The sequence below is a fragment of the Ligilactobacillus ubinensis genome, from assembly GCF_024160875.1.
Taxonomy (GTDB): domain Bacteria; phylum Bacillota; class Bacilli; order Lactobacillales; family Lactobacillaceae; genus Ligilactobacillus; species Ligilactobacillus ubinensis.
The window spans coordinates 57672-115342 of sequence record NZ_JAIULA010000002.1 but is presented as its reverse complement, the minus strand read 5'-3'; the positions used below and the strand labels follow the sequence as shown (position 1 = coordinate 115342).

Genomic DNA, 57671 nt, shown 5'->3' with positions numbered 1-57671 from the left:
AGTCCTAGACTTAGGGACTGGTCATGGGGTGTTGTTATTAGAAGTAGCTCAGCATTTAACGATGCCAGGTAAAGTTACAGGAATTGATATTTGGAGTAAAAAAGATCAATCAAATAACTCTATTGCAGCAACAAAACAAAATATTAAGCAAGCAGGATACGAGCAAGTTACTGATTTAGTTACGGCCAATATGCTTGATTTGCCATTTGAAGATAATTCATTTGATAAAATTACGGCAAGTTTTTCGATTCATAATATTCAAAGTAAAGAAGATCGAGCTAAAGCACTAGCAGAAGTAAAGCGGGTTTTGAAACCTAACGGTCAGATTTTAATTATTGATTTGATTTTTGGACCTGAATATCAGCAAGTATTAAATGATTTAGACTTTAAAAATATTAGTTTAAAAAGTGCAGGCTATGATGGATGGTGGGGTGGCCCATGGATGATGAGTACAGTATTAACTGCAACCAAGAATTAAAGAACGAACAAGTAATAATTCCAAGTAGTTTAGAAGAATTTCAATCGAAGTACTACTATAAACAAGATTTGGTTAAAATATGTCGTAGACTAGCTTTACCAACAAGTGGAACAAAAGCAAAATTAAATCACTATCTGACGTTATATCTATCTGGAACACCCAGTAGTCAGATTAAAAAGCAATGTAAAAAGGTAAAGCACGCAACATTAACCTATGAACAGATTAATTTAGATACTAAAGTTGTTGGTTCAGGTTTTGCATTTAATGATGTTGCACGTCAATTTTTTGCAGATTATTTTGGTGTAAAAAAGTTTTCTTTTAAAAAAACAAATGGCAATTGTTAAACGTCAGGCAGAAGCAGACCATAATACCAAAATGACGGTGGCTGATTTAATCAAATTATCCAATAATCTCAAACCGCAACAGATTAAGCAAGTGGTGGAGGAAAGAACATATCAATGGAATAATTTTGTGCGTGATTTTTTTAATGATAAAGCTACGAATCAGTATACCAAGCGTCTGAAAGTAGCGGCTCTTTTATGGGAGAAAGTTCGAGAATCCAAGGCACCTAAAATATATGTTCATGCGTTATTAATACAGTACACTAGCCTTATTAACGACTATAGGAAATCCGATACTAAACATTAGTTTAATATAAATAACTATTTTTGAAGGTTACTGTTAATGTAGCTTCTGAGTGGTGATTTTTTATTGCTTTCTAAATGCTTTTATGCAGTTAATGGTTCAGATGCTGATAAAAACAATTATTTAAAATGAATATTCACAGTATATAATATTCTACGATTGCTTTTGATAAATAAAAGCCTCCTAAGACTAGATGTGAATTCTAACTTTAGGAGGCTATTATTTTAGAACAGAAATGATTAAAAAGATGCACTAGTTCAAATATGTAGTCATATTATCGTTCGTCATCAGTAGGTTCTTTTTCAAGTTTTACTTGGCGTTTTTTAGTTGTAAAGCTGAGTAAAGCCATTAAAACATAAGTTAATATGAAAGTGAAAACACCACTGAATAAGCCAGCATAGGTTGCATGAAGCCAGTCAGTTGAAAAAGAAAGATGATTATGAAAGATAGTTACAAAAGTAACAAAAAATCCTGCGATTAAAGAACATATGATATTGGTCCTAGCTCCCATTTTTAGATGACGATCAAAAATACCATTCCAAATACACATGATTGTTGAAAAAATACTTACTATAAAGAAAGTACCAACTGTGATGAGATAGCAGTATTTTATACCAACAAAAGTTGCCATAATAATATCTAAGAATATCAACCAGAAAAAAAGCCAAAAGCTATAGTGCTCAATTTTCAAAAGCTTTTGCTCTTGGCGTTCATCTAAATTGTTTTTCCATTTAAATTTCATTGTTTATTCCTCCCAAAATATTTCGTCTAGTGTTACGTTTAGTGTTTTGCAAATAGCAACGCAGAGTTTTAGTGAAGGGTTAAATTCGCCAGATTCAATTAAGCCAATGGTTTGTCTGGTAACACCCGCTTTTTTTGCTAATTCGGTTTGTGAGATATGTAGTTCTTTTCGCTTTAGTTTCATTTTTATATTTTTCATAGCTCGCTCCTTAATGCAAAGTATATCTTACATTTTATTTTTTGTAAAGTATATATTGCAATTTGTGAAATTGTTTGAAATAGGTAAGAGAATTAACCGTTTATTACCAGATATTAACATAAAACTTTTTCATGTAATATTTGTTTTTGACTGAACATTCAAAAATAAGCATAATAAGCGTATGGGTAGAAATAAAAAATTTAACACGCAAGATGTTGTTACTGATATGAGTATGATTTTTATTAAGTACGGGTACGAAGGGACATCGCTCGATGATTTGGTTAAGGAAACTGGGCTTCTACGTGGTAGTCTATATTCTGAGTTTGGGAGTAAACGTGGAATGTTTGTTGCGGCTTTAATGAAAAATATTGAAGATGATAAGGAGAGTGAAATAACTTTAAATTTAGCTATTATTGCAATGATGGAACTAACTACTCATGATAATGAAGTGAAGCAAATAATTTGCAATTGGGAGAATCAAATTGGTTCTGCAATTTTAAAAAATAGTCAAACTTTAGGAGATACTAGGGATGGAAAATAAAGTTTCGTTTAATGACAGGATGGTAGTGATTGTTCCACAAGGCTTAGATAAACTTTGGGCAGTTAAAGCTAATCTTAAAATTCCATTTGAGAAGATAAAAGGAGCAACTATTGATGATGGTATTTTAAAGGAGCTAAAAGGATTTCGAGCTCCAGGTACTTCAATTTTGGGAGTCTACTACGCAGGGACATTTTACATTAATGGTGAGAAAACTTTTTTCAATATTAAGCGGTCTAGTGAGGCTGTTGTGATTCAACTAGATAATTATGATTATGATCGTGTAATTATAGGCGTTGAAAATCCACGTGAACTGGTGGACCAAATAAATAGAGTTATTCAATAAATAAAAAAGGGAGTACATCCAAAGACAGTTGGTTTGAGAGTTTTAAAAGTGTAAACTAGATTAGGTTTAGATGAGCTAGTTTAGTGTAATCAGATAGCTTTTAGTGTATGTTTCGATATCAAATATTTGGATAAACAAAGTCTGGGCATTTAACCTCAGGCTTTTTTATTTGCAATATATACAACTGGTTGTATAATTTAGTTATCTAAGAACAACTCATAAAAGAAAGAAGAAATTTAGATGGTCAATGAATTTAATTTACAACGCCAATTAATTAAGTTGGGTAATCAGTTGAGCAATAGAAGGCAAAAAGATTTAGTTAGGCATGATCTAACAGTGAATCAATCAGCTACACTTTTATATTTTGCGGACAACCCAGGTAACCTAATTCAAGATTTAAAAGACTATTTGTGTGTTAGTCATCAAGCAGCTCAAAAAGTGGTAATGAAATTAAGAGAAAGACAACTATTAAAAACGCAGATTTCAACAAATGATAATCGAACCCATCCACTTTATTTGACACAAACAGGAGAAAGATTGGTTGAGCAATTGCAGAATAATGGGCAACTTGCAGGACAACAAGTTCTAGCTCCGTTAACAGAACTGCAAAAAAAACAACTTACAGAAATAATAACTTTATTACTGGCAGATAAGTAAAGAAAGAAGAATAGTAAGTATATGAGAAAAGTTACGTTACGAGATATTGTTTGGCGCTATATTTTACTGTTAATCGGATTGTTTTTCAATGCATTAGGGGTGTCACTTGTCACAAAAGCAGAGTTAGGAACTTCACCCTTGGCAGCTATTCCGTACAGTTTATCATTAGTTATAAGTCGTTTTTCTTTAGGACAATGGACTATTATCTTTAGTTTAGTATTAATAGTGTTCCAATTTGTTTTAGAGTTTTCAACAAAGAATTGGTCGGAAATAATGATAGAAATAATTTTTTCATTTGTTTTTGGTAGTTTAATTGATTGGACAATGTCGTGGTTAAGACATATAAATTTGCAAGATTACTGGCAATCACTGATATTACTTTTAATTGGTTGTTTTGTGATTAGCTGGGGTGCTTACTTCGAAGTAATTGCTGATGTAGCAATGTTACCTGGTGATGCATTTGTTCGTGCAATTAGTCGAAAGTTTGATGTTGAATATGGCAAGGTTAGAGTAGCATCAGATGTTTCAATGTCTGTTGTAGGGGCAATTATTTGTTTGTTCTTTTTACATGCGTTAAGCGGTGTTCGCGAAGGGACTTTGTTTTCTGCGCTAATTGTTGGTAACTTAGTTAAATTTATTCTAAACAAGGTGCAACCATTAACGGCTTTTTTATTAAATAATGCTAGATCATTGTAAAAATGAAGATATCTAATCTAATAATTTGATTAGATGACTTTTTAGAATTTTACTAGTTCTTTTCAAATTATATGTTATAATGCGATTAACATTTAATAAGAACTTATTATGATTATGCTGAGGAGGATTTTAATGGCTAAAAAAGCAGATGATTTTAAGGACTATGACATAACGACTAGAGCAATTCATACAGGGACAGCATATGACATGGAAACTGGTGCGGTAAGGCGTCCATTACATATGGCAAATAGTTTTAAGCTACCAGATGATCTTTCAAAAGTGAATTATTCGTCTACAGATTTGCTCATGTATGCACGCAATGGTAATCCTAACCAACATTGGTTAGAAGAAAAAATTGCTTCTTTGCATAATGCTGATGATGCAATCGTTCTTGCTAGTGGAGTGGGGGCATTACATGCACTTTTTTGGACTTTATTAAAATCAGGTGATCATGTTGTTTATCCTAAAGTTAGTTATATGGCGGTCTACCGGATGTTTCACGAACTTTTCAATGTGAAATTTGGCGTTGAAACTCAGATGGTTGATATGACTGATTTAAAGGCTGTTGAAAAAGCTATTACGCCAGAAACAAGGCTTGTTCATATAGAAACACCCGACAATCCAACCAATGCAGTGACAGATATTGCAGCAGTTGCAGAAATTGCGCATAAGAATGGGGCCTTGCTTTCTGTTGATAACACGTTTGCATCTCCTTTAAACCAGCATCCTCTTGAATTAGGTGCTGATTTTGTGGTAGAGTCACTAACAAAATTCGTAAATGGCCATGGCGATGCACAAGGAGGAGCAATTGTTTCCAATAATCTTAAAATGATGGATGAAATTCGTTATGAAGCGCAAGTTAATGTTGGTGCGGTAATAAGTCCTTTTAATGCATGGCAAATTTTTAGAGGTTCTGTAACATTTCCATTGCGTATGCAAAGAATTAATGAATCTTCACAAAAAATCGCAGAATGGTTAGAAAAAAGAAAGAATGTTACATTCGTTTCATATCCTGGATTAAAAAGCAATTCAAGTCATCAAATTGCTAAAAAACAGATGCATAGTGGCTATGGAGGCGTTATATCTTTTGGTGTTATGGCTGATGATAAAACGGTAGAAAAAATCTGTGCAGCTCTTAAAATTATTACATTTGCGGTTTCATTGGGGCATGATGAAAGTTTGATATTTCCACAACCTAGTTATGATGAGCGAATTAATCTGTATCCTGAAAAATTCAGAAAGGGATTTATTCGTTTTAGCGTAGGGTTGGAAGATTCTAATGACATTATAGGTGACTTAGATCAGGCATTTAAAACTGTTGGTTTGTAAGTCACGTATTTTTATATGATATTATTAAGATGAAGTCTAGGCTCCATCTTTTTTTGTAGGAGCTTAATTGTAATTTGTAGAAAATATAAATTGATTATAAAACTTTTAAGGCAGTATAGGTGATAGCATGATAGAAAATAAAAGAATTGAATTTGACAACGTAATTGAGGGGGAAAGTTATCGTTCGTGTACCTTTAGTTTCTCAAAAAACACACTGAGAATTTCTGATGTAATATTTGATAATTGTCTTTTTGACCAAGCAGATTTTAGTAATAGTGAGTGGCTTGATTGCGAATTAAAAAGATGTGATTTTTCAAACAACCACTTTGAAAATAGTGTATTTTATCGAACAAAAATAAAGCATTGCAATTTAGTCGGAGCAGATTTTTCAAATAATCTTTGGAAAGATACAACTATAAGTGAATCTAGAGCTGATTATATAAATTTTAGTGGCTCAAAGTTGACAAAATGCAGAATAGAAAACTCTAGTCTAATAGAAGCATATTTTCAAGAAGTAGTCTTTAATGGTGGTTTGAACACGAATGACTGTGATTTTAACAAGAGTAATTTTTGGAATTCTAAGTTGAAAAAAGTAAATCTTGCCAACAGTAACTTTGAAGTTCTTGATGTTAATCCTACCGATTTAAAAGGGTTAATTATCAATCAATATCAAGCTGTTAAAATTGTTCAATTGTTTGGGGTTACAGTTGAGTAGAAATTGATACTATACAAAAATTAGTGACAAGGTCGTTTAAATATTAAAATTCAGCTTATTATTGTATAATATGGGCAATTAAAAGTAATTGGAGGCATTTTTATATGAAAAAAGCAATCTTTGTTAAACCAGGAAAAATTGTACTTCAAGAAGCAGATAAACCAACGATTCAAGCACCTGATGATGTGATTATCAAAACAGTACGTGCTAGTGTTTGTGGATCAGATCTGTGGTCATATCGTGGAATAACACCCAAAGAAGAAAACAGTGATAATACTGGACATGAAGCTATCGGTGTTGTTGAGGCAATTGGTGAAGATATTACAACGGTTAAGCCGGGAGATTTTGTTATTGCACCTTTTGTCCATGGTTGTGGTCAATGTGCTGCCTGTCGCGCCGGTTTTGAGGGTGGTTGTTTAGCACATAAAGATAATTATTCAGGAGCAAATCAAGCTGAATACATTCGCTACCAACATGGTCAGTGGGCTTTAATAAAGATACCTGGTAAACCAACTGATTATACAGATAAAATGCTCGCCTCATTACAAGCCTTATCTGATGTAATGCCAACAGGTTATCATGCAGCAAGGGTCGCACAAGTGGAAAAAGGAGATACCGTTGCAGTTGTTGGCGATGGCGCTGTCGGTTTGTGTGCCGTTATTTCTGCAAAGCTACGTGGAGCAAAGCGTATCATTATTATGAGTCGCCATGCTGATAGACAAGCTTTAGCAAAGGAGTTTGGGGCAACCGATGTTGTTGAGCAACGTGGCGATGAAGGGGTTAAAAAAGTGTTAGAACTTACGCATGGTCAAGGAGCTGACGCTGTTTTGGAATGCGTTGGGACTAAGTTATCAGTTGAAACAGCATTGCAAATTGGAAGAGCGGGTGCAATTGTTGGTCGAGTGGGTGTACCTCATGATGCAATGTTTGATTTAGGAAAACTATTTTCGCGAAATGTTATTATTGCAGGTGGCCCAGCCTCAGTTACCACATATGATAAGCAATTATTATTACAAGCAGTACTTGATGGAGTGATTAATCCAGGAAAAATTTTTACTAAAACATACCCACTTACTGAAATTCAAGCAGCATATGAATCAATGGACAAGCGTGAGGTTATTAAATCGTTACTTAAAATGAATTAGAATTAAGTAGTTAGTAAAAAATAAGAGCTTTTGATATCCAATTGTTAAACATAATTTTATGTATGCGCTTGTATTTTAGAAAAAAAGATTATAAAATAGGATTATTTGGGAAGGGGGAAATATGATGATTGTTATTAATGTTCATTTGAAAGTTATTCCAGCCAAAAGAGAGGCATATCTTACATATGTAGAAAATTTGGTTAATAAATCACGTCAAGATAAAGGCAATGTTTTTTATTCACATTTAGAAGATGTGTATACTAAAAATCAGTTTTTGATTGTTGAAAACTGGGCAGATCAAGCAGCAGTAGATGCACATAATAAAACAGAACATTTGCAAGACTTCTTGAAAAATATTGGAACATACTTGGTTGAAGATTGTAAAATCAATGTAGCTGTAACAAAAGATTAAGTTTGAAGCTAGCTTATCTAATATAAAAAAGCAGTGCAAGAATCAATTTCGATTTTTGCACTGTTTTTTCTTTTTAGAAAAGTTAATTATTTTTTTTTGTTGCTTCTTGAGATGTGTTTTTTTCTGAATAATTACCTAAAGCACGTGCAATACTTGTGCTAAAGGAATCTCCAAAATCAACTGGAGCAGTGAAAAGAAGGTTGTAGTAAAAGCCTAGACCATTTTCTAGCTCCTTAACAGTAAAGTTAGCTTGCAACGCATTAATAACGCGCTTATTGTATCCAAAAGCAATCGCATAAGGTAAGACTTCTGCCCAATAGTTTAAGTCGCCGTTTGCTTTCATGTCGACTTTTCCAAGGTCGCGTATCATGTGTTTGAAGCTACGTAGTTGGGTTATTAGCTCAATTCCTTCTTTTGTGTATGGTGAATGTTTACGGTAATGCATGATATTTAAGAATATCTGTACAGCGATTAGAATTAAAGCAACAACTGTCATCCAAGGTGTATGCCAAAGATAGATACTCCAAAGTAAAAGCAGACAACTAATTGAACAAAATATTGTGGTAAAAGTTAAGTTGCCAGCAGAAGAACTATCTAGATAATGGTATGAATTTGCTTCTGTTTCGATGGCATTTTTCCATTTATCATAGATATGATCCATTTTCTTGCTTTCACGCCCGGTTTTACCATATTTACGAAGTTCATGTAAAGTAACGGTGCGTCCATTACCAACAATATTAAAGAGAAAATCAATCATATCATCACTATTAGCAAGTGAAAAATCAATTAACGTTAATTGATAGTCTTTGCGTTTTGTATTAAATTCTTCAATTGAAATTTTATTTTTAACCGCTAAGTCAAGTAAATAAGCACTTAAAGCATTATTATCAGGTGTATTGTCATTATAGATTGACTGTGCAACTGCTGCTGACATTGGTGGAATATCATATGAGAGAGCGGGATTTGTTTCTGGCCACTGTTGTTGTTGACCAGGACGGCGACGTAAATAAATAATCCATACTGCTGCACTGGCAAAAGCTAAAAGTAAAACAATACTCTGTAGAATTAACTGATTACGACTTTTATTTTGCTTATTGACGTTGTTTTGTTTTATCCAATTTTCTTCTGCTGCAATCGCTGTTTTTTTATGCTTTTTACTATTAACAAGTGTATTTGAAGAAGTTACACTTGTTGGAAATAGTACTCTTGTTTGTACTTTTGAGAAAGCTGGATTTTTCTTTAGCGTGATAGTAACACGCCCATTTTTTTTATTTACGGTTGTACTAGCCGTATTGCTGCTACGTGTCCAAGCACGCAAATTGGCAACATTTGTAGTTGGTAATTGAATTGTAATACGCACATTATGTAGGGGTACATTCCAATTAGAACCGATTATTGCCCAATTTAACTCTGCGATATCTTTCCAATTAGTTACAGCTCCGGTTATATGATAGCTATAATAAAAAGTAGTTGTTGTATTATTAGTGTCATGAAATAATTTTAGCTTTAGAGCATTATCTGTATTAATGACATCAAAAGTATTGTTTGCACCGGTTGTCGCCGCAGTCATTTGCGTTGATTGTCCATTTTGTTGAACAACGATACTAGGTTGAGTGGCAGTTATGTTTTTTCCAAGTGTTTGATTATAATAAACACCGTGAGATTTCCCCTTAAATGCATAAGTTATCTGCTGTGTTAAATCTGCTGAACCATCTTGCTGAAGATTAACATTCATATCATAATTAGTGATTGTATAATCAGCATGAACGGAACCAGTAGACAAAAATAAAAAACCAAGTAGTGCAGCTAAAATAGTTAGTAAATAACGCTTAACATTTTTTTGCATAGCACATTTCCTCCTCTTCTTTAACTCTATTATTACAAATTTTTGATAAAAATGATATAAAAAATATTTGCATTAAACTATAAAAATAGAAAAAGAGAAGCTCCTAAAATTAGATAAATATATTAATAAAACGAGAGATTGAGCTTGAAAAAAACTAGGTTTTTAATATGTATTATTTATGTTAAAATGAATATAGACAACTTTTACACAGAAATGTAGTAAATGATACACGAATTTATCTAGGAGGATTAAGATGTCTGACATTAAATATAAACGTGTCGTAATGAAATTAAGTGGTGAAGCTTTGGCAGGAAAAAAAGGTCAAGGGATTAATCCACCTGAAATTCAAAAGGTTGCTGAGGAAATTAAAGAAGTTCATGATTTAGGGGTTCAAATTGCTGTTGTCGTTGGTGGCGGTAATATGTGGCGCGGTGAAGCTGGTGCACAAATGGGAATGGAACGTGCCCAAGCAGATTATATTGGAATGTTAGGTACCGTTATGAATGCTTTAGCTTTACAGGATAATTTAGAAAAAATAGGTGTACCTACACGTGTACAAACATCTATCGAGATGCGTCAAATTGCAGAACCATACATTAGACGTAAAGCGATGCGTCATTTAGAAAAAGGTCGGATAGTAATCTTTGCAGCTGGAACTGGTTCGCCATATTTCTCAACAGATACAACAGCTGCATTGAGAGCTTCTGAAATTAACGCAGATGTTATTTTAATGGCTAAAAACGGAGTTGATGGTGTTTATTCAGCAGACCCTAAGAAAAACGAAGATGCAGTCAAGTTTGAACGCTTAACGCATATGGATGTAATTAACAAGGGTCTCCAAGTAATGGACACAACAGCATCTTCATTATCAATGGATAACGATATTCCTTTAGTTGTCTTTAACATGAATGAACGTGGTAATATTAAACGGGTTGTTGAAGGCGAAAATATTGGTACAACAGTAGAAGGGAAGTAACACTATGGATGCAATCTTGGCAGCACATAAAGAAAAAATGAAAAAAGCAGAAGAAGCATTACAGCATGAATTAGGGAATATTCGTGCTGGTCGAGCTAATGCTAGTTTGCTTAACCGAATTAATGTTGAATATTATGGGGCACCAACACCTTTGAATCAGATGGCACAAATTACTGTTCCAGAAGCTCGGGTTTTATTGATTACACCTTACGATAAAACATCATTGAAAAATGTAGAGCATGCGTTACTAGCTTCTGATTTAGGCTTGACACCAGCTAATGATGGAAGCTCAATTCGTCTAGTTATTCCACAACTAACAGAAGAAAGACGTAAAGAATTAGCTAAAGAAGTAAAAGCAACAGCCGAAAATGCCAAAGTTGCAGTGCGTAATGTTCGACGAGATATGATGGAAAGCTTAAAAAAAGCACAAAAAAATGGCGATTTAACAGAAGACGATTTACATGATTTAGAAGATCAAGCACAGAAGTTAACTGATAAATCAATTAAAAATATTGATAATATTGTAGCTGATAAAGAAAAAGAAGTGCTTCAAGGGTAGGCAACATGAAATAGTAATAACGAGGCAAGAAAACTGCAAGACATCATTTAGTTAGTGCAGAATTTTTTGTCTCGTTATTAGTTTTTTGTTACAATGATAGGAAAGTGTGTGACTAATTTAGTAATTAGTATAAATAGATTAAAGAGATGAGCAGCAATAATATTTAGTTTAGCGTGGAGGTATTGCTTGTGTTCACAAGATTTTTTAAAGAAAATGAATCAAACTCTGAGCTGACAGAAGAGCTTGATGAAAAAAATATTCCTCAACATATCGCAATTATTATGGATGGTAATGGGCGTTGGGCGCAAAAAAAACATTTACCACGAATTGCAGGGCACCGTCAAGGAATGGATGTTGTACGTGATATTACAAAAGCAGCTAGTGGTTTAGGCGTAAAAGTATTAACATTATATGCTTTTTCAACTGAAAATTGGAAGAGACCAACTGACGAAGTTGATTTTTTAATGGCTTTACCAGTACGTTTTTTCAATAATTTTGTACCTGAACTAATTGAAAATAATGTTCGTGTAAATGTAATGGGTTATAAAGATCAGTTGCCACCCAAAACACAACAAGCTGTTGCTAATGCTATTGAACAAACAGCTAAATGCACTGGGATGGTATTAAACTTTGCCTTAAATTATGGTAGTAGAGCTGAAATAATAACGGCTGTTCAAAATTTAGCAGAAAAAGCCCAAAAAGGCCAACTTACACCAAGTGAAATAACGGAAGATGTCCTTTCTAATGCGATGATGACAGCTAATCTAGCACCTTATAGTGATCCGGATCTTCTTATTCGAACTAGTGGTGAAGAACGTATTTCTAATTTTTTATTGTGGCAAATTGCCTACAGTGAATTTGTATTTACGGATGTTTTATGGCCTGATTATAAACCGAATGATTTTGTAATGGACATAGTTAAATATCAGCAGCGCAATCGACGTTTTGGCGGATTGAAAGAGGAGAATAATAAATGAAACAACGTGTTATTACGGCAGTAGTAGCTCTAATAATCTTTATACCGTTATTGATTGTTGGAGGGTTTGCTTTTAATATCTTAGTTATTGCAATGGGATTAGTTGCAACTTCTGAGTTTTTACGGATGCGTAAGAAATTACTCATCTCAACTGAAGCAATTTTATCTTTTTTAGCAATGGCTAGCTTATTGATTCCAATCAAATGGTTAGATTTTGTACCAGAACAAATGACAAATATAGGAATGTTTTATTTCTTTGTAATGTGTTTATTATTGTATACTGTAGTTTCAAAAAATAGATTTTCTTTTGATGATGCTGGGGTGCTGACCTTAGGCATGATTTATGCAGGTTTTGGATTCAATTATATGATGGCCGCACGTGAAAATGGATTATGGATTTTATTATACGCTTTGTTAATCGTGTGGATTACAGATAGTGGAGCTTACATGATAGGACGTAAATTAGGTAAGCATAAACTTGCTCCACATATAAGTCCAAATAAAACGTGGGAAGGTTCAATTGGCGGAACTGTTGTTGCAGTGGTGCTTGTAGGGATATATATGTACTTTTTCCCACAGGTTCAACTATATGATTATTTGACAATGTTGATTTTAACCTTACTTTTCTCAATTGGCGGACAGTTTGGTGATTTAGTTGAGTCAGCGTTTAAACGTCATTATAGAGTCAAAGATTCAGGCAATATATTGCCTGGACACGGTGGAATCTTAGATCGTTTCGATTCTTTACTTTTTGTATTGCCGTTGATGCATTTTGCAGGCATTATTTAGATTTGTGAGGTGAACTAAATGGTTGTTACCATTATCGCGTTCATTATAGTTTTTGGGACTATTGTTTTTGTACATGAGTTTGGCCATTATTTTTTCGCCAAACGTGCAGGAATTTTAGTACGCGAATTTTCTATTGGGATGGGACCTAAAATTTTCGCATACCGAAAAAATGAAACGACATATACAATTCGTATTTTACCGCTTGGAGGGTATGTACGAATGGCAGGATTAGAAGAAGACGATGAAGATTTACAAAAGGGAATGCCGGCGAGTTTAATTTTAGATGATGCCGGCATTGTAAAAAAAATTAATGTTAGTAAAAAGGTAACGCTACTCTCAGGTGTGCCAATTGAACTTGTAGATTGGGATTTAACCGACGATTTGTGGATTAGTGGTTATGAGAACGGCAATGAAGAAGAATTAAAAAAGTACGTTGTTGACCATGATGCGTTAATTATTGAAAAAGATGGGACAGAAGTTCAGATAGCACCAAAAGATGTCCAATTTCAATCTGCTAGTGTTTTAAATCGCATATTAACGAATTTTGCGGGTCCTTTAAATAACTTTTTGCTAGCGATTGTTGCGTTCACGCTAGTTGCAGTCATGCAAGGTGGCGTTCAAACAACAACTAACTATGTTGCAAGTGTAGAAAATAATTCCGTTGCTCAAAAAGCTGGAATTCGAAAAAATGATCAGATTATAAAGATTAACAAAACCAAAACGAGTAGTTGGACGACTTTAGCAACAGCAATTAGTAATCAAGCTGGAAAGAAAACAGTGCTAATTATTAAGCGAGCTGATAAAGAGAAAAAAATAACTTTGACTCCAGAAACAAAAAAAGAAAACGGCCAAAAAGTTGGCTATATTGGTATTAGTAGTCGGGTTAATACTAATAAGTCACTATTAGCAATTATTAGTTATGGAGTTAAGCAGACAGGTTCGGTAATAACACAGATATTTGCTGTTTTAGGATCGATGTTTACAAAAGGGTTTAGCTTAAATGATTTAGGTGGGCCCGTTGCCATGTATTCATATACGTCAGAAGCAGCTCACTATGGTGTTATCAGTGTTATTTCTTTATTAGCATTGTTATCTGTAAATTTAGGTATTGTTAATTTGTTGCCTATACCTGCATTAGATGGTGGAAAATTATTATTAAACATTGTTGAAGTGATTAGAGGAAAGCCAATTGATCCAAATAAAGAAATGATTATAACATTAATTGGTTTTGCATTTATGTTAGTTTTAATGGTTTTAGTGACATGGAATGATATTTCGCGTTATTTCTTACACTAGGATTATTTTTGAAAGAGGAGAAAATTATTGTGAAACAGTCTAAAATATTGATTCCTACTTTAAGGGAAACACCAAGTGATGCAGAGGCGCGCAGTCATCAATTAATGTTGCGAGCTGGTTATATTAAGCAAATTTCTGCGGGGATGTACTCATATCTCCCACTAGCAAACAAGGTATTATTGAAACTTGAGCAAATTGTACGGGAAGAAATGGAAAAAATTGATGCAGTTGAAATGTTAGTACCTGCAGTTATTCCAGCTGAATTATGGAAAGAATCAGGGCGCTATGACACATATGGTCCTGCTATGTTTAAACTAAAGGATCGTCATGATCGCGACTTTTTGCTTGGACCCACACATGAAGAAACATTTACTAGTATCGTAAAAAATGATATTAAATCATATAAAAAGTTGCCACTCGTTTTATATCAAATTCAAATGAAATATCGAGATGAAAATCGTCCTCGTTTTGGATTACTTCGTGGCCGTGAATTTTTAATGAAGGATGCATATTCATTTCATGCGGAAAACGAAAGCTTAGACAAAACATACCATGATATGGATACCGCATATCAAAATATTTTCAATCGTGTAGAGTTGAATTATCGTGGGATTATTGGTGATGCAGGCGCAATGGGTGGAAAAGATTCCAAAGAATTTATGGCAATTGCTCCAATTGGAGAAGATACAGTTGTTTATTCAGACGAAAGCGATTATGCAGCTAACTTAGAAATGGCTAAAAACAAGCGAGATATTAAAGTTTCGCATGAAGCACCGAAAGAGTTGGAAAAAGTAGCAACACCAAATGCTAAAACGATTGATGAGGTTGCAGCTTTCTTGGGAACAGATGCAAATAATGAAATAAAAACATTATTGTACATCGCAGATGAAAAACCAGTGGTTGTTTTATTGCGCGGTAATGACCAATTAAACGAAGTAAAATTAGTAAATTATTTAAATGCAGATTTCCTACGTCAGGCAACAGAAGAAGAAGCAGTCAAATATTTGGGTGCCGGTTTTGGTTCGTTAGGTCCAGTAGGAATTGCAGATGAATTAAAAGTTTTAGCAGATATTGATGTTGAAAAGATGATTAATGTTAATGTGGGCGCCAATGAAGATGGCTTCCATTATATAAACGCTAATAAAGATCGCGATTTCAGAGTCGATGAATTTACTGATTTGCGGACTGTAAAAGAAGGTGAAATTTCACCTGACGGAGAAGGAACATTAAAATTTACACGTGGGATAGAAATTGGTCATATTTTCAAGTTAGGTACACGCTATTCAGATACATTAGATGCAAAAGTATTAGATGAAAATGGACGCCAAAAATCAATTATTATGGGCTCATATGGAATTGGTGTTTCAAGATTGTTATCAGCGATTGTTGAACAGCATAGTGATGAAAACGGACTGATTTGGCCACGTTCAATTGCGCCTTTTGATGTGCATATTGTACCTATCAATGCTAAAAAGAAAGAACAAATGGCATTGGCAGATGAAATAACACAAACCTTAAAAGATGCAAATTATACTGTTTTAGTTGATGATCGTAATGAACGTCCTGGGGTCAAATTTGCAGATTCTGATTTGATTGGATTGCCTGTACGTATTACAATTGGAAAGAAAGCAACAGAAGGAATTGTTGAGATTAAGTTACGTAAAACAGGAGAAACAATCGAGGTCAAGCAAGGCGAATTGCTAAGCTCACTTGATATTTTACTAAAAAAGTAAGCGACACCTAAGAAGATAAAATATATCGAGTAGCGGTTAGTTATGAATAAAAACTGCTGCTCGATTTGTGGTATTAATGAAGAGAAAGGAGTCTTTTTTTGGCACTCAATAATAAAGAATTATTTCAAAAACTATTAGAGCAAATTGATTGGCAGCCTTCTCCACAAGAAAGTACTTATTTTGAAAATGCTGAGATAAAGAAAGTTGCAGTTCATGTAAAGTCAAGAAAATGGGAGTTTTTTATTAAAATAAAAGATATCTTACCGTATACTACTTTTATGGAATTGCAACAACATCTAGCAATTGGATTTAAAGAGATCGCTAATGTAAGTCTAACTATTGTCACAGAGCAACCACAACTTAATAATCGTAATTTAGGCGATTATTGGCAATGGGTTGTCGAAAATAGTGAGGTTCACTCAGCTTTAATGGGAAGCTTGAAGCGAAATAAAATTCCATACATTGATAACGATCGAGTCATGTTGCTTGCAGATAATGAAGTTGTTCAAAAATTTTTAAAAGAAGAAGCTCTAGGGCAGATTGAAAAAACATTTAATCGATGTGGATTTCCGCATTTTAATATAACCGTTCTAATAGATGAATCTAAAACACAAGAAAAAATAGATGAGTATAAAGAGCGTAAAGCCAAAAGTGATGCAGAGTTAACTAAAAAAGCAGTTGCAGCGATTCAACGGCAAAATACCAAACGTGAAAGCAAAGAAACTAGTAGTATAAATCCCAATAAACCACTAATATTAGGAAAGAGTATCAATAATGACATTGCAACTTGGCAGATGAAGGACATTACAGAAGAAGAACGTTCAGTTGTAGTTGAAGGCTACGTATTTGATAAAGAAGTACGTGAATTTAATTCAGGTAGACAGTTAATGACACTTAAAATTACTGACTATAGTTCTTCTTTTATCGTCAAGAAGTTTTCACGGACTGATGAAGATAAAGAGTTTTTTAGTGCTTTTAAAGTAGGGATGTGGCTTAAAGTTCGTGGCAGTGTCCAAGAAGATTCTTTTATTCATGATTTAACAATTAATGCATATGACATTAATGAAGTAAAACATGCTAAGCGTGAGGACACAGCTCCTGAAGATCAAAAGCGAGCAGAATTGCATGTACATTCCAACATGAGTATGATGGATGCCACTAACAGTATTACAACTTTTGTAGAACAAGCTGCTAAATGGGGTCAAAAAGCAATAGCCATAACGGATCATGGAACGTTACAAGCCTTTCCTGAAGCGCATAGCGCTGGATTAAAAAATAACGTAAAGATTTTATATGGTGTAGAAGCAAATATTGTTGATGATGGAACTCCGATAGCATATAACGATGCTCCAATAAATTTAAAAGAAGCTACATATGTTGTTTTTGATACTGAAACCACTGGGTTATCTGCTAACTATGATAAAGTCATTGAATTAGCAGCCGTTAAGATGCGTGATGGTGAGGTACTTGAAAGATTCGAACAGTTTATAGATCCAGGACATCCTTTATCTAGAACAACGATTGAATTAACAAGTATTACAGATGATATGGTTAAAGGCTCAAAAAGTGAAAAAGAAGTTTTTGAGATGTTTCAAGATTTTTGCAAAGACACAATTATTGTAGGACATAACGCAACTTTTGATGTTGATTTTATGAATATTGGGTATGATCGACATGGACTTCCTGCTATTACGCAACCATGGATTGATACTTTACCACTAGGTCGCTTTTTATATCCTGATATGAAAAGATTTACATTGGATACTTTAGCGAGACGGCTTAAAGTTGAACTAGAGCATCATCACCGTGCTATTTATGATGCTGAAGCAACCGGCTATATTTATTATGCAATGCTAAAAGATGCAGAAAATAATTATGGCATAAAATTGCATAGTCAGCTAAACGAGCATATTGGAGAAAATGAAGCATATAAAAGTGAACATCCTTTTCATGCAATCGTAATGGCTAAAACACAAGCAGGCTTAAAGAACTTATTCAAAATGGCTTCGGAAGGAATGACGCAATACTTTTATCGTGTTCCACGAGTGCCTAGATCAATATTGGATAAATATCGAGAAGGTTTGATTGTTGGTTCTGCATGTGCTAGCGGTGAAGTTTTTACTGCAATGATGCAAAAAGGATATGCAATTGCTCGTGAAAAAGCACGCTACTATGATTATCTAGAGATACAGCCTAAGCCATTATATGCGGGATTACTTGAAAGAGAATTGGTAAAAGATACTAAGCAACTAGAAGATATTATTAAAAATATGATTAAATTAGGGCATGAACTAGGTATTCCGGTAGTTGCAACGGGTGATGTTCACTTTTTAAATAAAGAGGATGCAGTTTACCGAAAAATCCTGATACATTCACAAGGAGGCGCTAACCCGCTAAATAGATTAAAGCAACTACCAGATGCACATTTTAGAACAACGGATGAAATGCTGGCTGAATTTTCATTTTTGGATGAGCAAACAGCAAAAGAAGTAGTTGTAGATGCACCTAATCAAGTGGTCAATTGGTGCGAGGAAATATCACCAGTAAAAGATAAGTTATATACTCCTAATATGCCAGGGGCAAAGGATGATATTCGAAATCTAACTTTAAACAAAGCACATGAATTATATGGTGAAACTTTACCTAAAATTGTTCAAGATAGATTAGATAAAGAATTAAAATCTATTATTGGTAATGGATTTTCAGTTATCTATTTAATTTCACAAAAACTTGTTTATAAATCTAACAAAGATGGATATTTAGTTGGTTCACGAGGATCGGTTGGTTCTAGTTTGGTTGCTACAATGACTGGAATAACAGAAGTCAATCCCTTACCACCACATTATCATTGCCCAAAATGTAAATATTCACATTTTTATGAAAAAGGTGAGTATGGTTCCGGTTTTGATTTACCAGATAAGAATTGCCCTAACTGTGACACTATGCTAATTAAAGATGGTCAAGATATCCCCTTTGAAACATTCTTGGGTTTTAAAGGAAATAAAGTTCCGGATATTGATTTGAATTTTTCGGGTGACTATCAACCAATAGCTCATAATTATACGAAAGTTTTATTTGGTGAAAACAATGTTTATCGTGCAGGAACAATAGGTACAGTTGCTGATAAAACTGCATATGGATATGTAAAAGCATATGAGCGTGATACAGAACAAAGTTTTAACACGGCAGAAGTTGATCGCTTAGCTAAAGGTGCAACCGGGGTAAAAAGAACGACGGGACAACATCCCGCGGGAATTTTAGTTGTCCCCGATACAATGGAAATCTATGATTTTACACCTATTCAATACCCAGCCGATGATTTGACGGCAACATGGCGCACAACTCACTTTGATTTCCACTCAATTCATGATAATATTTTAAAACTTGATATTTTAGGACATGATGATCCAACCATGATTAGAATGTTACAAGATTTATCTGGGATTGATCCCAAAACAATTCCGACAGATGATCCAGGAGTGATGTCACTGTTTTCTGGCACAGATATTTTACATGTTACACCAGAACAGATTCAATCCAAGACAGGAACGCTAGGTGTGCCGGAATTTGGAACCCGTTTTGTAAGGGGCATGTTGGAAGAAACACATCCATCAACGTTTGCAGAACTTTTGAAAATTTCAGGTTTATCGCATGGGACTGATGTTTGGTTAGGCAATGCGGAAGAATTGATAAAAAATGGAACAGTAACAATGCCTAAAGTTATCGGATGTCGTGATGATATTATGATGGATTTAATTCATGATGGAGTTGAGTCAGATATTGCTTTTAAGATAATGGAAAGTGTGCGTAAAGGTAAGGGGATTCCAGATGAATGGCAAAAACAAATGCGAGATGCTGATGTAGAAGAATGGTATATTGGAGCTTGTTTGAAGATTAAATACATGTTTCCTAAAGCGCATGCGGCAGCATATGTTTTAATGGCATTACGTATTGCATACTTTAAAGTGTATTATCCACTTGTTTATTATGCAGCCTATTTTTCTGTTCGAGCTGATGATTTTGATTTGGTTTCGATGGCGCATGGTAAGGAAACTGTTAAAGCTAGAATGAAGGAAATAAGTGATAAGGGGACCGATGCTTCTACTAAAGAAAAAAATTTATTAACCGTGTTAGAACTTGCTAACGAGATGCTTGAACGTGGTTTTGAATTTAAAATGGTAGATTTGAATCGTTCGTCTGCCTCAGATTGGTTGATAGAAGGTAATTCGCTAATTGCACCTTTTTCAGCTATACCAGGATTAGGTGTCAATGTTGCTAAGCAGATTGTGGCAGCACGTGAAGAACAAGAGTTTTTGTCTAAAGAAGACTTGTCAAAACGAGGAAAAGTTTCTAGTACTTTAATTGATTTTATGACTGAAAATAAGGTGCTGGATGCTTTACCAGATTCTAATCAATTAGATTTATTTGATAATCTTTTTTAGTTTCAGCGAGTAAGCTTAGATTATACTTTTAAGAACATAGATATATTTTCTTGAAAGATATAATTTTCCATGTTACAATAATAATTGTTAATACTCGGTGAGAGTGAGCAGTGATGCTCACTCTTTTTATTGGAGTTATCAAACTTTACGAGTAATAGAGTAGTAAGATTAAGGAGGTAACTGTGTGAGCAGTGTTGTGGAAGTAGTAACTGAATTGGTTAATCCGATTTTGATTGAGCATCATTTTGAATTAGTAGATGTCGAATTTGTTAAAGAAGGAAAAAGTTGGTATTTACGTGTTTTTATTGATAAACCAGCTGGAATTACAATCGATGAATGTGTGCTAGTCAGTGACGAATTAGGTGAAAAGTTAGATACTTGTGAACCTGACCCAATTCCGCAAGCATACTATCTAGAAGTCTCTTCTCCAGGAGCAGAACGACCATTGAAAAAAGAGGTTGATTACGAGAAAGCTTTAAATAAGTATGTTAATGTATCTTTGTATCAACAATTAAATGGTCAAAAAATATACGAAGGAACTTTAATTGAACTGACTGCAACAGATTTAACGTTAGAATATATGGATAAGACGCGTAAGAAAAGTATTTTAATCCCAAGAAAACAAATAGCTAAGGCGCGATTAGCAATTAAATTTTAGAAAAAGTCATTTTAACAAGGAGTAAGGAAATGAGTAAGGAATTACTAAATGCATTAAATGCACTTGAGACTGAAAAAGGTGTAAAAAAAGAAGTTGTCATTGAAGCGTTGGAACAAGCTTTAATATCTGCATATAAGCGTAATTATGGGCAAGCTCAAAATGTTGATGTTGAATTTGACCGAACAAAAGGGAACATCCATGTTTATGCTGTTAAAGAAGTTGTTAACGAAGTTTTTGATTCACAATTAGAAGTAAGTTTCAGTGATGCATTAGATATTAATAAGGCTTATGAGATTGGTGACTCAATAAAGTTTGAGGTAACACCCAAAGATTTTGGTCGTATTGCAGCACAAACTGCTAAGCAAGTAATCATGCAACGAGTGCGTGAAGAAGAACGTAGTAATATTTACAATCAATACATTCAATATGAACAAGAGATTGTAACAGGTGAAGTTGAACGACATGACAGCCGCTACATCTATGTAAATCTTGGTAAGGTCGAAGCGGTTTTATCACATCAAGACCAAATTCCTGGTGAGAAATATTCACCCCATGATCGTATCAAGGTTTATATTTATAAAGTTGAAAATTCTTCTAAAGGACCACAAGTTTATGTAAGTCGCTCTCATCCAGATTTATTACGACGTTTATTCGAACAAGAAATCCCAGAAATATTTGACGGAACTGTTGAAATTGTATCGATTGCACGTGAAGCTGGAGATCGCGCTAAAGTGGCAGTTCGCTCAAATAGTGAAAATGTTGATCCAGTTGGAACTTGTGTAGGACCGCGTGGGGAAAGAGTTCAAGCTATTGTTAACGAACTAAAGGGCGAAAACATGGATATTGTTGAATGGCGTGAAGAAAATGCTGAATTTATTGCCAATGCATTAAATCCAGCGGAAGTAGTCAGTGTGACTTTTGACCCTGAAAATGAACGAGCTTGTAGAGTAGTTGTTCCAGATAGTCAATTATCTTTAGCTATTGGGAAACGAGGACAAAATGCACGTTTAGCAGCTCGTTTAACTGGATTTAAGATTGATATCAAACCTGAATCAGAGATGAATTCAGCTGATAAGGCATCTGCAGGAGCTACTAATGCTGCAACTGAAGTGCAATTACCAGATGAAAATTCTAAAGAAGATTAGTTTAAAGGGTGATTAAGGTATGGCACAAAGAAAAATACCAATGCGTAAAGATATTGTAACTGGTGAAATGAAACCTAAAAAAGAATTAGTACGTATTGTTAAAAATAAAGAAAATGAAATTAGTATTGATCCAACAGGAAAAAAAGCAGGTCGTGGTGCATATATTCATCTTAATGTAGAGATTGCTAAAAAAGCTCGGCTTGAACGAACGTTTGATAAAGCTTTTGGGATAAAAATTGCTCCTGAATTTTATGATGAGTTAGTTGCTTACATTGATCATCAAGTAGCAAGAGCAGAGTTATTTAAAAATGGAAAATAAGCAAAGAATTTTAAATCTCTTAGGTTTAGCGCGCCGTGCAAGTAAAATCGTAACGGGTGAGGACATGGTGCTTAAGCAGATAAGAAGTCAAAAAGTATTTTTGGTTTTTGTTGCTAATGATGCTGGACCGAATACACGAAAAAAATTTACGGACAAATGTCATAGCTACAACGTGACATTTAGTGATGTATTCACACAAGCTGAGTTAAGTGTAGCAATTGGACAAAAACGTTCTATTGTTGCGGTGTGTGATACAGGATTTAGTAAGAAAATGCGACAATTACTTAGCAATTAATGAAGCATCCTGATTAATCGGGATGGTTATAATTGCCTGATTAGTCGTATAGATACTTAAGGAGGCGGAGTTTATGCGAAAAAAGCATATCTATGAATTAGCTAAAGAACTTGACGTTGCAAGTAAGGTTTTAGTTCAAATTGCACGTGAAAAGGGTTTTGATACAAAAAGTCATATGTCCACAATTGGTGAAAATGAGGAGCGCCAATTACGTGAAGCATATACTCAGAATGTTAAGAAAAATGAAACAGCTAAAGCAACTGCAAAAAAATCTGAAATTAAAAGTAAGCCTAAAAATATAAAAAAGACAGAAGCAAAGAAAGAAACAAAGAAAGATACAGAGACAGAAAAAAAGACGGTCGCAAAAGCCGCCAAGCCACACTCCCAAGCTGTACATTCGGTTCGCTCAAATGAACAAGTCCAAACTAAAGCGAATCCGCAAAGAAATAATGAAAGGCACACAGGGAAAAATATGGATAAGAAGAAAACAAGCACGCCTAACCGCAATAATGGGGAGGCAAATTCTAACGGCCGAAAGCAATATGGAAACGGAAATAACAATAATCGCTTTAATAATAATAGGCGCAATAATCGCAATAATAAAAAAAATAACCGTAATCGGAACAATCATAGCAATAAACCAGCTGTTCCACCACGTAAGAATAAGCCACTACCAGAAAAATTAATGTATACAGTTGGCATGAATGTAGCAGATATAGCTAAAAAAATTCACCGTGAACCAGCTGAAATTATTAAAAAATTATTCATGATGGGGACAGTTGTTAATCAAAATCAATCGCTTGACAAAGATACAATTGAACTTTTAGCAACAGACTATGGGATTGAAGCTGAGGAAAAAGTTGAAATTGATGTAGCTGATATTGATAAGTTCTTTGATGAAGAAGAACAAAGTACAGAAGACATGCAAGTGCGGCCACCAGTTGTAACAATCATGGGACATGTTGATCATGGTAAAACGACGTTATTGGATAAATTACGTCATTCGCATATCACTGAGGGTGAAGCAGGTGGAATTACACAACATATTGGTGCTTATCAAGTACGTCATAACGATAAAGTTATCACATTCTTAGATACACCAGGCCATGCTGCGTTTACAGATATGCGTGCTCGTGGTGCAAACATTACCGATATTACCGTTCTTGTAGTTGCAGCAGATGATGGGGTAATGCCACAGACAATTGAAGCAATTAACCATGCTAAAGCAGCTGGTGTGCCAATTATTGTTGCAGTTAATAAGATAGATAAGCCAGGTGCAAATCCTAATCACGTTATGGAACAATTATCTGAGTATCAATTAATCCCTGAATCATGGGGTGGCGATACAATTTTCGTTGAAATTTCAGCTAAGTTCGGGAAAAACCTAGACGAGTTATTAGATATGATTTTACTAGAAGCAGAAATTTTGGAACTTAAAGCTAATGCTAATCAAAGGGCTGCTGGCTCAGTTATTGAAGCTCGTTTGGATAAAGGTAAAGGTTCAGTTGCTACCTTGTTAGTTCAACATGGTACAATGCATGTTGGTGATCCTATTGTTGTGGGAAATACATTTGGACGTGTAAGAACAATGTTAAATGCACGTGGCCATGATATAAAAAAGGCAACGCCAGCGACTCCAGTGGAAATTACCGGGTTAAATGATGTTCCAGTTTCAGGTGACCGTTTCTTAGTCTTTGAAGACGAGAAAACAGCACGTGCAGCCGGTGAAGAACGTGCTAAACGTGCTTTATTGAAGGAAAGAAGTCAAACAAATCACGTAACTTTAGACAATTTGTTTGATACCTTAAAGCAAGGTGATTTAAAAGAAGTTGCCGTTATTATTAAAGCTGATGTACAAGGCTCAGTTGAAGCTATTGGTCAATCTTTTAAAAAGATTGAAGTTGAAGGTGTACGAGTTAATATCATTCACCAAGCAGTTGGTGCCATTAATGAAAGTGATGTTACGTTAGCGGAAGCATCAAATGCGATTATAATTGGGTTTAACGTTCGTCCAACACCACAAGCTAAAATACAAGCAGAGTCTGATAAAGTGGATATTCGCTTGCATAATGTTATTTATAAGGCAATTGATGAAATTGAAACAGCTATGAAGGGTATGCTTGAACCTGTTTATGAAGAAAAAATTATCGGTCAAGTTGAAATTAGAGAAACCTATAAAGTATCTAAATTGGGAACTGTTGGTGGTGGCTATGTTACTGATGGCTACATTCAACGTGATTCAGGTGTCCGCTTAATTAGAGACGGAATTGTTATCTATGAGGGTAAACTTGCATCTTTGAAGCGCTTTAAAGATGATGTTAAACAAGTTAAACAAGGTTTTGAATGTGGTTTGATGGTTGAAAAATATAATGATCTAAAAGTTGGCGACCAAGTCGAAGCATTTATTATGCAAGAGGTACCGGTCGAATAGCTAAATTGATGGAGGAAAATAATGGTACAACATTTTCGTGTAGGTCGTTTGTCACAAGAGATTCAACGTGAAGTTAATGATATATTGATGAAACGTGTCCGTGATCCTCGTATTCAAGGTGTAACGATTACAGGTGTTGAAGTGACTGGTGATTTACAGCATGCAACAATTTATTATAGTATTTTATCTGATTTAGCATCAGATGCACAAAAAACACAACAAGGTCTTGAAAAAGCAACTAGTTTAATTCGAGGTGAATTAGGCAAGCGTTTGACAATTTATGTAACTCCAGAATTGAAATTTGAACGAGACAGTTCTGTTCGTTATGGAGATCATATTGATCAATTATTAAGCGAGTTGCATAAAGAAGACAAATTTTAATGAACTCAAAAGACTGAGAAAAATTAATTTTTCTCAGTTTTTGTGCTATAAATTACTAAATTAAGCAATAATTTCTATAAAAAGCAATAATATTCACAAGAATTAAATATGAAAGTGAATTTTTTAGCTGTTTAAAAAATGTAGTCTAGAGTCTAGGCAGATTAAGCTTATTTTAACAATTGGAATTAGTAGACGTTTGAATTAAAATAGTGTGTATTTGTAAATTATTAGAACTGAGAAGGGAGTATGTAAACTTTCTTGATCATGGAAAAGATATGTTTCTGTGATTTTTCATATTTTATATAGTAGATAAATAATGGATGGAATATTACCCTTATATAAAGAACGGGGAATGACTAGTAATGATGCTGTTTTTAAGTGTCGTAAAATTTTTAAAACACGGCGTGTTGGACATAGTGGGACACTTGACCCTAATGTTGATGGTGTACTCCCAATTTGTATAGGAAAAGCTACAAAAGTAGTTAATTATATGATGGATTCAGGTAAAATATACATGGGGGAAATTACTTTAGGATTTGCAACTGAAACTGAGGATTTGGATGGTGCAGTAATAGCTGAAAAAAAACTGACTGAAGCTTTTACTGATGAAGAAATAACTGCGGCAATGCAGAAATTAACGGGAACAATGATTCAAATTCCACCGATGTATTCAGCTATTAAAGTCAATGGTAGACGGCTATATGATTATGCACGTAAAGGTGAAGAAGTACAAAGACCTGAAAGAACAATAACAGTTGATTATTTCAAGCAAATAAAAAAAGCACAATTTGATGCATCTAAAGGACAACAAACAATCTATTTTGAGGTTGGCTGTGGGCGTGGAACGTATGTCAGAACGCTAGCCGTTGATTTAGGTAAAACATTAGGTGTTCCAGCTGTAATGTCAGATTTAACGCGACTTAAAAGTGGTGGCTTTCTAATTGGTGAAACAGTTAGCCTAGCTCAATTGCAAGAATTAACTGAACCAGAACAACTGGCCCAAAAATTAATGCCAATTGAACATGCACTAAAGAAATTTCCTAAATATGTATTATCTGATGAACAATGGAAATTAGTAAAAAATGGTGGCTTTCTAAATCCACGATATATTAATAAAGGTAAAATCGTAGCGCAACTCTGCCTTTTTTATGAAGATAGGGTTCGTTGTATTTATAAATATAATGAAAATAAAATGCATTATCAACCTGAACAGATGATAGATTTGACGTAAGAGGTGAGATGAGTGGAAGTTATAGAGCTAACAGAACCGTATCAAAAAGAAAAAATTCCAGTTGGAGATTGTGTTTTAGCTTTGGGTTTTTTTGATGGTGTCCATCGAGGACATCAAGCGGTTATCAAGGAAGCTAAAAAACAAGCAATTAAGCAACATCAAAAATTGGCAGTAATGACTTTTGATCGTCAGCCTAAAATAATGTATCAAAAAAACATTCCAAGTCATGTACAATATTTGACATTGTTAAAACGTAAGTTAGAGTTATTTGCCCAATTGGGCGCAGACATTGCCTATGTGGTAACATTCAATGAAAAAATGGTGCCTATGCAACCACAAGAATTTGTAGAAAAATATATTATTGGAATAAATGCGACATGTGTTGTAGCTGGGGCAGATTATACTTATGGCAAAAAAGATATTGCTAATATGGAGACATTACCTAAATTTGCACAGGGACGTTTTAAAATAGTGAGCGTGACACATTTAGAAGATGAAGCACAAAAGATAAGTTCTACGCATATTCGAGAATTGATTGATACAGGAGATATTTTTCAAGCAAATAAACTATTAGGTTATCCTTTCCAAACACAAGGAACAGTGGTTCACGGGTTTGCACGTGGGAGAACAATTGGATTTCCAACTATTAATATTAAAAGCAGTCTTGAACAAAGAATACCAGCTGTAGGAGTGTATGCTACTAAGGTTTGGATTCGGAAAAATGAATATATTGGAATGGCATCTGTTGGATATAATGATACATTTGGTGATGAGTTTGATTTAACTGTTGAAATTAATTTATTGAATTTTCATGCAGATGTTTATGGCGAACATGTTAAAGTTGAATGGTATGAACGGATGCGTGGAATGGTTAAATTTGCTAATGCTAAAGAGTTAATTCTACAATTGCAAAAAGATGAAATCGAAACCAAAAGATATTTTGGCTTAAAATAAAATAGCTATGCTAAAGAATCGCGAAAAATACAATTTTTTCGGGGTTCTTTTTTCAAATTGTCTGAAAAAATTCACATTCCATTCACAAATACTAAGTAAAGTAAGATGTGAATTAAAAAATTAGGAGGTAAAGCATGGCATTAAAAGTTTTAGATAACAGCTTGGCTTTAACCGACAAGAAATTAATCTATAATGAAAGAGTAATTCTGTCTGAAAATGAAAAATCACCGTTAGCATTTTTAGGTTACGGAGATCAAAATATGAACATGCAAGGCAGTAATTATAGTTTTGAAGACAAATTAACTAGTAAACTTCCTTTAGTAATTGGCAGTATTACAGAATTAGAAGATGCATATAATATTAACTTAACGTTTGAAAATACTAATCACTTGGAATTAAAGTGTTATCTTGATAATGAAGGACGTCTTATTGTAGAACCACATATTCTAAAAAAAGGGAATTGGAATCGACTATGGTTACGGATTGTAGCGGATTCAGAAGAAAAAATTTATGGTTGTGGAGAACAGTTAACATACCTTAATTTACGAAAACATGTTTTCCCCATATGGACATCAAATACAGGTGTTGGTCGGAATAAGAAAAAGTTAGTGACAATGCAAGCAGATCTTGAAGAGAATGCTGGTGGTGATTACTATACAACTAGTTTTCCGCAGGCAACATTTATTTCAAGTCATAAATATTATTGTCATATAGACGACTACAGCTTTGTTACTTTTGATTTTACCAATGAGCAGTTTCATGAGTTGCTTTTTTGGAGCGTTCCTAAACGACTAATATTTGAAACATCAACCACGTATAAACGCTTACTAGGTAAAATGACTAAATTACTTGGACGACAAAATGTCTTACCATCCTGGACTGATAATGGTATTATATTAGGCTTAACTGGTGGAATTAAAAGAGTACAACAGGTAGAAAAAAAGTTAAAAGCTGGTGGAGTAAATATTGCTGCAATTTTATGTCACGATGTAAATGAGAAAAGCCAAGAAAAATATTCAAATTTAGCAGAAACGATTCAACAATGGAATAAAGAAGATATGAAATATTTAGGTTATATAACGCCTTATATTGCTAAAAATAGTCCTAATTATTTGAAATTATCAGGAAAGCAGATGTTTGTCAAAAATAAAGAGGGTAAGGATTACACTGTATTGATTTCTCACCAACAGTTTGTTTTAATTGATTTGACTAACCCCATGGCTTTTATGTGGCTTAAAGACGAGATTAAGAATAAATTATTAGCTATCGGAGCTAGTGGTTGGATAGCAGATGGTGGTGAAAATTTACCTGCGGATGGTATTGTATTTGAAAATAAACAGGCATTTGAATTACATAACTATTGGCCAGTTTTATGGGCAAAATGTAACTTACAAGCTATCGAAGAAACTAGAAAAGAAGCTGAAATTGTTTACTTTATGAAGGCGGGTAGTGCTCAAAGTGCGTATTATTCGCCAGTGTTATGGCAAGGAATGCAGAGTGTTGATTGGAGTCAAGATGATGGTTTAGCTAGTGCAATTTGTGCAACACTTTCAAGCGGTATGTCGGGAATGGGAATATCACAAAGTGACATTGGCGGAAATTTAAGCTCATATGGAAATATGCGAACAGCTGAACTTTTGGCACGTTGGACTGAATTTGCGTGCTTTAGTCCTTTTATGCGAATGCAAGAAACCAATCGGCCGGCAGTCAATTTTCAAGCGTATGATAATAATATAGCAATAGAGCATCTAGCTAAATTTAGCAATATTTTTAAAGACCTTAGTAGGTATCGACAAGAAGTTATCAAACAAGTAACACTCGAAGGATTACCTGCAATGCGCCCCCTTTTTATAGAATATGAAAAAGATGAGGAAGCTTACAAACAACGTTACGAATATCTTTTTGGAACAGATTTGCTAATTGCACCTGTGTATCGTGCAGGAAAAAAAGAGTGGCAAGTATATCTTCCAGATGATAATTGGATTCATATTTGGTCTGGTAGAAAATATAAAACCGGCTATCATACAATTTCTGCGCAAATAGGTGAAATTCCTGTTTTCTATCGAGCATACTCGAAATTTTCAGAACAATTTGAAAAAATTGGTAATCAGTATTCAAAAGGTTGGATACAATAAAAAAGTATGTATGAGATAGTAATTTTGAAATAATATTTAATTTTAACCGAAGTAATAAAAAAATAAATTTCCTTTAGCTGAACAATTATAATTTCAGCTAAAGGAAATTTTTGCCATATTAGAAGAATTTATACCTATAAGTAAACTATCTATCATTGATATAGAAAAAATGTTAAAATTATATCTGAGACTAATGAAAAAGAGGAAATTAAAATGCGTATTTTATTTGTCGGAGATGTAATGGGTGAACCAGGGCAAGAGATGTTAGAACAATATTTGCCACTGGTAAAACATAAATATCGTCCTCAAGTAACTATTGTTAATGGTGAAAATGCAACCCATGGTCGAGGGATTAATGAGCGGGTGTATAAAAAAATTCTAAAATCAGGTGCAGATATTATAACAATGGGAAACCATACGTGGGACAATCGGGAAATCCATGACTTTATTGATGATGCTAAGAAGCTTATTCGACCGGCAAATTTTTCAGCGCATAAAGTTCCAGGTAAGGGTTATGCAATTATAAATATAAATCAAATAAAACTCGCAGTTCTTAATCTACAAGGACGTGTCTTTATGAATCCTAGTGATGATCCATTTGCAGTTGCAGAAAAAATAATTACTGAATTGCAAGAAAAAACGGATGTTATTTTTGTAGATTTTCATGCTGAGACAACTAGTGAAAAAGAAGCATTTGCGTGGTATTTTGCTGGTAAAGTAAGTGCTGTTTTAGGAACGCATACTCACGTTCAAACAAATGATGCACGTATTTTACCAGGAGGGACTGCTTTTTTAAGTGATGTTGGGTTTACAGGCCCATATAATGGGATTCTTGGTATGAAACGTGAAAATGTAATTGAACGTTTTTTGAATCAGATGCCAACTAGATTTGAAGTTGATGAAACGGGACCACAAACGTTTAGTGCTTGTTTGGTAGATGTAAATGATAGTAATGGCCAAGCAAAAAGAATTGAAACTTTACAGATTAATCCAGATCATCCGTGGATGGACTAAAAAATAATAAAGAGAGGGAAACGAAACTTTATGCCGCAAAAAACAAAGAATACGCCGATGATGGAACAGTATTTCAACGTAAAAAAGCAGTATCAAGATGCTTTTTTGTTTTATCGTTTAGGTGATTTTTATGAAATGTTCTATGATGATGCAATAAAAGGATCACAGATTTTGGAATTGACATTAACCCAACGAAATAAAAATGCACAAGACCCAATTCCAATGTGTGGTGTGCCGCATCATGCTGCACAAAATTATATCGATATTTTGGTTGACAAAGGCTATAAAGTAGCAATTTGCGAACAAATGGAAGATCCAAAACTTGCTAAAGGAATGGTAAAACGTGAAGTTATTCAACTGGTCACACCGGGAACCATTATCGATGAAAAAGCAGGTGAAGCAAAAGAAAATAATTATTTAACTGCACTACATCAAAAGGGTAATGATTATGGCTTTGCATATGTTGATTTATCTACAGGTGAATTAAAATCAACGGTTTTATCTAGTTTAGCAGCTACAGAAAATGAAATTTTAAGCTTGCATACTAAAGAGATTGTGTTAGATAAAAGTGCTTCAGATGAGACCTTGAAAATGCTAAAAAAATTAAAAATTTTGATCTCACATCAAGAAGAAGTTAAACAACAAGCTGAATCTAGTTATGCTGTGCAAGATTTGACAAGATCAAGTGAAATCAGTGCTGTAGAGCATTTATTAATGTATTTAACAGTTACGCAAAAAAGAGCATTGGTCCATTTGCAAAAGGCAGTGCATTATGAAGCTTCACATTTTCTGAAGTTAGATCATTATGCGAAAAGAAACCTTGATTTGTTAAGTAATACGCGAACCGGGAAAAAATCTGGAACTTTACTATGGTTGTTAGATTCAACGAGAACAGCAATGGGTGGTCGTTTGTTGAAGCAATGGATTGAGCGACCTTTAGTAAATAAACAAAAAATTGAAGCGCGCCAAGAAAAAGTTTTAAGCTTATTGAATCATTATTTTGAACGTAGTAGTCTTCAAGAAGCGTTGACGAAGGTTTATGATTTGGAGCGGCTTGCTGGTCGGGTGGCATTTGGAAGCATCAATGGACGCGATTTAATACAATTAAAAACTTCTTTAGAGAATGTACCGCAAATTCGCTATGTTTTAGAACAGTTGAATGAAGGGCAATTTGATGATATTTTGGAGCAACTAGATCCGGTTGAAGAAGTAGCAGATCTGATTGAAAGAGCAATTGTTGAAGAACCATCTATTTCAGTAACTGAGGGTAACTTAATCAAAAAGGGTTACGATGCTAAACTAGATGAATATAAGGATGCCATGAAAAATGGTAAGAAGTGGTTAGCACAACTTGAAGCTACAGAACGTGAGCAAACAGGAATTCATAATTTGAAAATTGGTTATAATCGTGTTTTCGGATATTATATTGAGATAACAAAAGCTAACTTGACTAGATTACCCCAGGATCGTTATCAAAGAAAACAAACACTGACCAATGCAGAGCGTTTTATAACACCGGAGCTAAAAGAAAAAGAAGACTTAATTTTAGATGCTAAAAACAAAGCAACTGAATTAGAGTACCAATTATTTGTTGAAATTAGAGAACAAGTAAAGGATCAAATTAAACGTCTACAAAAATTAGCGCATGGGTTAGCACAATTAGATGTCATCCAAAGCTTTGCCGTCGTCAGTGAGGATGCACATTTAGTGTGTCCCGAATTAGATAATGAAAAACATACATTAAAGATTGAAGCTGGTTGGCATCCAGTAGTTGAAAAAGTTGTTGGTCGCCAAAGTTATGTTCCAAATGATATTTTAATGTTACCTGACACAGAAGTACTCTTAATTACTGGACCGAATATGTCTGGGAAAAGTACTTATATGCGACAATTAGCTTTAACAGTTATTATGGCGCAAATGGGTTGTTTTGTGCCTGCAAAAAAGGCACAATTACCAATTTTTGACCAAATTTTCACTCGGATTGGTGCAGCAGATGATTTGATTTCTGGGGAATCGACATTTATGGTGGAAATGAAAGAAGCAAATGAAGCATTGAAGAATGCTAGTGCAAATAGTTTGTTGTTATTTGATGAACTTGGCCGAGGAACTGCAACATATGATGGAATGGCACTTGCACAAGCAATTATTGAATATATTCATAACAATGTTCATGCGAAAACACTGTTTTCAACCCACTATCATGAATTGACAGTACTTGATAAATCACTAGGACATTTAAAGAATATTCATGTTGGTGCAGTTGAAAAAAATGGTGAATTAGTCTTCCTACATAAAATTGAAGATGGACCAGCTGATAAATCATACGGAATCCACGTAGCTAAGCTAGCAGGAATGCCTGATAATTTAATTGAACGGGCAAGTATTATTTTAGACAAATTAGAAGATACGCCAGTCTCAAATAAAGCGGCTGATGAAAAAATTAAGCCGGTAATAGATACTACAGAGACCCCAAATATGCTTGAAGAAGAACAATTATCATTGTTTGGCGGTTCGCAAATAGCAAATAAGCAAGTGATGCCCACAAAAAAGCAGAACAAAATTATCAATGAGATTGAAGATGTTAATTTAATGTCAATGACTCCAATGGAAGTCATGAATATAGTTTATAAGTGGCAAGAAGAGTTGCATAAAAAATAACTAAGGGGAGGCTGAAAGATGGGACAAATTCATGAATTATCTGACATTTTAGCAGATCAGATTGCTGCAGGTGAAGTTGTTGAGCGGCCAGCCTCAGTTGTTAAGGAATTAGTTGAAAATGCGATTGATGCAAAAAGTACGCAAATTGATGTTACGGTTGAGGATGCTGGTTTAACGACGATAAAGGTTAGTGATAATGGAATTGGAATCTTACATGATGACGTTAAATTAGCTTTTAGGCGTCATGCAACAAGTAAAATTAATAGTCGAACGGATCTTTTTAAAGTTAAAACGTTAGGCTTTCGCGGTGAAGCTTTGCCAAGTATTGTTTCAGTTGCAGATGTTACTTTGCAAACAGCAAACAAGACTGAGCTAGAAGGAACAGCGATTCATATTAAGGGTGGCGAGATAAAAAGTACTAAACCGTGTGCTAGTCGTGTAGGAACAACAATTACAGTTCGTGATTTGTTCTTCAATACCCCTGCGCGTTTAAAATACCTAAGTTCGTTACCTACAGAATTAGCCAATATTAGTGATATTATAAATCGATTGGCATTAAGTCACACAGATATCGCATTTTCGCTTAGCAATAATGGCAAAGTACTTATAAAAACAGCTGGTAACGGGAATTTGCAGCAAGTAATTGGAACGATTTATGGAATATCTAGTGCTCGCCAAATGGTAAGTTTTAATGGTAAGGATTTAGATTTTACTATAAATGGATTTATTTCGTTACCTAAATTAACGCGAGCATCAAGAAATTATATTAGTCTTTTAATTAACGGCAGATATATTAAAAATTATAAATTAACTAAAGCGCTAATAGCAGGATATGGCTCAAAATTAATGGTTGGTCGTTATCCGTTTGCGGTGGTAAACATCCAATTGGATCCACTGTTAGTGGATGTAAATGTCCATCCAACAAAACAAGAAGTTAGAATCAGCAAGGAAGACGAATTAAGTGAATTGTTGACTCAAAGTATTGCCAAACGACTTGAACAAGAAAATCTTATTCCAAATGGTTTGTTAAATCTTAATAGTAAAAAACGTGAAAACTTTGATTTTAAGCAACTAGAAGTAAACTTGAATGAAACCGCAAATAACTATAAAGCTATAACGACTGATACTGATGAAACAAGAAAAGCAGTTAATAATGCACTATTAGGAGTTGATTTAGAGGCAGTTAGTGAAAAGGTATCTCTGAATAATGCGAAGCCAATAATGATAACCGATAAGAAACAATTACTTAGTTCTACAGTTAAAAGCTGGGATAAGAAATATCAGGCTGAAAAAGTAAACCCGCCTAAAGCGGAAGTAACGCTTGAAACATCAGAAAAACAAGGCGAAGAAGCTACTGAAGTTAAAGCGGAACGTTTTCCAACGTTACGTTATATAGGTCAGATGCACGGAACGTATTTGTTAGCCGAGAATGAAGCTGGCTTGTACATTGTTGATCAACATGCTGCACAAGAGCGAATTAAATATGAATATTATCGGCGTGAGATCGGAAAAGTGGGTATTTCCCAGCAAAGCTTATTAATTCCAATTGTTTTAAGTTATCCAACTCCAGAAGCATTAAAAATTGAGGAACATTTGCCCGATTTAAAAGAACTTGGAATCGTCTTAGAAGATTTTGGAAAAAACACATATATTGTGCATCAACATCCAGCTTGGTTTAAGCAAGGACAAGAATCTGATATTATTAAAGAAATGATTGACTTTTTCTTGCAGGATAAAAATCTAACGGTTGCTAAATTTCGTGAAAAGACAGCAATTATGATGAGTTGCAAACGTTCAATAAAGGCTAATCACCATCTAGATGATAAACAGGCTGAGGATTTATTACAACAGCTAAAAGAATGTGAAAATCCTTTTAACTGTCCACATGGTAGACCTACAGTGATTACGTTGAGTCCAAAAGACTTAGAACACATGTTTAAACGGATTCAGGACCCGCATCAAAGTTTGGAAAGTGAGTTATAAGTTATGTATGAATATATAGTTGGTAGAATTACTGCAGTAACGCCCTATTATGTTGTTTTAGAGAATAATGGTGTGGGTTTTCAGCTTTTTGTGGCTAATCCGTTTCGGTATCAAATTGATGAACAACAACAACGTATCTATGTCTATCAAGTAGTACGAGATAATGATATTAGTCTGTTTGGCTTTAAAGATAGGGCTGAAAAACAGTTGTTTTTAAAATTATTAAGTGTTTCAGGAATTGGTCCTAAAAGCGCATTGGCAATTTTAGCAAATGAGGACCATAATGGGTTAGTCACGGCAATTAATAGTGATGATGATGGCTACTTGACGAAATTTCCGGGAATAGGTAAGAAAACAGCAAAACAAATTATTCTAGATTTAAAGGGTAAAATGGATGATGTTGAGATAACATCTGGTTTTGTAGGCCAACAAGGATTGAATTTAGATTTGAAAGCAGAAGTACCATACTTAGAGGAAAGTGTGGCTGCACTTTTGGCTTTAGGTTATACAAAAACAGAAGTGAATAAAATCATTAAAAAATTAAAAACTTTTGATGGACAATCAACAGATGAATATTTACGTTACGCGTTGAAGTTATTAATGAATAAGTAAGAAAGGAGGGTATTTTTTGGAAGAAGATGAACGTTTAATTTCTGGTGAAAGCTCAAGATTTGATGATGAGAAAGAGATAAAATTACGGCCACAGTTACTAGAACAATATATTGGTCAAGAACAGTTAAAAAAAGAGATCGCAGTCTATATTAAAGCTGCAAAACAACGAGAAGAGTCATTGGATCATGTTTTATTGTATGGGCCACCTGGATTAGGTAAAACCACTTTAGCATCAATTATCGCCAATGAAATGGGTGTAAATATAAAAACGACTACGGGACCTGCGATAGAACGCCCAGGTGATTTAGTCGCTTTATTAAATGACTTAGAGTTAGGCGATGTATTATTTATTGATGAAATTCATCGGTTACCTAAAAACATCGAGGAAATTTTATATTCAGCGATGGAAGATTATTTTATTGATATTATCATAGGGCAAGATGCTACGGCACATCCAGTTCATTTTCCGCTACCACCGTTCACATTGATAGGAGCAACTACACGAGCGGGAATGTTATCTTCGCCATTACGGGCTCGTTTTGGAATTGTAGGTCATATGAATTATTACACAGAAGCTGAACTAACAAAAATTGTTCATCGCTCTGCAGATGTTTTTAAAACAAAAATAAGTAGTCAAGGTGCACATGAGATTGCACGAAGATCACGAGGTACGCCACGAATAGCAAACAGATTATTAAAAAGAGTTCGTGATTTTGCTGAAGTGGCTGGAAAAAGTGAAATTGATAGTGACGTTGTAATCTATGCTTTAAATTTATTACGTGTTGACAGTCATGGATTAGATGAAACAGATCGTAAATTACTTAAAACAATGATTACGTTATATAATGGTGGACCAGTTGGACTAGGAACAATTGCAGCTAATATCGGAGAAGAAACGGACACAGTTGCAGATATGGTTGAACCCTATTTGTTGCAAATTGGTTTTTTAAAACGGACACCACGAGGCCGAGTCGTAACTTTAAGAGCATATGAACATTTAGGATTTGAATATAAGCAGATATAAATTTTTAATATATTAGAATAGAAGAAGGTATTTAGAAGTGGCTAAAGTAGAACATTTAACAACAGAAGATTTTGATTATGAGTTACCCCAAAGTTTAATTGCACAAACACCGCTTGAAAAGCGAGATCATTCAAGATTGTTAGTATTAAATTCTAAAACAGATGAGATGCGAGATGATATTTTTTATAATATAATCGATGAGTTAAATCCTGGGGACGCTTTAGTGATGAATGATTCACGCGTTATGCCAGCTCGTATCTACGGCATCAAACCAGATACTGGTGGTCATGTTGAAGTATTGTTGTTGAATAATACCCAAGGTGATGAATGGGAAACATTAGTTAAACCAGCTAAACGAGCTAAAGTAGGAACTAAATTATCTTTTGGTGATGGTCAGTTAACAGCAACTGTGACAAAAGAATTAGAACACGGTGGACGCATGATTGAGTTTCATTATGAAGGAATTTTCTTAGAAATTTTAGATAGATTAGGTGAAATGCCACTGCCACCGTATATTAAGGAAAAATTGGATGATCCAGAAATGTATCAAACTGTTTATTCACGTGAAGTTGGTTCAGCAGCCGCACCAACAGCTGGATTACATTTTACAAAAGAATTATTACAAAAAATTGAAGAAAAAGGGGTTAAGTTAGTTTATTTAACCTTGCATGTTGGTTTAGGTACATTTAGACCGGTTAGTGTAACTAATGTTGAAGATCATAAAATGCATAGTGAGTTTTACCGTCTGGATGAAAAGTCTGCAGTAACGCTCAATGAAGTCCGTAAAAATGGGGGGCGGATTGTTGCTGTAGGGACAACTTCAATTAGAACGCTAGAAACGATTGGCTCAAAATTTAATGGAGAAATAAAAGCGGATAGTGGTTGGACAGATATCTTTATTTGGCCAGGTTATGAATGGAAAGTGGTACAAGCATTTATTACTAATTTTCATTTACCTAAGTCAACATTAGTGATGCTTGTCGCTGCATTCACAGGGAGAGAAACGATATTGAACGCATATAAGCATGCGGTTGAAGAAAAATACCGCTTCTTTAGTTTTGGCGATGCCATGTTTATAAAATAGGAATGGAGAATTGTATGACAAAACCAGCGATAACATACCGTTTGATAAAAAAAGAAAAGCATACAGGAGCAAGATTAGGAGAAATAATAACTCCACATGGAACTTTTCCAACACCAATGTTTATGCCGGTTGGAACACAAGCTTCTGTTAAAGCAATGTCACCTGAAGAATTAAAAGAAATGGGAGCAGGTATTATTTTATCTAATACTTACCATTTATGGTTACGTCCAGGTGAAGATCTGGTAGAAGAAGCAGGCGGATTGCATAAATTTATGAATTGGGATCAAGGTATTTTAACTGACTCAGGTGGTTTTCAAGTGTTCTCACTTGCAGAATTACGTAATATTACTGAGGAAGGTGTTCACTTTAGAAATCATATGAGTGGGGAAAAACTATTTTTATCTCCTGAAAAGGCGATTGGAATAGAAAATGCTTTAGGTGCAGATATCATGATGAGTTTTGATGAGTGTCCACCATTTTTTGAAAGTTATAGTTATATAAAAAAATCAGTTGAACGAACAAGCCGATGGGCTGAACGTGGATTAAAAGCGCATAAAAATCCTGAAACACAGGCTTTGTTTGGAATAGTTCAAGGTGGTGGGCATCAAGAACTACGCCAACAAAGTGCAAAAGATTTAGTGTCGCTTGATTTTCCAGGTTACTCAATTGGTGGATTATCAGTTGGCGAATCAAAAGCTGAAATGAATCATGTCTTAGAGTTTACGACACCGTTACTACCAGAAAACAAGCCACGATATTTAATGGGAGTAGGCTCACCAGATGCTTTAATTGATGGAGCAATTCGTGGAATTGATATGTTTGATTGTGTATTGCCAACTCGAATTGCACGTAATGGAACGTGTATGACATCACATGGGCGGCTAGTGGTTAAGAACGCTCAATTTGCGCGCGACTTTAGCCCATTAGATGATAATTGTAATTGTTATACATGTCGAAATTATACACGTGCTTATATAAGACACTTGTTAAAAACTGAAGAAATTTTAGGCTTAAGACTAACAAGTTATCATAATTTGTACTTCTTGCTTAATTTAATGAAGCAAGTTCGTCAAGCAATTATGGATGATAACTTACTTGATTTTAAAGAAAACTTTTTTGAAGAATATGGATTTAACAAGAAAAATGCACGTAATTTTTAGTGTTTTTCTAAAAAATCTAGTAAAAGAGTCTTTTTTTTGTTAAAGTATTAAATAGAGTATAATTTAAGGAGATGTCAGGTATGCTTTTAGGTGCAAGTTCAGCCGGATCATATTCAACAATTTTAATGTTTGTTGTTATAATTGTTTTTATGTATTTTATGATGATTCGTCCACAAAAGAAACAACAACAAAAACGCCAAGAAATGATGAGTAGTCTTAAACGTGGTGACCGTGTAGTAACAATTGGTGGATTACATGGTGTTATAGATAGTATTAACCAAGAAGAAAAAACTGTTACTTTGGATTGTGATGGTATTTATCTAGTGTTTAATTTAGGCGCAGTTGGAAAAGTTGTTCCGACTAAATCTGAAGAGTTAAAGGATAATCAAAACAACACTGAAATAGAATCTGTTGAAGATACAACAACTGATACTGCTGATGATGACGTAGTTACAGATACTAAAGTAACAGATGATAAAAAAGAAGAATAAAGTATTTTGTTATAAAAAAGAGGATGAGAATTTTTTTCGTCCTTTTTTGTTTAATAAAATAAATTAAAAAGGTAAAAAAATGGATGATGAACTTATTGAACGGATAAAGGCTATTACAAATAATGGTGAGCTTTATTATGATTATAACGATGACATTGATTTAGCTCGAAAAACTTCTTTTGAGATTTGTAGAGATTATAATAATGGAATTTTACACAGGAATAAATATGATTTAAAAAAATTAAAAAAGTTATTTGCGTATTTAGGAGAAAATGTACGAATTGAAGCCAATTTCTTAACTGAATTTGGGTTTAATCTAAGTATTGGCAATAATGTAACTATTTTACAAGATGTATCATTTATTGATTGTGCGAGGTTAATAATTGAAGATAATGTCATAATTGGTCCTCATTGTGGTATTTATACTTCTAACCATGCGCAAGAGCCAGAATTACGAAAACAGCATTATTGTTATGAACAACCTATCAAGATAAGAGAAAATGTTTGTCTGGGTGGAGGGGTATTGTTATGTCCTGGGGTAACGATTGGGAAAAACACAATGGTTTTACCAGGAAGTGTAGTTGTAAATGATTTACCGGCTAATGTAGTAGCTGCGGGAAATCCTTGTCAAAAAATACGCGCATTAGCTGATTGAGAAAGGAAATTAAGTTGTGAAAAAGACACGTAAAGTGACCTTCATAGTGTTAGTTTGTTTGCTAGTATTTTTAGGTGGTGGACTAATTATACGGCAGGGTATTCGCCAAGCTCAAAGTGAAAAATATGTTCAGTCACAAACACCAACACTATTTATTCATGGATATGGTAGTAGCTATAAAGCAGAAAAGCAAATGGTTAATGCTGCTGTGAATACAGGAGTTACAAATAATGTTATTCGAGCAAATGTCAATAAAAAAGGGGTAGTTACCTTACAAGGAAAATTTATTTCAACTGCAATTAATCCAATTGTAGAAGTGAATTTTGCGGATAACAAATTGATTGATTATCAGCGTTCAGGTCAATGGCTAAAAAATGTAATATTAAAGCTACAGAAAACGTATCAGATAAAGAAGTTCAATGTAGTAGCGCATTCGATGGGGAATATGGCTTTAGAATATTATATGTTAAAAAACGCAAGCAATAAAAACCTGCCACAATTACAAAAGCAGGTAAACATAGCTGGACCCTTTAATGGGGTTATAGGGTGGAAAGGAACACCTAAAAAATATACTTTAAATAGTCGGGGAAAACCGTCAACTATGACAACTAGCTATCAAGATTTAACCAAGTTACGTAAGACATATCCTAAAAATCAAGTAAAGGTTTTAAATATATATGGTAATTTGGAGGATGGATCAAATTCAGATGGAGTAGTGTCGATTAATTCTGCTCGATCTCTTGAATTTTTAATAAGAAATCGAGCCAAAACGTATGAGACATTAGAGATTTTTGGAAAAAAAGCACAGCATAGTCAGCTGCATAATAATGCGCAAGTGAATAAGGCATTAATAAAATTCCTTTGGAAAAAGTAGAATTAGTCCAAAATAAAAAATTAGGGTTAAATAAATTATTAGAATAAAATAAAAATTTTGGTTATCAAACTATTTTTTGAAGCCATCATTTTTATTTTTTTATTTTTCATTAATTTAAATGTGATACTTTGTTAATTTAAAAATAATGGTTTGCTGATATGTCCTAGATAAATATAAGATGTTATATACTTCAAAGAGAATATAATTAACAAAGGTTTGAAAATGCTTTGGATATATTAAATTTAATTTTTTATTTATATTTGCAAAAAATATTACTTTGAACTAAATTTGACATAGTACAGGACATGTAATATCATTCAACTATCGAATATTTTGATGTTCGAAATATATTTGAATAAGTGAGGTGACAAGTGTGAAAGTAATGGATGCGCAAGAAATTATGGATTTGATTCCGAATCGATACCCTATTTGCTATATAGATTACGTTGATGAAATTAAGCCAGGTGAAAGTATAATAGCTACAAAAAATGTAACTATTAATGAAGGTTATTTTGAAGGATATTTTCCAGGTAATCCAATCATGCCAGGAAGCTTGATTATCGAAACATTGGCGCAAGCAGCATCTATTTTGATTTTGAAATCACCTGAATTTTTAGGTAAAACAGCTTATTTGGGCTCAGTTAAAAATGCTGAATTTCAGCAATTAGTACGTCCTGGAGATGTTTTGAAGCTCCAAATTACAATGACCAAAAAGCGGGCTAATATGGGTATTGTTGAGACTTCAGCACTTGTTGATGGCAAGAAAGTTTGCACGGCTGAGTTGATGTTTGTTGTTGAAAACAGAACTGAAAAGATCTAGATATTGTAGACTTATGTCTTGTTATTATTTTGATGTTCGAACTATTCGAGTAAGAAAGATAAGGCGGTAGATAGGTATGGACGAAAGAGATAAAGCTATCAATGACTCGCTAGTGAGAATATACAGTGGCATCATGTGGATTGAAGAAAATGAATTAAGCAAGAGTAAGTTTAATGATTTGACTATGAAAGAGATGCATGCAATTCATGCAGTCACAATGTACGATCATAAATCGGCCTCGGAAGTTGCTAAGGAGTTACACTTAACGCCTGGAACACTAACAGCGACAGTAGATCGTTTAGTGAGAAAAGGATACGTTGAGCGTTTGAGATCTGCAGATGATCGACGTGTTATTCGTCTTGGCTTGACAAAAAAAGGGAGAGTTTTTTATCGAGCACACGAAGCATTTCATAATATGATGGTTAATAGTTTTATAAAAGATCTAGATGCTACAGAGATTAAAACAATAGAAAAAGCTTTGTGGAATTTAGAACAATTTTTACATGAACATTCTTAATTTGAGGAGAAAATTGATTGGAAAACATAAAAATTATCCAAACAGCACATTATATACCTGAAAAAGCGGTGTTCAATGCTGAATTAACTAAATTGATGGATACTTCAGATGAATGGATTAGTAGTCGAACAGGCATTAAGAAAAGAAATATAAGTATTGGCGAGAATACTTCAGATTTATGTACTCATGTAGCAGAAGACTTGTTAGTTAAAAGTGGTTGGAAAGCAGATGAGTTAGATTTAATCGTTGTTGCTACGATGTCGCCAGATTCATATACGCCAGCAACAGCTGCAATTGTACAAGGAAATTTACAAGCTAGTAATGCATTTGCATTTGATGTATCAGCGGCTTGTTCCGGTTTTGCGTATGCATTTGAGGTTGCAAGTCAATTTTTATTAACAAAGCGTTGTTGCAAAGTAATGGTCATTGGTGGTGAAACACTCTCTAAAGTTGTTGATTGGAGTGACCGTGCAACGGCAGTACTTTTTGGTGATGGAGCGGCAGGTGTGTTATTAGCTACTGATCAAACAGGAAAATCACAGATTTTGGCATCTGATTTGCAAACCTTTGGAGCGGATTGTGATAAACTCTCAGCGGGGGTAAATAATGCATTATCAGAATTCCCCCCAAAACTTAGTGAACGGCGAGAAATTTCAGCTTTTAAAATGGATGGTCGGGCAGTTTATTCATTTGCTACTAGAGAAGTTCCACTTTCATTACAAAGGGCATGTGAAAAAGCGCAAATAGATGTTGCACAAATAGATGTTTTTATTTTGCATCAAGCTAATGAAAGAATAATCAAAACAATTTCAAAGCGTTTGAGAATACCGCTAAGCAAATTTCCTGTGAATATTAATCATTATGGAAATACTTCAGCAGCAAGTGAGCCAATTTTACTAGATGAATTAATTGCTTCGCAAAGAATTAAGCGTGGTGATGTTGTTGCGTTAGTAGGCTTTGGCGGTGGTTTAACCGTTGGAACACAAATTATTAAATATTAAATTAAAACTTATTTTAAAGGAGAAATATTATTATGACAGAACAAGAAATTTTTGAAAAAGTAAAGGCAATCGTAATTGAACAATTGGATGTTGATGATGCAGATGTAACATTAAAAGCAGATATTAAAGATGATTTGGATGCTGATTCATTAGATGTTTTTGAAATTATGAATGAATTAGAAGATGATTTAGATGTTAAGTTAGAAGCAGATGAAAATGTAAAGACAATTCAAGATGTTGTTAACTACGTAAAAAAAGAACTTGACGCTAAGTAATTTTAGCAATGGAGGCCTTGAACATGGAAAAATTTGGTATTTTATTTAGTGGTCAAGGTGCACAATATACTGATATGGGACTTGATTTTTATCATAGTGATGCATTATTTAAAGAATATATTGATCAAGCTAGTGAACTAACTAAATTAAACATTGTTAAAATATTGCAAAACAAAGAAAATCAATTGGATAAGACAGCTAATGTTCAACCGGCATTGGTGGCTGTAAGCATAGGGATATATGCAATGTTAAAACGGGATTATCCTGATTTTAATGTAGTAGGTATGCTTGGTTTATCATTAGGTGAATATGCTGCGTTAATAGCCAGTAAAGCAGTAAGCTATACAGATGGCATGCAGATTTTACGTGATAGAGGGGTATATATGCAAAAAGATGCAGATACATACCCGAGTATGTTAGCTGCTGTGTTAAATCCAGATATTAACAAAGTCGAAGCTATTTGTTCTCAAATAAGTACTTCTACAGAACCAGTGGGGATAGCTAATTATAATTCACCCAAACAAGTTGTGATAGGTGGAAGTCCAAAATCAGTTTCTAAGACAGTTGATGAATTGCAAAATGTTGGTGCGGCGAAAAAAGTAGTGCCGTTGAAAGTAAGCGGGGCTTTTCATACCCCGCTTTTTAAAGATACAAGTACCAAGCTAGAACAGCGCTTAGCAAAAGTTGCTTTTGGCAATCCTTGTGTCACGGTGATGAGTAACACAACTGCACACCCTTTTAAAAAAGAAGAAATTGCAAATGTTTTGACACGTCAAGTTTGTGTACCAACTCATTTTGGAGATTGTGCCAAATATTTAATAGATAATACTGGGGTCAACGCAGTACTTGAAATAGGCCCAGGAAAGACACTAAGCAAATTTGTTAAGCAAGTAGATAAAAGCATTTTACGTTATCATATTGAAGATTTAGCAACTTACAATGCTTTTGGAGAAATTTTACGAGGTAATTAATGTGGATTTAAAGAATAAAACAGTGTTTATTTCAGGATCATCGCGAGGTATCGGTAAAGAAATAGCGATTGCTTTTGCTAAAGCGGGCAGTAATATTATTTTGAATGCACGTAGAGAAATTTCATCACAGTTAATTAATCAAATTGAAGATTATGGCGTAAAAGTACTAACCGTTTTAGGTGATATTTCAAAAAGTGAAGATGTAAAGCGCATGGTTAAAGAGGCATATGCTAATTTTGATCAGATTGATGTTTTGGTAAACAATGCAGGGATAACGAATGACAAGTTGCTGATTGGAATGAAAGCAGCAGATTTTCAAGATGTTATCAACATAAATCTGACCGGTACATTTCAAATGACACAAGCCTTTTTGAAAAAAATGTATAAAAAAAGAACTGGCGTTATTATTAATCTTGCTAGTGTAATTGGATTGCATGGCAATATTGGTCAGGCAAATTACGCAGCTAGCAAGGCCGGAGTAATTGGTTTAACAAAAAGTGTTGCAAAAGAAGGTGCACTGCGCAATATAAGATGTAATGCAATTGCACCTGGAATGATTGTTAGCGATATGACAGAGGTTTTAAGTGATAAAGTAAAAAATGAAATATTAAGTGAAATTCCATTGAAACGTTTTGGGAATGCAAAAGAAGTTGCACAAACAGCTCTTTTCTTAGCTCAGAATGATTATATAACTGGACAGGTCATCACAATAGATGGTGGGATGACGATTTAGGAGGAATTTTAGATGACTAAAGTAGTAATTACTGGAATGGGAGCTTTAACCCCGATTGGAAATGATGCACCAACTTTCATTGCTAATCTCATGACTGGTAAATTGGGCATTGCACCTATTACAAAATTTGATGCAACTGAAACTGGAATTACAGTTGCTGGTGAAGTGAAGGATTTTGATCCTAAACAAAGAGTTGGCAAGAAAGCAGCACGTCGCATGGATTTATTTTCTCAATATGCAGTCCATACAGCACTTGAGGCAGTTGAGCAAGCGGGTATTACAAAAGAAAATGTAGATCCATATGAAATGGGTGTTATTATTGGCTCCGGAATTGGTGGCTTAACAACGATTCAAGAGCAGGTTATTAAGATGCATGATAAAGGGCCACAGCGGGTATCCCCAATGTTTGTTCCAACGTCAATTGCAAATATGGCAGCAGGTAATGTTGCTTTGACTGTGGGTGCAAAAAACATTTGTACAGCGATAGTGACAGCATGTGCTTCTGGAACTAATGCAATTGGTGAAGCTTACCGTCAGATAAAAGAAGGCCGTGCTCAAGTGATGCTAGCAGGTGGTGCAGAAGCATCTGTCAATGAAATAGGTATTGCAGGCTTTGCAGCATTAACTGCTTTATCTAAACAAACAGATCCAACAAAAGCATCTTTGCCTTTTGATAAAGATCGTTCAGGCTTTGTTTTAGGCGAAGGAGCAGCTACTTTAGTATTGGAAAGCGAAGAGCATGCCAAAAAAAGAAATGCGAAAATTTTAGCTGAAATTGTTGGTTACGGTGCAACTTGTGACGCATATCATATGACCGCACCTGATCCAACTGGTGAAGGAGCAGCTCATGCAATGCAACAAGCTCTTTTGGAAGCGAAGATTGAGCCAAACCAAGTAGGTTATATAAATGCTCATGGGACAGCAACTCATGCAAATGATGAAGGTGAGTCTATCGCGATAAATAATGTATTTGGTGAGAATAGTTCAGTATACGTAAGTAGCACTAAGTCAATGACTGGTCATTTATTAGGAGCAGCTGGTGCCGTTGAAGCTGTTGCAACAATAGCGGCATTACAGCAAGGCAAATTGCCAGCAAATGTTGGTTTAGAAAATCAAGATGAAAAATGCAAAATTAACGTTGTCAAGACAAACGCAATGCCTGTCAATAATTTGCAGTATGCAATTAGCAATTCACTTGGGTTTGGTGGACATAATGCTGTTTTAGCGTTAAAAAAATGGAGTGAACAGTAGAAGTGGACTTTAAAGAGATACAAAAATTAATGGATGAATTTAACTCTTCTCCAATGCGAGAATTGGAAATTGAAGTAGATGGATTTCACATGCATTTAAGTAAAAATGATGTACCTTTTTTACCACCACATCATGCAAATCCTGAATTCAAACAAAACGTAGAGCAGATAAAAGTAAAAGAAACAAAAGAAGAAACTGAAAAATGTGAATATATTACTTCACCGATGGTAGGGAGTATTTATTTACAACCAGAACCTGATAAACAAGCATATGTCAAAGTTGGATCACGGGTTCATAAAGGCGATGTTGTTTGCATTATTGAGGCAATGAAAATGATGACTGAGATTAAAAGTAATGTTGATGGCATTGTTAGTGAAATTTTAGTTGAAAATGAAGAGTTAGTTGAATTTGATCAGAAGATTTTCAAAGTAGTGGAGGGTTAAGATGGTTTTAGATATAACAGAAATTCAAAAAATTATTCCACATCGTTATCCAATGTTATTAATCGACCGTGTAGATGAATTAGAACCTGGGCAACGTGCGGTTGCTGTTAGAAATGTAACAGCACATGAACAGGTCTTTAATGGTCATTTCCCGGGAAATCCTGTTTTACCAGGGGTTTTAATTGTTGAAGCAATGGCTCAAACAGGGGCAGTTGCGTTGCTTTCAATGGATGAGTTTAAAGGAAAAACTGCTTATTTTGGTGGCATAAAGCAAGCTAAATTTAGAAAAGTTGTTCGTCCTGGAGATACACTTAAAATCGAAGTAGTACTTGAAAAAATTAGAAATAATGTAGGACTTGGAAAAGCTGTTGCAACTGTTGATGGTAAAAAAGCATGTACGGCTGAGTTAACTTTTATGATTAGCTAAAAGTAGTAAGGTAGGTAAAGACGATGTTTTCGAAAGTTTTAGTTGCTAACCGTGGAGAAATAGCGGTTCGAATCATTCGCTCCTTAAAAGAATTAGGAATCAAATCGGTTGCTATTTATTCAACGGCTGATCGAGAAAGTCTACATGTTCAACTTGCTGATGAAGCAGTGTGTGTGGGTACAGCAAGGCCCCAAGAATCATATCTAAACATGAAGAATATCTTAGCTGCTGCAGTTGGAACAGGTGCAGAAGCGATTCATCCCGGATTTGGTTTTTTATCTGAAAATAGCCGCTTTGTCGAAATGTGTGAAGCGTGTGGTTTGAAATTTATCGGTCCTCGTTCAGAAACAATTGACTTGATGGGAAATAAAGCTAATGCACGGATTCAAATGCAAAAAAGCAATGTTCCGGTTATTCCAGGAAGCGAAGGCTTTATTTCAGACGTTAAAGAAGCCAAAGAAGTTGCACAAAAAGTGGGCTATCCTATTTTGTTAAAAGCAGCAGCTGGTGGCGGTGGTAAGGGAATTCGTCGGGTTAATACTGCTGTTGAATTAGCAGCAGCATTTGAAGAGGCAAGAAGAGAAGCAAAGAATGCTTTTGATGATAACCGAATGTATCTTGAAAAGATTATGGAAAATGTGAAGCATGTAGAAGTTCAAATTTTCAGAGATCAAAAGGGGAACACGGTTTATTTTCCAGAAAGAGATTGCTCAGTTCAACGTAACAAGCAAAAGATGATTGAAGAGAGTCCATGTTCTATTATTACAAAAGAGCAGCGAAAAAATTTGGGTGAAATTGCTATGCGTGCTGCTAATGCAATTGATTATCTCAACACTGGGACAATTGAGTTTTTAATGGATAAGCAGCATAATTTCTATTTTATGGAAATGAATACACGGATTCAAGTAGAGCATACCGTAACAGAAATGGTAACAGGGATTGATTTAGTTAAGGCACAAGTTAAAGTTGCATCAGGTGAACCGCTGCCTTTTACACAAGATAATATTCACACAAATGGATATGCCATTGAATGTCGAATAAATGCAGAAAATCCAGCGCGCAATTTTGCTCCTTCTGTCGGAAAAGTAAAATATTTGTATTTTCCAGTAGGCAATTTAGGTATGCGAATTGATTCAGCTTTGTACTCAGGTGTAACTATTTCGCCATATTATGATTCGATGATTGCTAAGGTAATCACACTTGGACATGATCGACATGAAGCTATCGAGAAAGTTAAACGTTTATTAAACGAAATGGTTATAATGGGTATAAAAACAAATCAAGAGTTTCATTTAGCAATTCTAAAAGATAAGGTGTTTTTAGATGATGATGTGACGACAGATTATTTAGAAAAGACATTCTTACCTAAATGGAAGGAGGAAAAAGAGTAATGCAGTTGTTTGATGAACTAAAAACATTGGGCCATAAACATGTAAAAGTTAATAAGGAAGCTCAACAAAAAGTTCCTACAGGTTTATGGATTTCTTGTCCAAAGTGTCATCAATCCTTCTATCATAAAGATTTAGGTGTTTATCAGGCCTGTCCAAGTTGTGCATATGGATTTCGGATTACAGCAAGAGAGCGATTAGAATGGTTAGTAGACGATTTTAAAGAAATGGATACTGACTTGATAACAAAAGATCCGTTAGAGTTTCCAGGGTATATGGATAAATTAACTAAAGCGCGAAAAATAACTAATTTGAATGATTCAGTTTTAACAGGTATTGCAAAAATAAATAATCAAGAATGTGCATTGGGTATTATGGATCCCAAATTTATTATGGGTTCACTTGGAACAATAACAGGCGAAAAGATAACTCGCTTATTTGAAGAGGCAACACGGAAGAATTTACCACTTGTTTTATTTACAGCTTCAGGTGGGGCTCGAATGCAAGAAGGTATATTTTCATTAATGCAGATGGCAAAGGTTTCACAAGCGGTAAAAAGACACTCTAATGCAGGCCTTTTTTACTTAACTGTTCTCACGGATCCAACAACTGGAGGAGTGACAGCTAGTTTTGCGATGCAAGGCGATATTATTATTTCTGAACCACGTGCGTTAGTTGGCTTTGCTGGTAAACGAGTTATTGAACAAACAATACATCAACGAGTTCCTGAAGATTTACAAGATGCTGAGACAGTTTTAGCAGAGGGTTTCATAGATGCAATCGTTTCTCGTGATAAACAAAAAGATACCATAGCTTGGCTGCTAGAAATGAATAAGAAGAAGGGTGGTCGTCATGGTTAGTTTATTTGAAAGAAAACCTAAAATACCTAAAACAGCTGCAGAAATTGTTAAAGCAGCTCGTTCACAGGATAAGATAGTTGCTTCTGAACTAATAAATGGTGTTTTCAAAAATTTTTTTGAATTACATGGCGATCGTCTAAATGGTGATGATCCAGCGATTATTAGTGGACTTGCACAATTAGGCAATAAAAAAGTAACAGTAATTGCAATTGATAAGGGAACTTCACCCGAAGAAAGGATTGCCAAACATTTTGGCGGACCTACCCCAGATGGATACCGCAAGTCTTTACGTTTAATGAAGCAAGCTGAAAAGTTTGGACGGCCAATTGTTACATTAATTAATACGGCAGGGGCATATCCGGGCCGCACTGCTGAGGAAGGAGGTCAAGGTGAAGCTATAGCACGTAATTTATTAGAATTAGGAGACATAAGTGTACCTATTTTAGCAATTATTTTTGGTGAAGGTGGTAGTGGTGGAGCTTTGGCCTTAGCAGCAGGAGATGAAGTGTGGATGTTTGAAAATAGTATGTATACTGTTTTATCTCCTGAAGGTTTTGCGTCTATTTTATGGAAAGATAGCACACGTGCTGATGAAGCAGCGGCTGTAATGCAAGTAACACCGACTGCATTACTAAGTCAAGGAATTATTGATGGAATTATTGAAGAACCAACTTCACATCGAAAAGTAATTAAGCAAGTTACAAGAGTGATTGATGAAGAATTAACTAAATTAATGGCATTAACGCCAAGAGAATTGATTGAAAGACGCCATGCGCGTTTTCGTAAGTTTTAAGGAGGATTAATACTAATGGGTAATTTATTACAAGGCAAAAAAATCCTTGTCATGGGAGCAGCAAATAAGCGTTCAATTGCATGGGGATGTGCACAGGCTATGATAGATCAGGGAGCGAAACTGATTTTCACATACCAAAATGAACGTTTGAAAAAAAGTCTGCATAAATTAGTTGATGATGAAGATGTTTTAGTGCAATGTGATGTTTCACAAGACGAAAGTATAAAGACTGCCTTTGAAACTGTTGAGCAACGTTTTGGTAAAATAGATGGAATAGTTCATGCAATTGCTTATGCACCTAAAGAATCTTTAGGTGGGGATATTATGGATGCTACAAGAAGTGATTATTCAATAGCACAGGATATTTCTGCATATTCACTAATTGCAGTAGCTAAATATGGTAAAGAAATATTGAACAATCCTGCAAGCATTGTTACGCTAACTTATTTTGGCTCTGAACGTGCAGTTCCAAATTACAATGTAATGGGGGTTGCAAAAGCATCACTTGAAGCATCAGTTCGATATTTAGCGCGTGATATGGCAAAATATGGTGTTCGAGTAAATGCCATTTCTGCAGGTGCAGTTAAGACACTTGCGGTAACAGGAGTCAAAGGACATACGGAATTATTAAGTATGTCAGAGGAAAGAACGGTTGACGGTCATTCTGTTACAACAATGGAGATTGGTGGAGCATGTGCCTTTTTAATGAGTAATTTAGCTACGGGAGTTGTTGGAGATACAATCTATGTAGATAAAGGTGTTCATTTAATTTAAAGTGATTTACAGACTAAAAAAGTATATTAAAAACCGTTAGATTTTACTTTTAAAGAACTAAATCTAACGGTTTTTTGTAATAAAATCAGATAAATTAATTTGATGCGGAGTTTAGACGCAGGTAAAAATCAGGTTTTAGGGTTTTCATATTTAAAATCTTTCCATTTTTGTTAGTAAAGCAATGTGAAGATTCGCCTGTACAAACAATTTTTTCAGTTTCTAGGTTAAGCATTTTATAAACTAACACGAGTTTGATACCATTGAATTTTTTTATGTTAACAATAATACTGATTTTATCAGCAAAAGTTGTTGATTGAAGATATTTGCAGTTAATTGCAACAACAGGCGAAATAATCCCCATGTTTTCTAAGTCAGTATAACTGCAGTTTAATTGATCCAAAAAAGAAACGCGGGCTTCCTCCATCCAACGAACATAATTGGAATGGTGGGTAATTTGCATACGATCTGTTTCATAGTATTGAACTGTATGAATATATGGTTTCATAGTAATACATACCTCTATTTTAAATGTTAAATTACATTAATTGTACTACAGACTAGCATATGAAAAACAGTTTTAACGATCTTGTTGGAAAAAATAACAATTAATGAAAAAAGCATATGTCAATTGAATTCAAACAATTGTTTATTACTAAAAGAGTTAGTATAATGGATTTATAAATGTAAAGAAAGTGGTGCTAGATTTAATGATTAAAGAACAAAAGGCACTTTTTATTATCTTTGGTGGGACGGGAGATTTGGCACAGCGAAAATTATATCCGTCTATTTTTGAATTATATAAAAAAGGTTATTTAAAAAGAAATTTTGCTATTATTGGAACAGCAAGACGTCCTTGGACAAATGACTATTATCGGGAAATTGTTAAAGATTCAATTGATGGTATGTATGATTCTGAACAAACAGCAATTGCATTTTCAAATCACTTTTACTATCAGTCGCATAATGTTACTGATACAAGCCACTATGTTACGTTACGCCAATTGGCTGAAAAGCTTGATGGGAAATATGAAATTGGCGGTAATCGCTTATTTTATTTAGCAATGTCACCACGCTTTTTTGGAACAATTTGTGAGCATTTAAAATCACAAGAGCTTAAGACCACCACAGGTTATAATCGTGTTATCGTAGAAAAACCATTTGGACGTGATTTTGCTAGTGCCACAATTTTGAACAACGAAATATCACAATCTTTTCCAGAAGATGATGTTTTTCGAATTGATCATTATTTAGGTAAAGAAATGGTCCAAAATATTGCAGCAATTCGCTTTGGGAATAGTATCTTTAATGCTATGTGGAACAATCGGTATATTAGTAATATTCAAGTAACATTAAGCGAGGCACTTGGTGTTGAGGAACGTGCTGGTTACTATGAAACTGCAGGGGCTTTACGAGATATGATTCAAAACCATATGTTGCAGATTGTAGCGTTATTGACAATGAGCGCACCAGTTAGTTTTACTGACGCTGATATTCGGAATGCAAAAATAAATGCACTAAAATGTCTGAAAGTATATACCAAAGATGAAGTTAAAGAAAACTTTGTTCGAGGGCAATATGATTCAGGTAGAAATCTACCAGCATATCGACAAGAAGATCAAACAGCGCCAGACTCAATGACAGAAACTTTTGTTGCAGGAAAATTGTTAATTAATACGATGGATATGGCCGGAGTTCCAATATACGTTCGTACAGGAAAACGATTAGCAACAAAAGCAACGAGAATAGACGTGGTCTTTAAACAAGTACCTAACAATGTTTTTGCAGATAATGATTTGCGCCACGATGTGTTGACGATTACTGTTGATCCAGAACCTAGTTTAAGATTACAATTAAACTCAAAAACAATAGGTCAAGGTTATGATTTTGATACTCATCGGCTAAACTTAGATTATAAGCTTTCTGAAGAACAAAAAAAGTCAGTTCCAGAAGCATATGAAAAGTTAATTTTAGATGCTTTAAAAGGTAAGGCATCAAACTTTACGCATTGGAAGGAATTGCAATATTCATGGAAGTTTGTGGATGCAATTCGGCAAGCTTGGGATGATAATGTGGATCAGGTTGTATTTCCTAATTATCCGTGTGGAGAGATGGGACCAGATACGTCAGAAAAATTACTTGCCAAGGATGGAAATCATTGGGAATTTACTATTTAGAACAAAAAAGTACAATATAGGAGGCTTTGACATGGATACACTAACAGCAATTGCTACGCGAAGGTCAATTAGAAATTATAAAAGTGGTTCACTTTCCAAAGAACAACTAAATGTTCTATTAACAGCAGCACAAGCAAGTCCATTTGGAATGGGACAATATGAAAATGTTAGACTAACAGTTGTTCAAAACAAAGAATATCTTGCTCAAATAGATGCTGCATTTGGCAAAGATAAACATTTATTGTATGGGGCAGCAACCTTAATTATTATTACAGCTAAAAATCCGAGTCAAATGGAATATATTGGTGCTGGAGCAATAGCACAAAATATTGCTTTAGCAGCTACTGCATTAGATCTAGGAAGTTGCGATATTATGGGAGCTATGACTAAGTTGGAACAAAATGCGACTTTACAAGCTAAGCTAGGTATTCCAACCGAATTCGTACCGTGTTTTTCGGTTGCTATTGGAGAAACAACTGAAAACTTAGTGAAACGTGATTTTACAAAAAAACGAATTGCTGTAGACATTATTGATTAAAATAGTAGTTTATGTATAGAGTCTGGGACCTAGTCCTGGACTTTTTTTCGTTGAATATTTAGTGTTGAAATATGTACTATAAAGCAGTTAGTTATGCTAAAGTAGTTCAAAGTTTATATACAAAAAAGAGAAAATGGCTATTGCTTTGCTTCAATAAATAAATTTAGTATAATAAAATATAGAAAATAAGTTCGGTTTGAGGGTGAAGCTATGGAAAAAAAGCGAAAGATAATTCATATAGATATGGATGCTTTTTATGCTTCAATCGAAATGCGAGATAATCCTAAATGGAGAGATAAGCCCTTAGTTATTGCCCGGGATCCGAGGCATTCTGGAGGAAAAGGGGTTGTGGCAACAGCAAATTATATCGCTCGTTCATATGGGGTTCACTCTGCTATGGCTGCTGCAGAAGCATTAGAAAAATGTCCAGATGCAGTTTTTAAAACACCAGATTTTCCAAAATATCGAAAAATTTCTGCAGAAATTCATACGATTTTTCATGAATATACGGATATAGTTGAACCGATTGCTTTTGATGAGGCTTATCTTGATGTGACAGTTAACAAAAAAAATATTGTTGATCCAGTCGTGCTAGCGCATAAGTTGCAATGGGAGCTTTTTGAAAAAACGCATTTAACTAGTTCGGCTGGCGTTTCGTATAATAAATTTTTAGCAAAACTTGCTTCAGATTATCACAAACCAATTGGACTAACAGTTGTTCATCAAGCAGATGTTAGTGATTTTTTATTACCATTACCAATTGAAAAATTTAGAGGGGTTGGAAAAAAGACAGTTTTAAAAATGCATGCCCTTAACATATATACTGGAGCAGATTTAATAAAAAAAAGTGAAGCAGAGTTAATTGCAAATTTTGGAAAGATTGGTTATTTTTTTTATCAATGTGTTCGTGGAATTGATGAACGACCAGTTGAATGGCAACGCGAACGTAAATCTATTGGAAATGAACGGACTTACGATCAAGTCTTAACAACTATTGAAGAAGTGGATGATTTTTTGAATTGGGCTGCTAAAAAACTAGCAGGAACGTTGCAAGAAAGAAAGCTACATGGAAAAACATTAGTAATCAAAGTTAGAAATAGTGACTTTGAAACGATAACGAAGCGCTTGACACAAAATGATTTTTTTAAGAATGATACAGAAATCTTAGTTTATTACGGAAAACAATTGTTTGAACAGATACAATCGACAAATATAAATGTACGTTTATTAGGCTTAACGATGACAGGGTTAGCACCGATGGCAGATGAAGATAAACAATTATCGCTATGGGGTTAAATGAGAAAATGGGAATATATTTTGTATTTTAGAACTTTTTCCGTTAAACTAAAGTGTTAGGTAGAAATCGCACAGGAGTGATAGATATGACAATTCAAAATGAAATTTTAGCACAGATTAAAAAATATGATACGATAGTGATTCACCGTCATAAACGACCAGATCCGGATGCTTATGGTTCTCAATGCGGATTAGCTGAAATTTTACGGGCTAGTTTTCCCAACAAAAAGATATATCAAGTTGGCGAAAATGTTGCTAGTTTGAATTGGATTGCTACGCCAAACGAAATAGCGGATGAAGTTTATCAAAATGCACTTGTTATTGTAACGGATACTGCAAATACACCGCGAGTAGATGATGAACGCTATACTACTGGTAAATATTTAATTAAAATTGACCATCATCCAAATGATGATGTATATGGTGATATTTGCTGGGTTAATACTGAAGCATCAAGTTGTTCGGAAATAATTGTTGACTTGTATAATAGTTTGGCTAAAGAACTTGTTTTACCTAGTCGGGCAGCTGCAATGTTATATGCTGGTATTGTTGGAGATACAGGTAGATTTATGTATTCTGCAACAACACCACATACATTAAGAATAGCTGCACAATTAGTTGAATTAGGTATTGATGCGCCTTTAATTAATAGAAAACTTGATGGAATTACTGAATCAGTTGCACGACTATCAGCCTATGTTTTACAAAATATGGTGGTAACCAAACATAATGCTGCTTACATTGTGTTGAATCGTGACGTCATGGAAACCTTCAAATTAGGTGATAGTGGTACATCACAAATCGTTCCACTAGTAGGTAAATTAGAAAATGTTGTTTGTTGGACAGTTTTTGTACAGCAAAAAGATCAGTCATATCGGTTAAGAATTCGCTCTAAAGGACCAGTAATCAATGAACTGGCAAAAGAATATAAAGGTGGAGGTCATCCTTTAGCAAGTGGGGCAGTGCTTGCTAGTGCTGATGGTATTGACGATTATATAAATAAACTAGATGCACTTGCGGCGACAGCAGATAGTGCAGCAATTTGAGGAGAAATAATGCAATTTACAGATTATAAATTTAAATCATTTATCAATGAGGCTTTAGAAGAAATTAATTTCATAGAACCAACAGCAGTACAAGAACGTTTAATCCCAGTTATTAGTAAAGGTAAAAGTGTTGTAGGTCAATCGCAAACAGGAAGTGGAAAAACCCATACATTTTTATTGCCGATATTTAATGCAATAGATGCTAATGAAAAAAAAGTGCAAGCGGTAATTACTACACCCAGTCGTGAATTAGCTTATCAAATTTATGCGGCAGCTAAGCAAATTGCAAAATTCACACAAGGCGAAATTGTTGTTCATAATTATGTGGGAGGAACAGATAAAAAAAGGCAGATTGAAAAGTTAGCGCATACGCAGCCACAAATAGTTATTGGGACACCGGGAAGGGTTCTTGATTTAGTTAAAAGCAATGCATTAGATATTCATAATGCACATTACTTGGTTGTAGATGAAGCAGATATGACTTTAGATTTAGGTTTTTTAAAGGAAACAGATGCAATTGCATCTACATTACCGTCTGATTTACAGATGTTAGTATTTTCAGCTACTATCCCAGTTAAATTACAACCTTTTTTGCATAAATATATGAGCAATCCAGTTATTGAAGTAGTTGAAAATAAAACAGTTATTAGTCCGACTGTCAAGAATTGGCTTTTATCGACAAAGGGTAGAGATCGGAACCAGTTACTGTATCAGATACTGACGATGGGTGAACCATATTTGG

59 protein-coding genes (2 of these 59 cut by a window edge) are annotated in these 57671 nt (G+C 34.5%); 55 read left to right on the top strand and 4 right to left on the bottom strand.

Translation table 11 applies throughout. The features are described 5' to 3' along the window. The 3 genes in view from LB941_RS01705 to LB941_RS01695 are tightly spaced (each overlapping or abutting the next) and all read left to right on the top strand, a layout consistent with a single transcriptional unit that may run on beyond the window. Positions 1–478 carry the 3' portion of a class I SAM-dependent methyltransferase gene (locus LB941_RS01705; protein ID WP_253358971.1) on the top strand. The gene continues 218 nt to the left of window position 1, outside the view, so only the last 478 of its 696 coding nucleotides appear in the window; the start codon falls outside the window, past its left edge; it ends in the stop codon at positions 476–478. Beyond that, positions 439–822 (top strand): SAP domain-containing protein, encoded by a 384-nt coding sequence (locus tag LB941_RS01700; protein WP_253358969.1) that lies wholly within the window; start codon positions 439–441, stop codon positions 820–822. Before LB941_RS01705 ends, LB941_RS01700 begins: the two co-directional genes overlap by 40 nt. Beyond that, positions 809–1126, top strand: a complete 318-nt coding sequence (locus LB941_RS01695; RefSeq protein ID WP_253358967.1) for a hypothetical protein — start codon at positions 809–811, stop codon at positions 1124–1126. Before LB941_RS01700 ends, LB941_RS01695 begins: the two co-directional genes overlap by 14 nt. A gap of 271 nt (positions 1127–1397) precedes the next feature. On the opposite strand, the gene LB941_RS01690 is transcribed toward LB941_RS01695, so the two are convergent. Both LB941_RS01690 and LB941_RS01685 read right to left on the bottom strand, forming a co-directional pair. Continuing rightward, positions 1398–1865 carry a DUF6773 family protein gene (locus tag LB941_RS01690; protein WP_253358966.1) on the bottom strand — a complete coding sequence of 156 codons (468 nt, stop codon included), beginning with the start codon at positions 1863–1865 and terminating at the stop codon, positions 1398–1400. 3 nt (positions 1866–1868) lie between these two features. After that, on the bottom strand, positions 1869–2063 hold the full coding sequence (locus LB941_RS01685; RefSeq protein WP_253358965.1) for a helix-turn-helix transcriptional regulator: 195 nt from the start codon (positions 2061–2063) through the stop codon (positions 1869–1871). Between the two features lie 181 nt (positions 2064–2244). Here LB941_RS01685 and LB941_RS01680 point away from each other — a divergent pair, with 181 nt between their 5' ends. From LB941_RS01680 to LB941_RS01645, 8 genes are all read left to right on the top strand, one after another. Next, entirely contained in the window at positions 2245–2604 is a 360-nt protein-coding gene (locus LB941_RS01680) for a helix-turn-helix domain-containing protein (RefSeq protein WP_253358964.1), read from the top strand. After that, on the top strand, positions 2594–2947 hold the full coding sequence (locus LB941_RS01675; RefSeq protein WP_253358963.1) for a PH domain-containing protein: 354 nt from the start codon (positions 2594–2596) through the stop codon (positions 2945–2947). The genes LB941_RS01680 and LB941_RS01675 overlap by 11 nt, the downstream gene beginning before the upstream one ends. A gap of 240 nt (positions 2948–3187) precedes the next feature. Beyond that, the gene (locus LB941_RS01670) at positions 3188–3604 is read left to right on the top strand and encodes a MarR family winged helix-turn-helix transcriptional regulator (RefSeq protein WP_253358962.1); all 417 of its coding nucleotides are present in this window, start codon (positions 3188–3190) and stop codon (positions 3602–3604) included. A 21-nt stretch (positions 3605–3625) separates the two neighbouring features. Beyond that, a complete protein-coding gene (locus tag LB941_RS01665) occupies positions 3626–4300 on the top strand; it encodes a YczE/YyaS/YitT family protein (protein WP_253358961.1) in 675 nt (224 codons plus the stop codon). Between the two features lie 132 nt (positions 4301–4432). Further along, positions 4433–5629, top strand: a complete 1197-nt coding sequence (locus LB941_RS01660; protein WP_253358959.1) for a trans-sulfuration enzyme family protein — start codon at positions 4433–4435, stop codon at positions 5627–5629. Positions 5630–5756: 127 nt separating this feature from the next. Beyond that, entirely contained in the window at positions 5757–6344 is a 588-nt protein-coding gene (locus LB941_RS01655; protein ID WP_253358956.1) for a pentapeptide repeat-containing protein, read from the top strand. Between the two features lie 104 nt (positions 6345–6448). Further along, positions 6449–7489 carry a zinc-dependent alcohol dehydrogenase family protein gene (locus LB941_RS01650; RefSeq protein WP_253358954.1) on the top strand — a complete coding sequence of 347 codons (1041 nt, stop codon included), beginning with the start codon at positions 6449–6451 and terminating at the stop codon, positions 7487–7489. A gap of 121 nt (positions 7490–7610) precedes the next feature. After that, positions 7611–7901: a putative quinol monooxygenase gene (locus LB941_RS01645; RefSeq protein ID WP_253358952.1), complete on the top strand. Its 291-nt coding sequence runs from the start codon at positions 7611–7613 to the stop codon at positions 7899–7901. A gap of 82 nt (positions 7902–7983) precedes the next feature. On the opposite strand, the gene LB941_RS01640 is transcribed toward LB941_RS01645, so the two are convergent. Continuing rightward, on the bottom strand, positions 7984–9747 hold the full coding sequence (locus LB941_RS01640) for a DUF2207 domain-containing protein (protein WP_253358950.1): 1764 nt from the start codon (positions 9745–9747) through the stop codon (positions 7984–7986). A 253-nt stretch (positions 9748–10000) separates the two neighbouring features. On the opposite strand from LB941_RS01640, the gene pyrH reads away from it, so the two are divergent. The 39 genes from pyrH (at position 10001) to fabI (ending at position 51875) form a co-directional block, all read left to right on the top strand. Continuing rightward, complete coding sequence (gene pyrH / locus LB941_RS01635; protein ID WP_253358949.1) at positions 10001–10723, top strand: UMP kinase; 723 nt, start codon at positions 10001–10003, stop codon at positions 10721–10723. A gap of 4 nt (positions 10724–10727) precedes the next feature. Further along, positions 10728–11282, top strand: a complete 555-nt coding sequence (frr, locus tag LB941_RS01630) for a ribosome recycling factor (RefSeq protein ID WP_253358948.1) — start codon at positions 10728–10730, stop codon at positions 11280–11282. Between the two features lie 188 nt (positions 11283–11470). After that, entirely contained in the window at positions 11471–12259 is a 789-nt protein-coding gene (uppS, locus tag LB941_RS01625; RefSeq protein WP_253358947.1) for an undecaprenyl pyrophosphate synthase, read from the top strand. Continuing rightward, positions 12256–13047: a phosphatidate cytidylyltransferase gene (locus tag LB941_RS01620; protein WP_253358946.1), complete on the top strand. Its 792-nt coding sequence runs from the start codon at positions 12256–12258 to the stop codon at positions 13045–13047. Before uppS ends, LB941_RS01620 begins: the two co-directional genes overlap by 4 nt. A gap of 18 nt (positions 13048–13065) precedes the next feature. After that, positions 13066–14343, top strand: a complete 1278-nt coding sequence (rseP, locus tag LB941_RS01615) for an RIP metalloprotease RseP (RefSeq protein WP_253358944.1) — start codon at positions 13066–13068, stop codon at positions 14341–14343. A gap of 29 nt (positions 14344–14372) precedes the next feature. Beyond that, entirely contained in the window at positions 14373–16076 is a 1704-nt protein-coding gene (locus LB941_RS01610; protein WP_253358940.1) for a proline--tRNA ligase, read from the top strand. A gap of 98 nt (positions 16077–16174) precedes the next feature. Next, positions 16175–20518: a PolC-type DNA polymerase III gene (locus LB941_RS01605; RefSeq protein ID WP_253358938.1), complete on the top strand. Its 4344-nt coding sequence runs from the start codon at positions 16175–16177 to the stop codon at positions 20516–20518. 184 nt (positions 20519–20702) lie between these two features. Continuing rightward, positions 20703–21176 carry a ribosome maturation factor RimP gene (rimP, locus tag LB941_RS01600; protein ID WP_253358936.1) on the top strand — a complete coding sequence of 158 codons (474 nt, stop codon included), beginning with the start codon at positions 20703–20705 and terminating at the stop codon, positions 21174–21176. Positions 21177–21205: 29 nt separating this feature from the next. Then, complete coding sequence (gene nusA / locus LB941_RS01595; RefSeq protein ID WP_253358934.1) at positions 21206–22321, top strand: transcription termination factor NusA; 1116 nt, start codon at positions 21206–21208, stop codon at positions 22319–22321. A 19-nt stretch (positions 22322–22340) separates the two neighbouring features. Next, on the top strand, positions 22341–22640 hold the full coding sequence (gene rnpM / locus LB941_RS01590; RefSeq protein WP_253358932.1) for an RNase P modulator RnpM: 300 nt from the start codon (positions 22341–22343) through the stop codon (positions 22638–22640). After that, complete coding sequence (locus LB941_RS01585; protein WP_253358930.1) at positions 22630–22935, top strand: YlxQ-related RNA-binding protein; 306 nt, start codon at positions 22630–22632, stop codon at positions 22933–22935. Before rnpM ends, LB941_RS01585 begins: the two co-directional genes overlap by 11 nt. Positions 22936–23008: 73 nt before the next feature. Further along, entirely contained in the window at positions 23009–25366 is a 2358-nt protein-coding gene (gene infB / locus LB941_RS01580; protein ID WP_253358928.1) for a translation initiation factor IF-2, read from the top strand. 21 nt (positions 25367–25387) lie between these two features. After that, entirely contained in the window at positions 25388–25747 is a 360-nt protein-coding gene (gene rbfA / locus LB941_RS01575; RefSeq protein WP_253358926.1) for a 30S ribosome-binding factor RbfA, read from the top strand. A 316-nt stretch (positions 25748–26063) separates the two neighbouring features. Then, on the top strand, positions 26064–26978 hold the full coding sequence (gene truB / locus LB941_RS01570) for a tRNA pseudouridine(55) synthase TruB (RefSeq protein WP_253358923.1): 915 nt from the start codon (positions 26064–26066) through the stop codon (positions 26976–26978). 12 nt (positions 26979–26990) lie between these two features. Next, a complete protein-coding gene (ribF, locus tag LB941_RS01565) occupies positions 26991–27932 on the top strand; it encodes a riboflavin biosynthesis protein RibF (RefSeq protein WP_253358921.1) in 942 nt (313 codons plus the stop codon). A gap of 134 nt (positions 27933–28066) precedes the next feature. After that, on the top strand, positions 28067–30067 hold the full coding sequence (locus tag LB941_RS01560; RefSeq protein WP_253358919.1) for an alpha-glucosidase: 2001 nt from the start codon (positions 28067–28069) through the stop codon (positions 30065–30067). A 213-nt stretch (positions 30068–30280) separates the two neighbouring features. Continuing rightward, positions 30281–31081 carry a TIGR00282 family metallophosphoesterase gene (locus LB941_RS01555; protein WP_253358918.1) on the top strand — a complete coding sequence of 267 codons (801 nt, stop codon included), beginning with the start codon at positions 30281–30283 and terminating at the stop codon, positions 31079–31081. A gap of 30 nt (positions 31082–31111) precedes the next feature. Continuing rightward, complete coding sequence (mutS, locus tag LB941_RS01550; protein WP_253358917.1) at positions 31112–33739, top strand: DNA mismatch repair protein MutS; 2628 nt, start codon at positions 31112–31114, stop codon at positions 33737–33739. Between the two features lie 18 nt (positions 33740–33757). Next, complete coding sequence (mutL, locus tag LB941_RS01545) at positions 33758–35722, top strand: DNA mismatch repair endonuclease MutL (protein WP_253358916.1); 1965 nt, start codon at positions 33758–33760, stop codon at positions 35720–35722. Positions 35723–35725: 3 nt separating this feature from the next. Further along, positions 35726–36334 carry a Holliday junction branch migration protein RuvA gene (gene ruvA / locus LB941_RS01540; protein ID WP_253358915.1) on the top strand — a complete coding sequence of 203 codons (609 nt, stop codon included), beginning with the start codon at positions 35726–35728 and terminating at the stop codon, positions 36332–36334. 16 nt (positions 36335–36350) lie between these two features. Further along, the gene (ruvB, locus tag LB941_RS01535; protein ID WP_253358913.1) at positions 36351–37358 is read left to right on the top strand and encodes a Holliday junction branch migration DNA helicase RuvB; all 1008 of its coding nucleotides are present in this window, start codon (positions 36351–36353) and stop codon (positions 37356–37358) included. Between the two features lie 37 nt (positions 37359–37395). Next, the gene (gene queA, locus LB941_RS01530) at positions 37396–38442 is read left to right on the top strand and encodes a tRNA preQ1(34) S-adenosylmethionine ribosyltransferase-isomerase QueA (RefSeq protein ID WP_253358911.1); all 1047 of its coding nucleotides are present in this window, start codon (positions 37396–37398) and stop codon (positions 38440–38442) included. Between the two features lie 14 nt (positions 38443–38456). Next, positions 38457–39602, top strand: a complete 1146-nt coding sequence (tgt, locus tag LB941_RS01525) for a tRNA guanosine(34) transglycosylase Tgt (RefSeq protein WP_253358909.1) — start codon at positions 38457–38459, stop codon at positions 39600–39602. Positions 39603–39682: 80 nt separating this feature from the next. Continuing rightward, positions 39683–40093 carry a preprotein translocase subunit YajC gene (gene yajC / locus LB941_RS01520; RefSeq protein WP_253358907.1) on the top strand — a complete coding sequence of 137 codons (411 nt, stop codon included), beginning with the start codon at positions 39683–39685 and terminating at the stop codon, positions 40091–40093. Positions 40094–40172: 79 nt separating this feature from the next. Further along, the gene (locus LB941_RS01515) at positions 40173–40748 is read left to right on the top strand and encodes an LbetaH domain-containing protein (protein ID WP_253358905.1); all 576 of its coding nucleotides are present in this window, start codon (positions 40173–40175) and stop codon (positions 40746–40748) included. Between the two features lie 16 nt (positions 40749–40764). After that, positions 40765–41622 (top strand): alpha/beta hydrolase, encoded by an 858-nt coding sequence (locus LB941_RS01510; protein WP_253358903.1) that lies wholly within the window; start codon positions 40765–40767, stop codon positions 41620–41622. 373 nt (positions 41623–41995) lie between these two features. Beyond that, positions 41996–42442: a 3-hydroxyacyl-ACP dehydratase FabZ gene (gene fabZ / locus LB941_RS01505; RefSeq protein WP_253358902.1), complete on the top strand. Its 447-nt coding sequence runs from the start codon at positions 41996–41998 to the stop codon at positions 42440–42442. A gap of 76 nt (positions 42443–42518) precedes the next feature. After that, positions 42519–42959, top strand: coding sequence for a MarR family winged helix-turn-helix transcriptional regulator (locus LB941_RS01500; RefSeq protein WP_253358901.1), 441 nt, complete (start codon positions 42519–42521; stop codon positions 42957–42959). 17 nt (positions 42960–42976) lie between these two features. Then, positions 42977–43960 (top strand): beta-ketoacyl-ACP synthase III, encoded by a 984-nt coding sequence (locus LB941_RS01495; protein WP_253358896.1) that lies wholly within the window; start codon positions 42977–42979, stop codon positions 43958–43960. Between the two features lie 32 nt (positions 43961–43992). Continuing rightward, the gene (locus LB941_RS01490; RefSeq protein ID WP_253358894.1) at positions 43993–44235 is read left to right on the top strand and encodes an acyl carrier protein; all 243 of its coding nucleotides are present in this window, start codon (positions 43993–43995) and stop codon (positions 44233–44235) included. A 23-nt stretch (positions 44236–44258) separates the two neighbouring features. Further along, positions 44259–45206: an ACP S-malonyltransferase gene (locus LB941_RS01485; RefSeq protein ID WP_253358893.1), complete on the top strand. Its 948-nt coding sequence runs from the start codon at positions 44259–44261 to the stop codon at positions 45204–45206. 1 nt (position 45207) lies between these two features. Next, positions 45208–45939, top strand: a complete 732-nt coding sequence (fabG, locus tag LB941_RS01480) for a 3-oxoacyl-[acyl-carrier-protein] reductase (RefSeq protein ID WP_253358892.1) — start codon at positions 45208–45210, stop codon at positions 45937–45939. Positions 45940–45951: 12 nt separating this feature from the next. Beyond that, positions 45952–47190: a beta-ketoacyl-ACP synthase II gene (gene fabF, locus LB941_RS01475; RefSeq protein WP_253358891.1), complete on the top strand. Its 1239-nt coding sequence runs from the start codon at positions 45952–45954 to the stop codon at positions 47188–47190. 29 nt (positions 47191–47219) lie between these two features. Further along, on the top strand, positions 47220–47633 hold the full coding sequence (locus tag LB941_RS01470) for an acetyl-CoA carboxylase biotin carboxyl carrier protein (protein ID WP_425270469.1): 414 nt from the start codon (positions 47220–47222) through the stop codon (positions 47631–47633). Position 47634: 1 nt separating this feature from the next. Continuing rightward, a complete protein-coding gene (gene fabZ, locus LB941_RS01465; RefSeq protein WP_253358882.1) occupies positions 47635–48060 on the top strand; it encodes a 3-hydroxyacyl-ACP dehydratase FabZ in 426 nt (141 codons plus the stop codon). A gap of 23 nt (positions 48061–48083) precedes the next feature. Continuing rightward, on the top strand, positions 48084–49451 hold the full coding sequence (accC, locus tag LB941_RS01460) for an acetyl-CoA carboxylase biotin carboxylase subunit (RefSeq protein ID WP_253358880.1): 1368 nt from the start codon (positions 48084–48086) through the stop codon (positions 49449–49451). Then, complete coding sequence (gene accD / locus LB941_RS01455; protein WP_253358878.1) at positions 49451–50308, top strand: acetyl-CoA carboxylase, carboxyltransferase subunit beta; 858 nt, start codon at positions 49451–49453, stop codon at positions 50306–50308. The genes accC and accD overlap by 1 nt, the downstream gene beginning before the upstream one ends. Beyond that, on the top strand, positions 50301–51101 hold the full coding sequence (gene accA / locus LB941_RS01450) for an acetyl-CoA carboxylase carboxyltransferase subunit alpha (RefSeq protein WP_253358876.1): 801 nt from the start codon (positions 50301–50303) through the stop codon (positions 51099–51101). Before accD ends, accA begins: the two co-directional genes overlap by 8 nt. Before the next feature lie 15 nt (positions 51102–51116). Next, on the top strand, positions 51117–51875 hold the full coding sequence (gene fabI, locus LB941_RS01445; RefSeq protein ID WP_253358874.1) for an enoyl-ACP reductase FabI: 759 nt from the start codon (positions 51117–51119) through the stop codon (positions 51873–51875). A 94-nt stretch (positions 51876–51969) separates the two neighbouring features. On the opposite strand, the gene LB941_RS01440 is transcribed toward fabI, so the two are convergent. Further along, positions 51970–52380, bottom strand: coding sequence for an acyl-CoA thioesterase (locus LB941_RS01440; protein WP_253358871.1), 411 nt, complete (start codon positions 52378–52380; stop codon positions 51970–51972). A 202-nt stretch (positions 52381–52582) separates the two neighbouring features. Between LB941_RS01440 and zwf the strand changes: the two genes are divergently transcribed. From zwf to LB941_RS01415, 5 genes are all read left to right on the top strand, one after another. Next, positions 52583–54049: a glucose-6-phosphate dehydrogenase gene (zwf, locus tag LB941_RS01435; protein ID WP_253358869.1), complete on the top strand. Its 1467-nt coding sequence runs from the start codon at positions 52583–52585 to the stop codon at positions 54047–54049. Positions 54050–54080: 31 nt separating this feature from the next. Further along, on the top strand, positions 54081–54587 hold the full coding sequence (locus LB941_RS01430) for a nitroreductase family protein (RefSeq protein ID WP_253358867.1): 507 nt from the start codon (positions 54081–54083) through the stop codon (positions 54585–54587). Between the two features lie 210 nt (positions 54588–54797). After that, the gene (dinB, locus tag LB941_RS01425; protein WP_253358865.1) at positions 54798–55883 is read left to right on the top strand and encodes a DNA polymerase IV; all 1086 of its coding nucleotides are present in this window, start codon (positions 54798–54800) and stop codon (positions 55881–55883) included. Between the two features lie 86 nt (positions 55884–55969). Beyond that, positions 55970–56929 carry a DHH family phosphoesterase gene (locus LB941_RS01420; protein ID WP_253358863.1) on the top strand — a complete coding sequence of 320 codons (960 nt, stop codon included), beginning with the start codon at positions 55970–55972 and terminating at the stop codon, positions 56927–56929. A 9-nt stretch (positions 56930–56938) separates the two neighbouring features. Then, positions 56939–57671, top strand: the 5' portion of a protein-coding gene (locus LB941_RS01415; protein WP_253358862.1) for a DEAD/DEAH box helicase. It continues 614 nt past the right edge of the window; 733 of the gene's 1347 nt are visible here — the first part of the coding sequence; its start codon is at positions 56939–56941; its stop codon lies off the right edge, out of view.

What these genes read in the sequence shown, in the direction of transcription:
- LB941_RS01700 (WP_253358969.1), top strand. Translation starts at nt 439, where the DNA reads ATGGATGATGAGTACAGTATTAACTGCAACCAAGAATTAAAGAACGAA.
- LB941_RS01695 (WP_253358967.1), top strand. Translation starts at nt 809, where the DNA reads ATGGCAATTGTTAAACGTCAGGCAGAAGCAGACCATAATACCAAAATG.
- LB941_RS01690 (WP_253358966.1), bottom strand. Translation starts at nt 1,865, where the DNA reads ATGAAATTTAAATGGAAAAACAATTTAGATGAACGCCAAGAGCAAAAG.
- LB941_RS01685 (WP_253358965.1), bottom strand. Translation starts at nt 2,063, where the DNA reads ATGAAAAATATAAAAATGAAACTAAAGCGAAAAGAACTACATATCTCA.
- LB941_RS01680 (WP_253358964.1), top strand. Translation starts at nt 2,245, where the DNA reads ATGGGTAGAAATAAAAAATTTAACACGCAAGATGTTGTTACTGATATG.
- LB941_RS01675 (WP_253358963.1), top strand. Translation starts at nt 2,594, where the DNA reads ATGGAAAATAAAGTTTCGTTTAATGACAGGATGGTAGTGATTGTTCCA.
- LB941_RS01670 (WP_253358962.1), top strand. Translation starts at nt 3,188, where the DNA reads ATGGTCAATGAATTTAATTTACAACGCCAATTAATTAAGTTGGGTAAT.
- LB941_RS01665 (WP_253358961.1), top strand. Translation starts at nt 3,626, where the DNA reads ATGAGAAAAGTTACGTTACGAGATATTGTTTGGCGCTATATTTTACTG.
- LB941_RS01660 (WP_253358959.1), top strand. Translation starts at nt 4,433, where the DNA reads ATGGCTAAAAAAGCAGATGATTTTAAGGACTATGACATAACGACTAGA.
- LB941_RS01655 (WP_253358956.1), top strand. Translation starts at nt 5,757, where the DNA reads ATGATAGAAAATAAAAGAATTGAATTTGACAACGTAATTGAGGGGGAA.
- LB941_RS01650 (WP_253358954.1), top strand. Translation starts at nt 6,449, where the DNA reads ATGAAAAAAGCAATCTTTGTTAAACCAGGAAAAATTGTACTTCAAGAA.
- LB941_RS01645 (WP_253358952.1), top strand. Translation starts at nt 7,611, where the DNA reads ATGATGATTGTTATTAATGTTCATTTGAAAGTTATTCCAGCCAAAAGA.
- LB941_RS01640 (WP_253358950.1), bottom strand. Translation starts at nt 9,747, where the DNA reads ATGCAAAAAAATGTTAAGCGTTATTTACTAACTATTTTAGCTGCACTA.
- pyrH (WP_253358949.1), top strand. Translation starts at nt 10,001, where the DNA reads ATGTCTGACATTAAATATAAACGTGTCGTAATGAAATTAAGTGGTGAA.
- frr (WP_253358948.1), top strand. Translation starts at nt 10,728, where the DNA reads ATGGATGCAATCTTGGCAGCACATAAAGAAAAAATGAAAAAAGCAGAA.
- LB941_RS01620 (WP_253358946.1), top strand. Translation starts at nt 12,256, where the DNA reads ATGAAACAACGTGTTATTACGGCAGTAGTAGCTCTAATAATCTTTATA.
- rseP (WP_253358944.1), top strand. Translation starts at nt 13,066, where the DNA reads ATGGTTGTTACCATTATCGCGTTCATTATAGTTTTTGGGACTATTGTT.
- nusA (WP_253358934.1), top strand. Translation starts at nt 21,206, where the DNA reads ATGAGTAAGGAATTACTAAATGCATTAAATGCACTTGAGACTGAAAAA.
- rnpM (WP_253358932.1), top strand. Translation starts at nt 22,341, where the DNA reads ATGGCACAAAGAAAAATACCAATGCGTAAAGATATTGTAACTGGTGAA.
- LB941_RS01585 (WP_253358930.1), top strand. Translation starts at nt 22,630, where the DNA reads ATGGAAAATAAGCAAAGAATTTTAAATCTCTTAGGTTTAGCGCGCCGT.
- infB (WP_253358928.1), top strand. Translation starts at nt 23,009, where the DNA reads ATGCGAAAAAAGCATATCTATGAATTAGCTAAAGAACTTGACGTTGCA.
- rbfA (WP_253358926.1), top strand. Translation starts at nt 25,388, where the DNA reads ATGGTACAACATTTTCGTGTAGGTCGTTTGTCACAAGAGATTCAACGT.
- truB (WP_253358923.1), top strand. Translation starts at nt 26,064, where the DNA reads ATGGATGGAATATTACCCTTATATAAAGAACGGGGAATGACTAGTAAT.
- LB941_RS01560 (WP_253358919.1), top strand. Translation starts at nt 28,067, where the DNA reads ATGGCATTAAAAGTTTTAGATAACAGCTTGGCTTTAACCGACAAGAAA.
- LB941_RS01555 (WP_253358918.1), top strand. Translation starts at nt 30,281, where the DNA reads ATGCGTATTTTATTTGTCGGAGATGTAATGGGTGAACCAGGGCAAGAG.
- mutS (WP_253358917.1), top strand. Translation starts at nt 31,112, where the DNA reads ATGCCGCAAAAAACAAAGAATACGCCGATGATGGAACAGTATTTCAAC.
- mutL (WP_253358916.1), top strand. Translation starts at nt 33,758, where the DNA reads ATGGGACAAATTCATGAATTATCTGACATTTTAGCAGATCAGATTGCT.
- ruvA (WP_253358915.1), top strand. Translation starts at nt 35,726, where the DNA reads ATGTATGAATATATAGTTGGTAGAATTACTGCAGTAACGCCCTATTAT.
- tgt (WP_253358909.1), top strand. Translation starts at nt 38,457, where the DNA reads ATGACAAAACCAGCGATAACATACCGTTTGATAAAAAAAGAAAAGCAT.
- yajC (WP_253358907.1), top strand. Translation starts at nt 39,683, where the DNA reads ATGCTTTTAGGTGCAAGTTCAGCCGGATCATATTCAACAATTTTAATG.
- LB941_RS01515 (WP_253358905.1), top strand. Translation starts at nt 40,173, where the DNA reads ATGGATGATGAACTTATTGAACGGATAAAGGCTATTACAAATAATGGT.
- LB941_RS01500 (WP_253358901.1), top strand. Translation starts at nt 42,519, where the DNA reads ATGGACGAAAGAGATAAAGCTATCAATGACTCGCTAGTGAGAATATAC.
- LB941_RS01490 (WP_253358894.1), top strand. Translation starts at nt 43,993, where the DNA reads ATGACAGAACAAGAAATTTTTGAAAAAGTAAAGGCAATCGTAATTGAA.
- LB941_RS01485 (WP_253358893.1), top strand. Translation starts at nt 44,259, where the DNA reads ATGGAAAAATTTGGTATTTTATTTAGTGGTCAAGGTGCACAATATACT.
- fabF (WP_253358891.1), top strand. Translation starts at nt 45,952, where the DNA reads ATGACTAAAGTAGTAATTACTGGAATGGGAGCTTTAACCCCGATTGGA.
- LB941_RS01470 (WP_425270469.1), top strand. Translation starts at nt 47,220, where the DNA reads ATGGATGAATTTAACTCTTCTCCAATGCGAGAATTGGAAATTGAAGTA.
- fabZ (WP_253358882.1), top strand. Translation starts at nt 47,635, where the DNA reads ATGGTTTTAGATATAACAGAAATTCAAAAAATTATTCCACATCGTTAT.
- accC (WP_253358880.1), top strand. Translation starts at nt 48,084, where the DNA reads ATGTTTTCGAAAGTTTTAGTTGCTAACCGTGGAGAAATAGCGGTTCGA.
- accD (WP_253358878.1), top strand. Translation starts at nt 49,451, where the DNA reads ATGCAGTTGTTTGATGAACTAAAAACATTGGGCCATAAACATGTAAAA.
- accA (WP_253358876.1), top strand. Translation starts at nt 50,301, where the DNA reads ATGGTTAGTTTATTTGAAAGAAAACCTAAAATACCTAAAACAGCTGCA.
- fabI (WP_253358874.1), top strand. Translation starts at nt 51,117, where the DNA reads ATGGGTAATTTATTACAAGGCAAAAAAATCCTTGTCATGGGAGCAGCA.
- LB941_RS01440 (WP_253358871.1), bottom strand. Translation starts at nt 52,380, where the DNA reads ATGAAACCATATATTCATACAGTTCAATACTATGAAACAGATCGTATG.
- zwf (WP_253358869.1), top strand. Translation starts at nt 52,583, where the DNA reads ATGATTAAAGAACAAAAGGCACTTTTTATTATCTTTGGTGGGACGGGA.
- LB941_RS01430 (WP_253358867.1), top strand. Translation starts at nt 54,081, where the DNA reads ATGGATACACTAACAGCAATTGCTACGCGAAGGTCAATTAGAAATTAT.
- dinB (WP_253358865.1), top strand. Translation starts at nt 54,798, where the DNA reads ATGGAAAAAAAGCGAAAGATAATTCATATAGATATGGATGCTTTTTAT.
- LB941_RS01420 (WP_253358863.1), top strand. Translation starts at nt 55,970, where the DNA reads ATGACAATTCAAAATGAAATTTTAGCACAGATTAAAAAATATGATACG.